The sequence below is a fragment of the Pseudomonas chaetocerotis genome, assembly GCF_015712105.2.
Taxonomy (GTDB): Bacteria; Pseudomonadota; Gammaproteobacteria; order Pseudomonadales; family Pseudomonadaceae; genus Aquipseudomonas; species Aquipseudomonas chaetocerotis.
The window spans coordinates 110,797-167,627 of record NZ_JACFYX020000006.1; the positions used below are offsets into that span (position 1 = coordinate 110,797).

Annotated in this window: 53 protein-coding genes (2 of these 53 only partly in view); 22 read left to right on the plus strand and 31 right to left on the minus strand. The window is 64.1% G+C overall.

The window, feature by feature from the left end; translation table 11 throughout:
* Window positions 1–5, minus strand: the 5' portion of a protein-coding gene (locus tag H3221_RS12290; protein ID WP_196474705.1) for a helix-turn-helix domain-containing protein. 268 nt of this gene lie to the left of the window's left edge; only the first 5 of its 273 coding nucleotides appear in the window; the start codon lies at window positions 3–5; its stop codon lies off the left edge, out of view.
* Between the two features lie 95 nt (window positions 6–100).
* On the opposite strand from H3221_RS12290, the gene H3221_RS12295 reads away from it, so the two are divergent.
* The 3 genes from H3221_RS12295 (at window position 101) to egtD (ending at window position 3,042) form a co-directional block, all read left to right on the plus strand.
* Entirely contained in the window at window positions 101–634 is a 534-nt protein-coding gene (locus H3221_RS12295) for a BRO-N domain-containing protein (RefSeq protein WP_196474706.1), read from the plus strand.
* A gap of 159 nt (window positions 635–793) precedes the next feature.
* Window positions 794–2,077, plus strand: a complete 1,284-nt coding sequence (gene egtB, locus H3221_RS12300; RefSeq protein ID WP_196474707.1) for an ergothioneine biosynthesis protein EgtB — start codon at window positions 794–796, stop codon at window positions 2,075–2,077.
* Between the two features lie 2 nt (window positions 2,078–2,079).
* On the plus strand, window positions 2,080–3,042 hold the full coding sequence (gene egtD, locus H3221_RS12305; RefSeq protein ID WP_196474708.1) for an L-histidine N(alpha)-methyltransferase: 963 nt from the start codon (window positions 2,080–2,082) through the stop codon (window positions 3,040–3,042).
* A 239-nt stretch (window positions 3,043–3,281) separates the two neighbouring features.
* Here egtD and H3221_RS12310 read toward each other — a convergent pair whose 3' ends face one another.
* Window positions 3,282–3,440 carry a YqaE/Pmp3 family membrane protein gene (locus H3221_RS12310; RefSeq protein ID WP_003084988.1) on the minus strand — a complete coding sequence of 53 codons (159 nt, stop codon included), beginning with the start codon at window positions 3,438–3,440 and terminating at the stop codon, window positions 3,282–3,284.
* Between the two features lie 159 nt (window positions 3,441–3,599).
* On the opposite strand from H3221_RS12310, the gene H3221_RS12315 reads away from it, so the two are divergent.
* A complete protein-coding gene (locus H3221_RS12315) occupies window positions 3,600–4,235 on the plus strand; it encodes a LuxR C-terminal-related transcriptional regulator (RefSeq protein WP_196474709.1) in 636 nt (211 codons plus the stop codon).
* A 3-nt stretch (window positions 4,236–4,238) separates the two neighbouring features.
* Here the strand turns inward: H3221_RS12315 and H3221_RS12320 are convergent, their stop codons facing one another.
* Window positions 4,239–5,870 (minus strand): hybrid sensor histidine kinase/response regulator, encoded by a 1,632-nt coding sequence (locus H3221_RS12320; protein WP_196474710.1) that lies wholly within the window; start codon window positions 5,868–5,870, stop codon window positions 4,239–4,241.
* Between the two features lie 196 nt (window positions 5,871–6,066).
* Here H3221_RS12320 and H3221_RS12325 point away from each other — a divergent pair, with 196 nt between their 5' ends.
* On the plus strand, window positions 6,067–6,435 hold the full coding sequence (locus H3221_RS12325; protein WP_196474711.1) for a hypothetical protein: 369 nt from the start codon (window positions 6,067–6,069) through the stop codon (window positions 6,433–6,435).
* 7 nt (window positions 6,436–6,442) lie between these two features.
* Here the strand turns inward: H3221_RS12325 and H3221_RS12330 are convergent, their stop codons facing one another.
* The 4 genes from H3221_RS12330 to H3221_RS12345 form a co-directional block, all read right to left on the minus strand.
* Entirely contained in the window at window positions 6,443–7,543 is a 1,101-nt protein-coding gene (locus H3221_RS12330; RefSeq protein WP_196474712.1) for a GGDEF domain-containing protein, read from the minus strand.
* Window positions 7,544–7,615: 72 nt separating this feature from the next.
* Window positions 7,616–8,911 carry a TRAP transporter large permease gene (locus H3221_RS12335; RefSeq protein ID WP_196474713.1) on the minus strand — a complete coding sequence of 432 codons (1,296 nt, stop codon included), beginning with the start codon at window positions 8,909–8,911 and terminating at the stop codon, window positions 7,616–7,618.
* Entirely contained in the window at window positions 8,901–9,377 is a 477-nt protein-coding gene (locus H3221_RS12340) for a TRAP transporter small permease (protein WP_196474714.1), read from the minus strand. The genes H3221_RS12335 and H3221_RS12340 overlap by 11 nt, the downstream gene beginning before the upstream one ends.
* 156 nt (window positions 9,378–9,533) lie before the next feature.
* Entirely contained in the window at window positions 9,534–10,535 is a 1,002-nt protein-coding gene (locus H3221_RS12345) for a DctP family TRAP transporter solute-binding subunit (RefSeq protein ID WP_196474715.1), read from the minus strand.
* Between the two features lie 300 nt (window positions 10,536–10,835).
* Between H3221_RS12345 and H3221_RS12350 the strand changes: the two genes are divergently transcribed.
* The 7 genes from H3221_RS12350 to H3221_RS12380 all read left to right on the plus strand — a co-directional run bounded on the left by H3221_RS12350 (window position 10,836) and on the right by H3221_RS12380 (window position 19,232).
* On the plus strand, window positions 10,836–12,296 hold the full coding sequence (locus H3221_RS12350; RefSeq protein ID WP_196474716.1) for a sigma-54 interaction domain-containing protein: 1,461 nt from the start codon (window positions 10,836–10,838) through the stop codon (window positions 12,294–12,296).
* A 491-nt stretch (window positions 12,297–12,787) separates the two neighbouring features.
* Window positions 12,788–14,173, plus strand: coding sequence for a GntP family permease (locus tag H3221_RS12355; protein WP_196474717.1), 1,386 nt, complete (start codon window positions 12,788–12,790; stop codon window positions 14,171–14,173).
* A gap of 69 nt (window positions 14,174–14,242) precedes the next feature.
* Complete coding sequence (locus H3221_RS12360) at window positions 14,243–15,796, plus strand: acyl CoA:acetate/3-ketoacid CoA transferase (protein ID WP_196474718.1); 1,554 nt, start codon at window positions 14,243–14,245, stop codon at window positions 15,794–15,796.
* 205 nt (window positions 15,797–16,001) lie between these two features.
* A complete protein-coding gene (locus tag H3221_RS12365) occupies window positions 16,002–16,556 on the plus strand; it encodes an NADPH-dependent FMN reductase (protein ID WP_196474719.1) in 555 nt (184 codons plus the stop codon).
* 105 nt (window positions 16,557–16,661) lie between these two features.
* Window positions 16,662–17,243, plus strand: a complete 582-nt coding sequence (locus tag H3221_RS12370; RefSeq protein ID WP_196474720.1) for a TetR/AcrR family transcriptional regulator — start codon at window positions 16,662–16,664, stop codon at window positions 17,241–17,243.
* Window positions 17,240–18,118, plus strand: coding sequence for an alpha/beta hydrolase family protein (locus H3221_RS12375; protein ID WP_196474721.1), 879 nt, complete (start codon window positions 17,240–17,242; stop codon window positions 18,116–18,118). Before H3221_RS12370 ends, H3221_RS12375 begins: the two co-directional genes overlap by 4 nt.
* A gap of 454 nt (window positions 18,119–18,572) precedes the next feature.
* Window positions 18,573–19,232: an endonuclease gene (locus H3221_RS12380; RefSeq protein WP_196474722.1), complete on the plus strand. Its 660-nt coding sequence runs from the start codon at window positions 18,573–18,575 to the stop codon at window positions 19,230–19,232.
* A 96-nt stretch (window positions 19,233–19,328) separates the two neighbouring features.
* Here H3221_RS12380 and hutC read toward each other — a convergent pair whose 3' ends face one another.
* From hutC to hutI, 5 genes are all read right to left on the minus strand, one after another.
* A complete protein-coding gene (gene hutC / locus H3221_RS12385; protein WP_196474723.1) occupies window positions 19,329–20,042 on the minus strand; it encodes a histidine utilization repressor in 714 nt (237 codons plus the stop codon).
* Between the two features lie 116 nt (window positions 20,043–20,158).
* On the minus strand, window positions 20,159–21,694 hold the full coding sequence (hutH, locus tag H3221_RS12390; RefSeq protein ID WP_397428034.1) for a histidine ammonia-lyase: 1,536 nt from the start codon (window positions 21,692–21,694) through the stop codon (window positions 20,159–20,161).
* Window positions 21,695–21,696: 2 nt separating this feature from the next.
* Complete coding sequence (hutU, locus tag H3221_RS12395) at window positions 21,697–23,370, minus strand: urocanate hydratase (RefSeq protein ID WP_196474725.1); 1,674 nt, start codon at window positions 23,368–23,370, stop codon at window positions 21,697–21,699.
* Window positions 23,371–23,396: 26 nt separating this feature from the next.
* The gene (gene hutG, locus H3221_RS12400) at window positions 23,397–24,332 is read right to left on the minus strand and encodes a formimidoylglutamase (RefSeq protein WP_196474726.1); all 936 of its coding nucleotides are present in this window, start codon (window positions 24,330–24,332) and stop codon (window positions 23,397–23,399) included.
* Window positions 24,322–25,539, minus strand: coding sequence for an imidazolonepropionase (gene hutI, locus H3221_RS12405; protein ID WP_196474727.1), 1,218 nt, complete (start codon window positions 25,537–25,539; stop codon window positions 24,322–24,324). The genes hutG and hutI overlap by 11 nt, the downstream gene beginning before the upstream one ends.
* Window positions 25,540–25,765: 226 nt before the next feature.
* Between hutI and H3221_RS12410 the strand changes: the two genes are divergently transcribed.
* Window positions 25,766–26,359 (plus strand): HutD/Ves family protein, encoded by a 594-nt coding sequence (locus tag H3221_RS12410; RefSeq protein WP_196474728.1) that lies wholly within the window; start codon window positions 25,766–25,768, stop codon window positions 26,357–26,359.
* 52 nt (window positions 26,360–26,411) lie between these two features.
* On the opposite strand, the gene H3221_RS12415 is transcribed toward H3221_RS12410, so the two are convergent.
* From H3221_RS12415 to bioB, 10 genes are all read right to left on the minus strand, one after another.
* Window positions 26,412–28,190: an acyl-CoA dehydrogenase C-terminal domain-containing protein gene (locus H3221_RS12415; protein ID WP_196474729.1), complete on the minus strand. Its 1,779-nt coding sequence runs from the start codon at window positions 28,188–28,190 to the stop codon at window positions 26,412–26,414.
* Window positions 28,191–28,354: 164 nt separating this feature from the next.
* Window positions 28,355–29,674: a GGDEF domain-containing protein gene (locus H3221_RS12420; RefSeq protein ID WP_263482764.1), complete on the minus strand. Its 1,320-nt coding sequence runs from the start codon at window positions 29,672–29,674 to the stop codon at window positions 28,355–28,357.
* A gap of 115 nt (window positions 29,675–29,789) precedes the next feature.
* A complete protein-coding gene (locus H3221_RS12425) occupies window positions 29,790–31,595 on the minus strand; it encodes a phenylacyl-CoA dehydrogenase (protein WP_196474730.1) in 1,806 nt (601 codons plus the stop codon).
* Window positions 31,596–31,764: 169 nt separating this feature from the next.
* Window positions 31,765–32,502, minus strand: a complete 738-nt coding sequence (locus H3221_RS12430) for a putative metalloprotease CJM1_0395 family protein (protein ID WP_196474731.1) — start codon at window positions 32,500–32,502, stop codon at window positions 31,765–31,767.
* Between the two features lie 54 nt (window positions 32,503–32,556).
* Complete coding sequence (locus H3221_RS12435) at window positions 32,557–32,856, minus strand: hypothetical protein (protein WP_196474732.1); 300 nt, start codon at window positions 32,854–32,856, stop codon at window positions 32,557–32,559.
* Window positions 32,857–32,955: 99 nt separating this feature from the next.
* Complete coding sequence (gene bioD / locus H3221_RS12440) at window positions 32,956–33,642, minus strand: dethiobiotin synthase (RefSeq protein WP_196474733.1); 687 nt, start codon at window positions 33,640–33,642, stop codon at window positions 32,956–32,958.
* A gap of 52 nt (window positions 33,643–33,694) precedes the next feature.
* Window positions 33,695–34,504, minus strand: a complete 810-nt coding sequence (gene bioC / locus H3221_RS12445) for a malonyl-ACP O-methyltransferase BioC (protein WP_196474734.1) — start codon at window positions 34,502–34,504, stop codon at window positions 33,695–33,697.
* Between the two features lie 171 nt (window positions 34,505–34,675).
* Window positions 34,676–35,401 carry an alpha/beta fold hydrolase gene (locus H3221_RS12450; RefSeq protein WP_196474735.1) on the minus strand — a complete coding sequence of 242 codons (726 nt, stop codon included), beginning with the start codon at window positions 35,399–35,401 and terminating at the stop codon, window positions 34,676–34,678.
* Window positions 35,394–36,563, minus strand: a complete 1,170-nt coding sequence (bioF, locus tag H3221_RS12455; protein ID WP_196474736.1) for an 8-amino-7-oxononanoate synthase — start codon at window positions 36,561–36,563, stop codon at window positions 35,394–35,396. The genes H3221_RS12450 and bioF overlap by 8 nt, the downstream gene beginning before the upstream one ends.
* A 92-nt stretch (window positions 36,564–36,655) precedes the next feature.
* Window positions 36,656–37,714 (minus strand): biotin synthase BioB, encoded by a 1,059-nt coding sequence (gene bioB, locus H3221_RS12460; protein ID WP_196474737.1) that lies wholly within the window; start codon window positions 37,712–37,714, stop codon window positions 36,656–36,658.
* A 196-nt stretch (window positions 37,715–37,910) separates the two neighbouring features.
* On the opposite strand from bioB, the gene H3221_RS12465 reads away from it, so the two are divergent.
* From H3221_RS12465 to rarD, 5 genes are all read left to right on the plus strand, one after another.
* On the plus strand, window positions 37,911–38,204 hold the full coding sequence (locus H3221_RS12465; protein WP_192982711.1) for a hypothetical protein: 294 nt from the start codon (window positions 37,911–37,913) through the stop codon (window positions 38,202–38,204).
* 43 nt (window positions 38,205–38,247) lie between these two features.
* Window positions 38,248–38,988 (plus strand): ComF family protein, encoded by a 741-nt coding sequence (locus H3221_RS12470; RefSeq protein ID WP_196474738.1) that lies wholly within the window; start codon window positions 38,248–38,250, stop codon window positions 38,986–38,988.
* Window positions 38,989–39,049: 61 nt separating this feature from the next.
* Entirely contained in the window at window positions 39,050–39,814 is a 765-nt protein-coding gene (locus H3221_RS12475) for a TOBE domain-containing protein (protein WP_196474739.1), read from the plus strand.
* Window positions 39,815–39,912: 98 nt separating this feature from the next.
* The gene (locus H3221_RS12480) at window positions 39,913–40,887 is read left to right on the plus strand and encodes a serine/threonine protein kinase (protein ID WP_196474740.1); all 975 of its coding nucleotides are present in this window, start codon (window positions 39,913–39,915) and stop codon (window positions 40,885–40,887) included.
* Between the two features lie 270 nt (window positions 40,888–41,157).
* The gene (gene rarD, locus H3221_RS12485) at window positions 41,158–42,051 is read left to right on the plus strand and encodes an EamA family transporter RarD (protein WP_196474741.1); all 894 of its coding nucleotides are present in this window, start codon (window positions 41,158–41,160) and stop codon (window positions 42,049–42,051) included.
* Between the two features lie 313 nt (window positions 42,052–42,364).
* Here rarD and H3221_RS12490 read toward each other — a convergent pair whose 3' ends face one another.
* Both H3221_RS12490 and H3221_RS12495 read right to left on the minus strand, forming a co-directional pair.
* Entirely contained in the window at window positions 42,365–42,883 is a 519-nt protein-coding gene (locus H3221_RS12490; protein WP_196474742.1) for a glycine cleavage system protein R, read from the minus strand.
* 33 nt (window positions 42,884–42,916) lie between these two features.
* Window positions 42,917–43,366: a GNAT family N-acetyltransferase gene (locus H3221_RS12495; protein WP_196474743.1), complete on the minus strand. Its 450-nt coding sequence runs from the start codon at window positions 43,364–43,366 to the stop codon at window positions 42,917–42,919.
* Window positions 43,367–43,670: 304 nt separating this feature from the next.
* On the opposite strand from H3221_RS12495, the gene H3221_RS12500 reads away from it, so the two are divergent.
* The 3 genes from H3221_RS12500 (at window position 43,671) to H3221_RS12510 (ending at window position 48,678) form a co-directional block, all read left to right on the plus strand.
* Complete coding sequence (locus H3221_RS12500; protein WP_196474744.1) at window positions 43,671–45,848, plus strand: malate synthase G; 2,178 nt, start codon at window positions 43,671–43,673, stop codon at window positions 45,846–45,848.
* A 200-nt stretch (window positions 45,849–46,048) separates the two neighbouring features.
* Window positions 46,049–47,980 (plus strand): putative nucleotidyltransferase substrate binding domain-containing protein, encoded by a 1,932-nt coding sequence (locus H3221_RS12505; protein WP_196474745.1) that lies wholly within the window; start codon window positions 46,049–46,051, stop codon window positions 47,978–47,980.
* Window positions 47,977–48,678, plus strand: a complete 702-nt coding sequence (locus tag H3221_RS12510) for a 3'-5' exonuclease (protein ID WP_196474746.1) — start codon at window positions 47,977–47,979, stop codon at window positions 48,676–48,678. The genes H3221_RS12505 and H3221_RS12510 overlap by 4 nt, the downstream gene beginning before the upstream one ends.
* Window positions 48,679–48,779: 101 nt before the next feature.
* On the opposite strand, the gene trhP is transcribed toward H3221_RS12510, so the two are convergent.
* The 4 genes from trhP to H3221_RS12530 form a co-directional block, all read right to left on the minus strand.
* Window positions 48,780–50,087: a prephenate-dependent tRNA uridine(34) hydroxylase TrhP gene (gene trhP / locus H3221_RS12515; protein ID WP_196474747.1), complete on the minus strand. Its 1,308-nt coding sequence runs from the start codon at window positions 50,085–50,087 to the stop codon at window positions 48,780–48,782.
* 250 nt (window positions 50,088–50,337) lie between these two features.
* Window positions 50,338–50,844 (minus strand): hypothetical protein, encoded by a 507-nt coding sequence (locus H3221_RS12520; RefSeq protein ID WP_196474748.1) that lies wholly within the window; start codon window positions 50,842–50,844, stop codon window positions 50,338–50,340.
* Between the two features lie 91 nt (window positions 50,845–50,935).
* The gene (locus H3221_RS12525) at window positions 50,936–52,705 is read right to left on the minus strand and encodes a sodium:solute symporter family protein (protein WP_196474749.1); all 1,770 of its coding nucleotides are present in this window, start codon (window positions 52,703–52,705) and stop codon (window positions 50,936–50,938) included.
* A gap of 6 nt (window positions 52,706–52,711) precedes the next feature.
* Window positions 52,712–52,972, minus strand: coding sequence for a DUF4212 domain-containing protein (locus H3221_RS12530; RefSeq protein WP_160020000.1), 261 nt, complete (start codon window positions 52,970–52,972; stop codon window positions 52,712–52,714).
* A gap of 246 nt (window positions 52,973–53,218) precedes the next feature.
* Between H3221_RS12530 and H3221_RS12535 the strand changes: the two genes are divergently transcribed.
* On the plus strand, window positions 53,219–55,351 hold the full coding sequence (locus tag H3221_RS12535; RefSeq protein WP_196474750.1) for a TonB-dependent siderophore receptor: 2,133 nt from the start codon (window positions 53,219–53,221) through the stop codon (window positions 55,349–55,351).
* Between the two features lie 86 nt (window positions 55,352–55,437).
* Here the strand turns inward: H3221_RS12535 and H3221_RS12540 are convergent, their stop codons facing one another.
* The 3 genes from H3221_RS12540 to creD form a co-directional block, all read right to left on the minus strand.
* Window positions 55,438–56,226, minus strand: a complete 789-nt coding sequence (locus H3221_RS12540) for a PA3715 family protein (protein ID WP_196474751.1) — start codon at window positions 56,224–56,226, stop codon at window positions 55,438–55,440.
* A 144-nt stretch (window positions 56,227–56,370) separates the two neighbouring features.
* Window positions 56,371–56,673 (minus strand): hypothetical protein, encoded by a 303-nt coding sequence (locus H3221_RS12545; protein WP_196474752.1) that lies wholly within the window; start codon window positions 56,671–56,673, stop codon window positions 56,371–56,373.
* 48 nt (window positions 56,674–56,721) lie between these two features.
* On the minus strand, window positions 56,722–56,831 hold the end of the coding sequence (creD, locus tag H3221_RS12550) for a cell envelope integrity protein CreD (RefSeq protein ID WP_196474753.1). The gene runs 1,234 nt beyond the window's last position; only the last 110 of its 1,344 coding nucleotides appear in the window; the start codon falls outside the window, past its right edge; its stop codon occupies window positions 56,722–56,724.

The window sequence follows — 56,831 nt, forward strand, 5'->3', positions numbered from 1 at the left end:
TCCACAGGAGGCATCCGTCCGTTGACAGGACTGTCACGGTATATCTAACCTCCAGATATCTGATTTTCAGATTAACACGACCAAGCAGCCGGGAGGCCTTATGGAAGATGCCTTGAGCCCCATCGTGCTGATGCGGCACAACCGCCCGCTGCGCGGTGTGCTGATCGACCGCCAGCCGTGGGTCTGTGCCCGTGACTTTGCGCGCTTGCTGGGCCATCGCCACCCGGAGCGCATCTGTCGGTTGATGGATGCCGACCAGGTGCAGACGGTGCACTTCCAGCTGGCCAGCGGGCAGTTGGAGACGGTAGAGGTGCTCAGTGAGTCGGGCCTTTACAGGGCGTTGTGGCGCTTCTCGCACCCGGAGAACCGTCATCTGCGTCGCTGGCTCAGCCATGTGGCCTTGCCGGCGCTGCGCGACAGTGCGGCGCGGGCCGATCATGAGCCATCGCGCTGTCTGATGGCCTGGGACAACCAGCAGGTCAATCTGCTGGAGTGGCAGGGCGAGCTGTGGATCGCCCTGGGCGAGTTGCCGCGCTTCCATCGGCAGGCGCGCCCAGCACCGCGCGAGCCTCAATCGTGGTTGGCGCGCTGGTGGCGTGGGCGTTTCCGAGCCGGAGCACCGGGCAAGTGGTGACAGCGCAGCGCCTGATCGCCGCCATCAGAATGGACGCATGGTGCGATGCCTTTCGGGCGCCTGCCATGTAAACGACACACTTTTCCTTGAACCTTTGCCCTTGTTGACCAGTCGCTTTAGAACCGTCGCGCTTCGCGGCGCCAGCAAAGGATGCGTGTTATGCGAGACCGCACCAGCAGGATCGCCGTTTCACCGCCGCACCTCGAACAGCTATGGCAGCGTTATCAGCGGGTGCGCGCTGCCAGCGAACGGCTTTGCGAGCCGCTGGAGGCCGAGGACTATGTGATCCAGAGCATGCCGGACGTCAGCCCGCCGAAGTGGCATCTGGCGCATGTCACCTGGTTCTTCGAGGCGTTCGTGCTGCAGCCCTTTCTGCCGGGCTATCGCCCGCTGGATGCGCGCTACGACCATCTCTTCAACTCCTACTACAAGACCCACGGCACGCCCTTCGAGCGGGCGCGGCGCGGGTTGTTGTCGCGGCCGACGGTGAGCGAGGTGTACGCCTATCGCAGCCATGTCGACCTGGCCATGGAGCGGTTGCTCAACCGGATGGGCAGCGACCTTGCCGATGAGGTGTTGCAGCGGGTCGAGCTGGGGCTGGAGCACGAGCAGCAGCATCAGGAGCTGCTGTTGATGGATATCAAGCACATCCTGGCGCAGAACCCGTTGCGCCCGGTCTATCGCCACGACCTCAAGCCGGGCGGCGCGGCGGCAAGCGAAATGCGATGGATCGAATTTCCCGCCGGGCTGCGGCATGTCGGCCATGCCGGCGATGGCTTTGCCTTCGACTGCGAGCGACCGCAACACCGGGTGTTCGTCGAGGCCTTTCAGCTGGCCAGTCGGCCCGTGAGTAACGGCGAGTATCTGCAGTTCATCCGCGATGGCGGTTATCGCAGCACGGCGCTGTGGCTGGCGGACGGTTGGGACCATATCCAGCGCGCCGGCTGGCAGGCGCCGCTGTACTGGCTGCGCGAGGGCGACGACTGGCTGGAGCTGACCCTGGGCGGCCCGCGTGAGCTGGATCTGGATGCGCCGGTCTGTCACCTGAGTTACTTCGAAGCCGAGGCTTTCGCCACCTGGGCACAGGCGCGTTTGCCACGCGAAGAGGAATGGGAAGTGGCCGCGCAGGACGAACCGCTGTGGGGCAATTTCGTCGAGAACGATCACCTGCAACCGGTGGCCGCGAGTGCCGGTGACGGCCTGCAGCAACTCTACGGCGATGTCTGGGAATGGACCGCCAGCGCCTACCGTCCCTATCCGGGCTTTCGTCCGCTGGGCGGCAGCCTGGGTGAGTACAACGGCAAGTTCATGTCCGGGCAGATGGTGCTGCGCGGCGGCAGTTGCGCCACGCCTGAAGACCACGTGCGCCCCACCTATCGCAATTTCTTCTACCCCACGATGCGCTGGCAGTTCTCCGGCCTGCGCCTGGCCAGGGAGCTCTGAGCATGGCATTGGCAATCCGTACCCACGAACGATCCATCAGCCCGGAACAGGAAGAATTGCGCGAGGAAGCACTGCGCGGCTTCGCGGCCAGCCCGAAGGCGATGTCGCCGAAGTTCTTCTACGATCATCGCGGCTCGCAGCTGTTCGAGCTGATCTGCCTGCAGCCGGAGTATTACCCGACGCGCACCGAAGAAACCATCCTGCGCCTGGCGGCGCACGATATCGCCGAGCTGGCCGGGCGTAACGCCAGCCTGGTCGAGCTGGGCAGCGGCGCCAGTCGCAAGATCCGCCTGCTGCTCGAAGCCCTGCGCCCGGCGCGTTACCTGGGCATCGATATCTCCCGCGAGTTTCTGCATAACAGCACCCGTCGCCTGGCCACCGACTATCGCTGGCTCGACGTGCATGCGCTGTGCGCCGACTTCAGCCAACCGCTGAAGCTGCCCGCCGAGGCGCTGGGGCAACGGCCACTGGCGTTCTTCCCCGGCTCCAGCATCGGCAATTTCGACCCGGATGCGGCCCGCGCCTTTCTGCGCAACCTGCATCAGGCACTGCCGGCAGGCAGTGGCTTGCTGATCGGCGTGGACCTGGTGAAAGACCGCGAGGTGCTGGAGCGCGCCTACAACGATGCGGCCGGGGTCACTGCGCTGTTCAACCTCAATCTGCTCGAGCGCATCCGCAATGAGCTGCACAGCGACATCGACCCGCGCCGCTTTCAGCACCGGGCCTTCTACAACGAAGCCGAGTCACGCATCGAGATGCATCTGGTCAGCCGGCAGGCGCAGCGGGTGCGCATCGAGGATCGCGTGTTCGACTTCGCCGCTGGCGAAACCCTGCACACGGAGAACTCCTACAAGTACACGCCGAGCGGCTTTCGTGATCTGGCGGGCGCGTGCGGCTTCGCCTCGGTCGCCATGTGGCGCGATCCGGCGCAGCTGTTCAGCGTGCATTTCTTGCGGCGGGAATGAAGGACGGCGAAAAACCCATCGTAGCGTAGGGTGGGTTAGCGGCGCCGAATGCCGAGTATTCCAGACGCTGATGAAGGTGGTGCGCCGCGTAACCCACCAGACGATGGACCGCATTGCGCCGATGGTGGGTTACGCCGCAGCCGACACTGCGAGTCGATCGGCAATGTCACAGGCAGCTAACCCACCCTACGAGAGCAACGCTCGGCGCCGCTTGCCCAAACACATCAGCCTATAGGGCCTCAGCGCTTGGCGATGATGTACACCGCGTGCACGATGCCGGGGATGTAGCCGAGCAGGGTGAGCAGGATGTTCAGCCAGAACGCGCCACCGAAACCGACCTGGAGAAACACGCCCAGCGGCGGCAGCAGGATGGCGATGAGGATACGGATAAGGTCCATGCGGTACTCCTTTACATTCCATAAGGGGTACCTGAACAGACTGCGGCTGGCGCCTTGCAGTTCACTCTGGGCGACCAAGCCAGCGGCAATACTGGGAACCAGGCGCTGGCGCCGCCAGGGATATGACCTTAGTCTGGCGCCAGGATGGAAGCGCCCAGCATGTCTGAACAGTCACCACACGAACGCATCATCGTCGCCGACGATCATCCGGTTTTCCGCGATGGCCTGTGTCGTATCGCCCAGCGCGTCTTCCCCCAGGCATGCATTCTCGAAGCCGGAGACATGGATGAAGTGCTGAGCCTGGGGCAAGCCGGCACGGCGCCGAGCCTGTTCATGCTCGACCTGCTGTTCCCCGGCCAGTCGCCGCAGGCCATCAGCGCGCTGCGCCAGACGTTTGCGCGCAGCTCGATCGTGATCGTGTCGATGGTCGACAACCGCGAGTTGATCGATGAAGTGATGGCGGCAGGTGCGGACGGTTTCATCGGCAAGGCGACGCCGCCGGATGAAATCGCCGATGCGTTGCTGGCCGTGCGCGCCGGGGAGTTCGTCCTGACCCTGGGCCCTGCCGGCGTGCCAGCCTTCGCCGAGGACCGCCATCTGCTGGAGCAACTGACGCCACGTCAGCAGGAGGTCTTGCGGCTGGTGGTGCGCGGCCTGTCGAACAAGGAAATCGCCCGCGAGCTGGCGATCTCGCCCTTTACCGTACGCATCCATGTTTCCTCGCTGCTGCGCACGCTGGACGTCAGCACCCGCGCCGCAGCCGCCGCCAAGGGAGCCAAGGCCGGGCTGGTGTGAGCATCACGCAGCCTTGAGCTGGAGTTTCAACGCCACCAACAGCGAGCGCAGCTCGGCGGGCTGCACCGGTTTCGACAGGATCGGGATATCGCTGTCGCCCACCTGCTCCTGCACACGACGCACGTCGTGCCCGGTCATGATGATCGCCGGCACCTTGCGCCCACTGCTGCGCCGCACGTGCTGGATGCAGTCGGCCCCCGACGCTTCGGTGCCGAGGTCGAAGTCCGTCACCACCAGATCGAAATGCGCAGAGGCATCGGGCAGCGTGCTGAAGGTGGCGACTTCGCAGCCCCACTTCTTCAGCAAGGTGGCGGTGGCCAGCAGTACGTTCTGGTCGTCCTCGATCAGGCACACGCGCAAGCCATCGAGCATGCGCGGCGCCTGCAGGCTGCTGCCGTTGGCTGCGGACATCGCGCGCGGCGCCTCGACGCGCTGCAGGCCGTCGATCACCGCCCGCGTGCCGCGTGCCTCCACGGAGTGAATGCTCACGCGCATGTCCATCAACGCTCCCAGACGCCTGACGATGGCCAGGCCGAGGCCCATTCCCTCGACATCGCTGTCTCGCTCCTGACGCACGCGGTAGAACTCCTCGAAGATGTTGTCGAGATGGCCGGCGGCGATGCCGCGCCCTTTGTCGTAGACCTCGATGGCAACGCCTGCCCCCCGGCGACGACAGGCGATCAGCACTGGTTTTCCTGGCGCATATTTCAGGGCATTGGACAGCAGGTTCTGCAGCATGGTGGTGAGCAACACCGGGTCGGCGCGCACATGCAGCGACGGGCAGCGCAGGCGCATCTCGACTCTGGCCCAGCGCGCCGCCTCGGCATTGTGCTGGATGAGTTGCTGCAGCAGGCCACGCAGCTCCAGCGACTCCAACTGCGGTACCACCTTGCCGCTGTCGAGCGAGTACATATCGAGAATCGTGCGAAACAGACGTGCAACGCTGTGCAGAGATTTGTCGATGTTCTCCACCAGGTGCCGCTGCTCGGTGCCCAGGCTGCTGTCGCGCAGGCAGGCGGTGAACAGGCTGATGGAATGAATGGGTTGTCTCAAGTCGTGGCTGGCCTGGGCGAGAAACTGCGACTTGGCCCGATTGGCAGCTTGCTCGGCCTCGGCCGCCTGGCGCGAGCGCCTGAGCAGCACGTGCATGTAGGCCGGCGCCATCACGGTGGTGAGCAGCAGCGTGACGATCAGGTAGGGCTGCGATTGCCAGTACGCCGACAGGCTGGCGGCCACACTCAGCGACAGCAGCGCCAGCAGGGTGGCCAGCAGCAGGTAGCCGGAACCGTAGCGCAAGCCATAACCGATGGTGACCCAGATCAGGATCGCGTAGACCGGCAGCATGGCCGCGCCACCACATGCCAGGACCACCGTGATGCCGGCATAGTCGGTGAGCATGGTGATCAGACGGCGCCCGCGATAGCTGCCCGGACGACGTCGGATATCGAACCAGATCAGTGTGGCAGCGACGCTGAAGACACCCTCCAGGAGAAAGACCTTCCATACCAGCGCCGGATCGATCAGCGCGAGATGGTAGAGGATCACGATGTAGCACGCCGCGACCGACATGAAGATCATCCGCACCCCGGCCTGGGCGCGTTCGGTGTCGTAAGCGGCGGAGACATTCCGGTACATGACATTTCCCTGCTGATGACAGCGCATGTGGTCGTATCGGCACCTTAGGCCGGAGCCTGCAGCCGGCGCAAGGAGCTGCTTGGCAGGCACAACGACACTAGTACACCCGTACTATTTCACGTGCTCCCACCCGTTCCTAGAATCCGGGCAACGCCTCGGCACAGGGTCGGGGCCCGGTCATGGAAGGGAATGTCTGATGAACACCAAAGGAACCCTGAGCGTCCTGATGAGCGCCGCCGTGCTGGCCTCGCTGAGCGGATGCCTGGCGCAGAACACGCAAACCCAGGGGCTGCAGAACACCCAGTTGGCCAACGATCCATGCGCGCCGAGCGCGACCAGCAACCTGATCGCCACCGGACGCAGCCTGCTGGAGATGGCCAATACCGTGCTGGAGACGCAGCAGAGCTTCAACGGCAACACCGCGACCTATGCCAAGCGTATGGAGGTTGCGGAGAACGCGCAGAAGCTCAACCAGGGCCACAACGTGCTGAATAACGTCGAGAACCTGGCGGGTGCCGGCCAGCAGCCCTGCGTGCCCGCCGCACCTGCCAGCGCAGCACGCTAGCCGGCCCTCAAAGGCGCACGTCGAATTTGTCCAGTAGCAGCTCGGTCGGCAGGTCGGCGCTGACCAGCTGGTTGCGTCCGCGCTGCTTGCCGCTGTACAGGCGACGATCAGCGGCGCGGTAGAGCTCGGCGGCGCTGCGACCGTCCATGGGCCAGGTGGCCAGGCCGAAGGTGGCGGACAGCGCGATCTGCTCACCGTCGTACTCAAGCGGCTGTTCGGCGATCTGTTTGCGCAGCTTTTCCACCAGCGGGTCGGCGCCAGTGCTGTCGGTATGACGTAGCAGCAGGCCGAACTCCTCCCCGCCCAGGCGACCGAGAAAGTCGGTCACGCGCAGGCGCTGCTGGAGGATCTGACAGATGTGCTGCAGCGCCATATCGCCCGCCTCGTGCCCCCACTGATCGTTGACCTGCTTGAAATGGTCGACGTCGAGCAGCACCAGTACCAGATGCCCGTTGCTGCGTTCGGCCTCCTGAATGCTGCGTTGCAGGGCGTGCTGAAAGCTGCCGCGGCTGGCCACGCCGGTCAGTGAATCGGTCTGCGCCAGGCGCTGCAACTCCTCGTAGGCCTGCATGCGCAAGCCATCGTAGATATGCACGAACACCAGAATCAGCACGCCGCACAAGGCGGCGTTGCCAAGATCGATCAGGCCGTGTGTGTCCAGGGTCAGGTGGTTGTCGGCGAAGTACAGCAAAAGCCCGGCGAACATGAAGGGGGCGGTGAGCAGGAAAGCGCGCTGCTTGCCCAGCAGCAGGTAAGCCAGCAGCGGGATCATGTACAGCCAGACGAACGCCGCCGCTGAGGCGTCCGGCATGACGATGATGTAGAGGATGAAGCAGAAGGTCGGGATCAGGTACAGGTAGATCCACAGGTACAGATGACGGGCACGCTCGATGCGCCAGGCGCCGAACAGCAACAGTGCAGTGCACAGCACTTCGAGGATGGCGAAGGGATAGTTGCCGGCCAGCGCCTGCAGCACGGCAAAGCCGCCCAGGGTCAGGCCGGTGGCGAGCAGGATGGTGCGCATCAGCTTGCGCTTGCCCGACTCGCGCAGCCCTTCGCAGTGCCCTGCGCCTACATCCTTGTGATCGTTATAGTTGCCGTCACTCATCTTGGTGCCCAGCGCTGCCGCCCTCAGCGGTGCGCAGCCCCCCGCTGCGCACCATCAGGCAACTATAGACGTTTACACCGCATAACCCAGCATGCGCGGCAGCCACAGGGCGATTTCCGGGAAGATAGCGACCAGCAGCAGGGCGCTGGACATCACCACGACGAACAGCGCGGCCCAACCGACGGTCTGTTCCAGGCGTATCTTGGCGACCTCCGCCGTGACCATCAGGTTGATCGCCACCGGCGGGGTGAACTGGCCGATGGCGATGTTCATCGCCAGCAGGATGCCGAACCACACCGGATTCCAGCCGAAGTGCTGCATCACCGGGATGAGGATCGGCATCAGGATCAGGTAGATGGAGATGGCATCGAGCAGCATGCCGGCCAGCAGCACAGCAAGCATCACCAGCGCCAGCAGCACCCAGCCGTTATCCGACAGCGAGATCAGCCATTCGGCCAGATGACGGAAGGTGCCGAGCAGGGTGCCGGCCCAGGCGAAGATGCCGGCCAGGGCGATGATCAGCATGACCACGCCGGAGATCACCCCTGCTTCGCCACACAGGCGCCAGAGGCTGCGCCAGTCCAGCTCACGAGTGACGAACAGGCCGATCAGCACGCCGTAGGTCACGCCGACCACGGCCGCCTCAGTGGGCGTGAACAGTCCGCTGCGCAGGCCGCCGAGGATCAGCACCGGGGCGAACAGCGCCGGCAGCGCCTGCTTGAAGCTCTCGCCCAGCGGCGGACGCTCGCCCTGCTCCGGGGACTCCCAGCCGTAACGGCGCGACAGCAGCCAGGCCGGCAGCAACAGCACCAGGCCGGCCAGTATGCCGGGGAACAGGCCGGCGGCGAACAGCGCGCGCAGGTCCACCCCCGGTACCACGATGGAGTAAAGGATCAGCGCAATCGACGGCGGAATCAGGATCGCCGTTGAGGCCGAAGCGGCGATCAGCGTGGCGGAGAAGGGTCTGGGATACCCCGCCTTGGTCATGCTCGGCAGCATCACCATGGCCACCGCGGCGGCATCGGCCGGACCGGAGCCGCTCATGCCGCCCATGATCAGGCACACCAGCACCGCGACCATGGCCAGGCCGCCGTGACGCGGGCCGATCAACGCCTGGGCGAAGCGCACCAACCTCAGGGCCACGCCGGCCTTCTCGAACACCAGGCCGGTGAGGATGAACAGCGGAATGGCGATCAGCGGGTACTTGGCCACGCCGTTGTAGGTGTTGGTGCCGAGGGTGGCGAGCATGTCCGGCGACAGGCCGGCGATGATGCCAATGGCCCCGGACAGGCCGAGGGCGAACGCCACCGGTACACCGAGTGCCAGCAGCACGGCGAAACTGAGGATCAGCCAGAGATCAGGGCTCATCGCTGATCCTCCCGCGCAGACGGTCGAGGGTCATCTGGGTCAGGCGTACCAACACCAGCAGTGCCAGGATCGGCAGCCAGATCACGTACCACCAGTTGGGCAGGCCGAGGCCGGGCGACTCGGAATCCCACTGGAATTCCTCCCAGGCGAACTGGCCACCGAACCAGCACACCAGCCCCAGCACCAACATGCCGGCCAGCCACTGCAACAGGATCAGCGGCGTGCGCAGGCGCGGGAACATGCGCTCGAGCAGGCCGATACGAATGTGCCGGTTGCTGCGCATGGCCACCGAGGCGCCGGCGAAAGTAAGGATGACCAACAGGAACACCGAGATTTCCTCGGTGAAGGCGAAGGATGCATCGGTGAAATAACGCACCACGACATTGGCCAGGCTGATCAGACTGATGATCACCAGGGCCAGGGTGGCGAGCACGCGCTCCAGCGGCGCGTCGACTTGCTTGCTCATAAAAACCTCGAATGACCGGAGCAATGCGCTCATGCGGTGGCGCCCCCTGCCCTCTCCCCCGGCCCCTCTCCCGCAAGCGGGAGAGGGGAGCAGAGCTGGCTGATGGGCAACCACCACTACGCCCCGTAGTGTGGGCTTCCGGTCAGATAAAACGAATCAGGGCTGGGCCACGGCCTTGCGCGCGGCGTCCATCAGCGCATCGCCGATACGCGGTGCCCATTTCTCATGCACGCTGGACGTGGCTTCGACGAAGGCCGCGCGCTCGGCGTCGCTCAGTTCGATCACTTCCACACCGCGCTCGCGCACGTCGACCAGGCGCTGCGCCTGGGCGCCGCGCGACAGCTCGATCTCCCACTTACCGGCGTCGATGGCGGCCTGGCTGAGCAGCTCGCGATCCTCCTCGGGCAGGGATTTCCATACGCGCTGGTTGACGGCGAACACCAGCGGGTCGGCCATGTAGTCCCACAGGGTCAGGTACTTCTGGCCCACCTGGTCGACACGCGCCACGTCGAATACCGACAGCGGGTTTTCCTGGCCATCCACCGCGCCGGTGGTCAGCGCCGGCTTGGCATCGGCCCAGCTCATCTGCGTCGGGTTGGCGCCGAGGGCGGTGAAGGTGTCCTGGAACAGCGGCGAGCCGACCACGCGAATCTTCAGGCCCGCCATGTCAGCCGGGCTGCGCACCGGCTTGGCCGAGTTGGACAGCTGGCGGAAGCCGTTCTCACCCCAGGCCAGCGGCACGATGCCGCGTTGCTCGATGGCGGCGAAAGCCAGCTTGCCGGCTTCACCCTGGGTGATGGCGTCGAGGTCGGCATCGTTCTTCATCAAAAACGGCAGTGAGAACAGGTTGAGTTCCGGCACCTGCGGCGACCAGTTGATGGTCGAGCCCACAGCCATGTCGATCAGGCCGGAGCGCATGGCGGAGAATTCCTTGGTCTGGTCGCCGGCCACCAGTTGCGCATTGGGGTACACGCGCAGGGTGATGCGCCCCTCGGAGCGCTCGTTGACCAGATCGGCCCACTTCTGCGCGGCCTGGCCCCAGGGGAAGGCGTCGGAAAGTACAGTGGAAACGGAGTATTCACGCGCCTGCGCGGTGGCGCACAGGGCGGTCAGCGCAGCGCCGGCGGCGAGCGCGCAGAAGAGTCGCTTGAGTTTCATCGGGGCGTCCTTGTATGGATCTTGGTCATTGTCGTTGTGGCACCGGCAAAGCGGTACGGATCCAGCGGCGGGCGGATGGCTCGCCTGGCGCACCTGGTCGGCACGCAAATAGGGACACGGCAGGTGTCACGGCTGCCGGGCAGGCCTTGTGGGCGATCGGCAGGTGCCGGCGGGTTACGCGCGGCCGCCCAACTATTCCAGAAGCGCGCGGCGAATGCCATTGTCCGATGACTGTTGACGTTGCCCGGCCTGATCGGCACTGCCCATAATCACCGGCATCTCACTTCCGGACACTCGCCCATGGCCATTTCCCGCGACGACCTCGACCAGCACGGCCTGATCATCGGCGTGTCGCCCGAGCGCTTTCGCGCGGTGGCCATGCCGCTGCTGTTCGATCACCTCGATGCGCAGTGCGAAGGCACCATCGCGGTCAATCGCCAGGCACGCATCGTCTGGATCAACGACAAGTACGCGCAGAAGGTCGGCATCGCCGATGCGCGCACGGCGCTGGGCAAGGAGATCGAGGAAGTACTGCCGGCCAGCCGCCTGCGCGAGGTGGTGGAAAGCGGTCAGCCGAGCATGCTCGACCTGATGGCCTTCGGCAGCGAGCACTTCGTGGTTACCCGTATTCCGCTGCGCGACGAGGACGGCACCCTGGTCGGCGCGCTCGGCTTCGTATTGTTCGACCGCGCCCGTCATCTCAAGCCGCTGATGGCCAAGTACGCCAACCTGCAAACGCAGTTGCTCGCCACCCAGCATGAGCTGGCCAAGGCGCGACGGGCACGCTACACCATCGCCGGTTTCATCGGCGCCAGCAGCGCGGCCAGCGAGGTAAAGCGCCAGGCCCGCCGCGCCGCGCAACTGGACGCGACGGTGCTGATCCGCGGCGAAACCGGTACCGGCAAGGAGCTCCTGGCGCAGGGCATCCATAACCTGTCGCCGCGCGCCAACGGCCCCTTCGTCGCCGTCAACGTCGCGGCGATTCCGGAAACCCTGGTCGAGGCCGAGCTGTTCGGCACGGCGCCCGGCGCCTTTACCGGCGCCGACCGCAAGGCGCGCATCGGCAAGTTCGAAGTGGCCAACGGCGGCACGCTGTTTCTCGACGAGATCGGCGATCTTCCGCTGCCCCTGCAGGCCAAGCTGTTGCGCGTGCTGCAGGAACAGGAGGTGGAGCCGCTCGGCTCCAATCAGGTCAAGCCGCTGAACGTGCGGGTAATCGCCGCCACCCATATCGACCTGGAAGCCAAGGTGACCGCCGGGCAGTTTCGCGACGACCTCTACTATCGCCTCAACGTGCTGGCACTGCGCATACCGCCTTTGCGCGAACGCGCGAGCGACATTCCCGCGCTGATCGAGCACCTGCTCGATGACCTGGCCAACCGTTCCGGCCTGGCGCCCATGGAGCTGACGAACGATGCCCTCGCCCTGCTCTGCGCGCAGCCCTGGAAGGGCAACGTGCGTGAGCTGCGCAACCTGCTGGAGCGGGCGCAGTTGGCGGTCGATGGACGATTGGATGGTGAAGCCTTGCGTGGTTTGCTGGTCGATCCGGTAACGCCGAGTGCACCGACGCCCGCCGCGCCAGTGATGATGAGCATGGCGCAGACGCTGGCCAAACAGCTGGCGCAAGCCGAGCGCCAGGCGCTATTGGCGGCCTTGGCAGCAACGGATGGCAATCGCCAATTGGCAGCCGAACGCCTGGGGATTTCCCGTGCCGGTTTCTACGCCAAGCTGGCACAGCACGGGCTGGGGCGGCGGAGCTGAGCGCCTCACCCTGTAGGAGTCGGCTTGCCGGCGATGCGCCACCCGCAACGCGTCCCCATAACAATCGCGGCTAAAGCCGCTCCTACAGACACCGTTGCCGGCCGCAGTTGAGTAGCCCGGACGTAGGGTGGATCACGCTTCACCGATCCACCACTGGCCACACCGCCGAGCGCAACGGTGGAAATGAACAGCGATTTCCACCCTACGAAACACCCTAAGAATCCAGAAACTTGGACAATCGCAACTCTGCAACTCCAGAAATATGGACTAAATCCAGAAATATGGACACCTACCCGCCTCTCTCCAGGCTTTCCGCGCAGGGCATGACAGCCTGAATCCCGCTGCACATAAGCCTTTCAGCGCCATCGACCAAAGTCTCACCCCACCCTGGCACGACTCTGGCTCTGTATCCGGCAAAGGCGCGCTGCCGCATCCGCGCCTTCCGATAAAACGGCCTCGAGCCGCTAGAACAACAACAAAAGGAACCACCCATGGGTACCCTCGGTATTCTGATTTCCCTCGCATTGTTGATGTACCTCGCCTATCGCGGCATCAACGTCCTGATCCTCGCCCCGCTGCTGGCCCTGCTGGCGTTGCTGTTCGCCGGCGACATCGCCCTGCTGCTGCCCACCTACACCCAGGTGTTCATGAAGGCCATGGGCGGCTATGTGATCCAATTCTTCCCGCTGTTCCTGCTCGGTGCCTTGTTCGGCAAGTTGATGGACGACTCGGGATCAGCGCGCGCCATCGCCCACGGCATCGTCGCCAAGGTCGGCAGCGAGCGCGCCATCCTGGCCATCGTGCTGGCGTGCGGGATTCTCACCTACGGCGGCGTTTCGCTGTTCGTGGTGGCTTTCGCCGTGTACCCGATCGGCGCCGCCCTGTTCCGCGAGGCGGGCATTCCCAAGCGCCTGATCCCCGGCGCCATAGCCCTCGGCTCGTTCACCTTCACCATGACCGCGCTGCCCGGCACCCCGGCGATCCAGAACGCCATTCCCAACCCCTTCTTCGGCACCGACGCCTTCGCCGCACCGGGCCTGGGGGTGATCGCCGGCCTGATCATGTTCGGCCTCGGCACCTGGTGGCTCACCGCGCAGTCGCGCAAGCTGATGGCCGCCGGCGAAGGCTACGGCGACCACCGCGACGATCCGGTCGTCGAAGAACGTCGCGACATTCCCGGTTTCTGGCTGGCGCTGCTGCCGATCTTCGTGGTCATCGGCCTCAACTTCCTGATGGCCAAGCAGATTCTGCCGAGCATCGATACCAGCTACCTGGCCAAGCCGGAATTCGGCGGCCTGCAGGATGCCAAGTCGCTGATCGGCATCTGGTCGATCATCGTCGCCCTCAGCGCCGCCATCGTGTTGCTGATCGCCATGCACTGGAAGCGCTGGATGGACCTGAAGAAGAGCGTCAACGACGGCGCCTTCGGCTCCATGCTGCCGATCCTCAACACCGCCGCCGAGGTGGGCTACGGTACGGTGATCGCCTCGCTGGCCGGCTTCGTGATCATCCGTGATCTGGTCCTGGGTGTCTCCAGCAACCCGCTGATCTCCGAAGCCGTGGCGGTGAACATCCTCGCCGGCATCACCGGTTCGGCCTCCGGCGGTATGTCCATCGCGCTGAAGACCCTCGGCGCGCAGTACCTGGAACTGGCCAACGCCGCCGGCATCAGCCCCGAGCTGCTGCACCGCGTCGCCGCGATGGCCTCGGGCTGCATGGACACCCTGCCGCACAACGGCGCGGTGATCTCGCTGCTGGCGATCTGCAAGCTCACCCACCGCGAGTCGTACAAGTTCATCTTCATCAACACCGTGGCCTTCCCGATGGTGGCACTGGCGGTGGTCATCACCCTGGGCACCCTGTTTGGAAGCTTCTGACGAGCATGGCGCCCCCGGGCGCCACGCTTTCTGTATGCCGTGCTGTTCAATCGCTTTCGAGTACCCGCAATGAGCAAGATCATGACCGCCGCCGAAGCCGTGGCGCGCATCCCGGACAACGCCAACCTGGCCACCGGCGGCTTCGTCGGCATCGGTTTCGCCGAGCAGATCGCCATCGCCCTGGAGCAGCGCTTCGTGACTGAGCAGGCGCCGCAGGGCCTGACTCTGGTGTATGCCGCCGGCCAGGGCGACGGCAAGGGCCGTGGCCTCAACCACCTGGCCCATGAAGGCCTGGTGCGCCGGGTGATCGGTGGGCACTGGGGCCTGGTGCCAGGGCTGCAGAAGCTGGCGGTGGACAACCGCATCGAGGCCTACAACCTGCCGCAGGGGGTGATCTCCCAGCTGTTTCGCGACATCGCCGCTGGCAAGCCGGGCCAACTGTCACGCGTTGGCCTGGGCACCTACGTCGATCCGCGCCATGGCGGCGGCAAACTCAATGCGCGCACCACTGCCGATCTTGTGCGGCTGATGCCCATCGACGGCGAGGATTATCTGTTTTACCCAACCTTCCCGATCAACGTGGGCATCGTCCGCGCCACCAGCAGTGATACCGACGGCAACCTCAGTTTCGAGCGCGAGGCGCTGACCATCGAGAGCCTGGCCATCGCCATGGCTGCGCGCAACAGCGGCGGCCTGGTCATCGCCCAGGTCGAGCGGGTGGTCGAGCGCGGCTCGCTCAACCCGCGCCAGGTGAAGATTCCCGGCATCCTGGTGGATTGCGTGGTGCTGGCCGAGCCGGCCAATCACCAGCAGACCTTCGCTACCGCCTACAACCCCGCCTTCGCCGCCGAGACCCGCGTACCGGTGGACAGCCTGACCCCGATGCCGCTGGACGTGCGCAAGCTGATCGCCCGCCGCGCCGCACTGGAGCTGAAAAGCGGTGCGGTGGTCAACCTCGGCATCGGCATGCCCGAGGGTGTCGCTGCAGTGGCTGCCGAAGAAGGTGTGATCGAGCACCTGACCCTGACCGCCGAGCCCGGCGTGATCGGCGGCGTGCCGGCCTCCGGCCTGGACTTCGGCGCGGCGAGCAACCACAGCGCCTTGCTCGATCAGCCTTATCAGTTCGACTTCTATGATGGCGGCGGCCTGGATATCGCCTTTCTCGGCCTGGCCCAGGCCGATGCGGCGGGCAACCTCAACGTGTCCAGGTTCGGCTCACGCCTGGCCGGTGCAGGCGGGTTCATCAACATCAGCCAGAACGCCAAGCAGGTCGTGTTCGTCGGTACGTTCAGTGCTGGCAAACAGGACATCCGCATCGAAAATGGCCAGTTGCGTATCGTCCAGGACGGCGAGCTGCGCAAGTTCGTCACCGAGGTTGAACACCGTACCTTCGCCGGCCGCCTGGCCGCCGAACGCGGCCAACCGGTGCTCTACGTCACCGAACGTTGTGTGCTGCGCCTGAGCCTCGAAGGGCTGGAACTGATCGAAGTGGCGCCGGGTGTGGATATCCAACGCGACATCCTCGCTCGCATGGATTTCGCCCCCATCGTGCGTGAACCGAAGCTGATGGATACACGGCTGTTCCGGCCCGAGCCCATCGGTCTTGCGCAATGCCTGGACTAGCGCCAGAGCACTCTTTGAGCGTGAACTCACGGGCCTGAACAGGCCCGTTTTTTGGCGTCCTGGCGCCCGGCTCAAGTCCGTTATCCCGGCCCTGGATAGGCCATGGCGGCCGGCGAGGCGCAGAATACCTTTGCGCTCTGCACCTGCTGAAACATCCGGGGTCTATAGTGGTTGTTCCTTCCTCACCACACCCTCTGGAGTACACATGAGCAAGACCTACAACGTCGCCGTGCTGGTCGGTAGCCTGCGCAAAGCCTCCATCAACCGCAAACTGGCCCTGGCGCTGGCCGACCTGGCGCCCGCCTCGCTGAACCTGGAAATCCTCGAGATCGGCGACTTGCCGCTGTACAACGAAGACGCCGACGGCGATACCGCGCCGGCCTCCTACGCGCCGTTTCGCAGCAAGCTCAAGGCGGCCGATGCGGTGCTGTTCATCACGCCCGAGTACAACCGCTCGATCCCGGCGCCGATGAAGAACGCCATCGATGTCGGCTCGCGCCCGTATGGTCAGAGCGGCTTCAGCGGCAAACCGGGTGCCGTGCTCAGTGCCTCGCCGGGCGCCGTTGGTGGCTTTGGTGCCAACCATCACCTGCGCCAGTGCCTGGTGTTCCTCGACGTGCATGTGCTGCAGCAGCCGGAAGCCTACCTCGGTGGCGCCGGCAACTTCTTCGACGAGAACGGCGTACTCAGCGACGGCATCAAGCCATTCCTGCAGAAGTTCATAGACGCCTATGCCGCCTGGGTGACCAAGCAGGCCTGATGCCTAGCGCCGCCCACTGGGCGGCGCTCCACTGTGCCGATATGCCCTCATCTACGACCTGAATGACACTGGCAACTAGACCGACCGGTCTACATAATCCAGGCCATGACCAAGACCACTCGCGACAAACTGATCGACGCCATGATCGATGCCCTGCAGCGCAAGGGCCTGCACGGCGTCGGACTGAGCGAACTGCTGGCCGCCGCCGATGCGCCCAAGGGCAGCCTCTATCACCACTTCCCGAACGGCAAGACCGAACTGGCGGTAGCCGCCATCGAACGCGTCGGCCGGCGCGCCGAGCAGGCGTTCGCCACGCTCTTCGAGCGTCAGTCCGATCCGCTCGATGCGTTGACTATCTGGCTGCAGAGCGCGCTTGGCCAGTTGCAGGACAGCGCCTTCGAACGCGGCTGTCCGTTGGCCACCGTCGCCCTGGAAAGTGGTCCGCAAGATCATGAAATTCGTGCAGCCCTGGCCAATGCCTTCGTCGCCATTCGCCAGGCACTGCAGCAGCAGTTGCAGCGCCATGGTTACCCACAGCCAGAGGGGCTCGCTGCCCTGTTCGTCGCGCTCTACGAAGGCGGTCTGCTGCAAGCACGTGTCGCCGGCAGCAGCGAGCCGCTGAAACAGGCCGTTGCCACCCTGCTCCACCTGACCCGCCAGCACCGCACGGAGTCCCCGCCAGCATGAACACAGCCATTCGCAGCGAAACCCTGCCACTGCTCGCCCTCGACGACTACCAGTTGGCCGCCACGCGCTATCACGCCGAGCGACCGCAGGCGCAGTTGCTGATCGCCGGCGCAACCGGGGTGCCGCAGGGTTTCTATCGCCGTTTTGCCGAACACGCCGCCAGCCGTGGCTTCAACACCATGACCCTGGACTACCGTGGCATCGGCCAATCCAGGCCAGATAGCCTGCGCGGATTCGAGATGGAGTATCTCGACTGGGCCCATCTCGACCTGGCCGCGGCGGTGGATCAGCACCGGCACGCCGAGCGCCCGCTGTTCATGATCGGCCATTCGTTCGGCGGTCACGCCTTTGGCCTGCTGCCCAATCATGATCAGGTCGCCGGCTTCTACACTTTCGGCACCGGCGCCGGCTGGCACGGCTGGATGCCCAAGGCAGAGCAGGTGCGCGTACTGGCCATGTGGCGGGTGATCGGCCCGCTGATGACGCGCTACAAGGGCTATCTGGCCTGGAGCAAACTGGGCATGGGCGAGGACCTTCCGCTGGGCGTGTACCGTCAGTGGAAGCGCTGGTGCCGCTTCCCGCGCTACTTCTTCGACGACCCGCAGATGCCGGGGCTGGCCGAGCGCTTCGCCCAGGTGAACACACCGATGGTGGCGCTCAATACTCTGGACGACCTGTGGGCCCCTCCCGTCTCGCGCGACGCCTTCATGGCCGCCTATGTGAATGCGCCCTACCAGGCGCGCACGCTCGACTCGCAAGCCGAGGGCCTGGGCACTATCGGTCATATGGGTTATTTCCGCCCTGCGGCACAGCGTCTGTGGGACGAGACGCTGGACTGGTTCGAGCAAATCAACGCCGGGCGGCAGGCAGCCTGATCGCGCAGGGTGTACTGTGCGCACCGGCATGGCTGGGGGGCATCGGTGCGCGCGGCGCACCCGACGGGGGAACTTGGTGGGAATGGGCGAACGCCCAAAAAAAGAAAACCCCGCGTTCGCGGGGCCTTGCAGACTGTAGTCCTGACGTCCTTGATCTGCTCACCATCCTGGCGGCTGTCCAGCGTGTCCTTGTTCGTCTAGGCGCTTCCTGCGCTGAATCCATAAGCGGCATAGTACGCTCGTACCTGATCGATCGACAGTGGCAAAAATCGTGACATCGTGTAAGCAATGGCTTACACGAGCTCTCCCTCTTTCAGCCGCTCGACTTTGCTGTGGCGGTCCTGGGTTGGGAGAAAGCATTTAGTCATGTTTTTTGCGACGTGCGTCTTGCTAGACTCCATCTTGTCCTACAAAAACAACAGACTCCGACAACGGTGGTCACTGGGGCTAGAGTATGCGCGCAGTCACCTTGCTTCTAGGTTGCCTGGCAACCTGCATCAGCACGTTCTCCCTGGCCAATGGCCAGAGCCAACTGGGCGATGTCAAACAGGCCATCGATCAGGCGTTCTGGCAGGATCTCTACGGTAATGGCGGCACCACGCTCTATTGCGGCCAGACCTTCGCCCGCGAAAGCGGCACCCTGACAGCCAGCCCGATCTACAGCAGCAAGCAGCTCAAGAGTGCGATGCGCTGCGTCACCGACCGCCAATGCACCATCATGAACCCGCGCTATCCGTACATTTCCTCCGACCTGCATAACTACTACCCGGCGCTCAGCCGCGTGGAGCTGGCACGACGCAACGCCCAGTTCGCCGAACTGGCCGACGATGTACCGAGCAAGTTCGCCAACATCGGCTGCGACATGAAAACCAGCTTCCAACTGGTGGAGCCGCGTGACGAAGCCAAGGGCAACATCGCCAGAGCGATCTTCTACATGCATGTCGAGTACGACCTGCCCATAGTCGGCCTGGTGCCGATGTACAAGACCTGGAACCGCATGGACCCGCCGGATGCCGAGGAAAAGGCCCGCAACGACAAGATCGAGGTGCTGCAGGGCACACGCAATCGCTTTATCGACGAGCCATCATTGGTCGATCAACTAATCGCCGAGTGAGGTCTCGCTGCTTTCGATATCGCCGCTCCGTAGGGTGCGCTGTGCGCACCGACTCTGTCTGCTGAACTACAGCGCACCCTGCAAATCGCGCGCAGCCTACCCCCCGCGTTTATGAAGCGAACGCAGCTTATAGCGGTCACCGGGATGGATCAGCCGTGCATAGCTGATCAGGTGATCGTCCGACCAGGTGCGGCGAATCACACTCAGGCAAGGCATGGCCGGGTCGATCTGCAGCAGGTCGGCCGTGCGTGCATCCACCAGCACCGCTTCGACCACATGCTCGACATCCGAGATCGGGCAGCTGGCAACCAGCACTTCGTTGGGCGTGACCTGGCTGAAGTCGCTCTGCAGGTAGTGCGGCACCCAGCGCGGGTTGACGAAGCGATCCTCGAGCTGGATCGGCAGATCGTCCTGCAGGTGCACGAGGATGCTGTGAAACACCTCCCCGCCCAGGCGCAGCCCCAGACGCAGGGCCACCTCATCATCGGCGGCGATAGCTTCGCAACGCACCACCGTATTGCTGTAGGCATGGCCGCGACCACGCACTTCGCTGGCGATGTTCATCACCTCGTGCAGCGGCGACTCGGCCTTGCGGTCGGTAACGAAGGTGCCAAGCCCAGCCTGACGCACCAGGTAGCCTTTCTGCACCAGATTCTGGATCGCCTTGTTGGCAGTCATGCGGCTGACGGCGAAGTCGCGCGCCAGCTGTTCCTCGGGCGGAATCTGATGATTGACCGGATAGGCACCGCCGTGAATGCGCTCGAGGAGAAAATCCTCGATTGCCTTGTAGCGCGGGGTGGGACTGGTCACGACTGCTCCTTGGAAATGCCAGGTGCGCGGATGATAGCGGAGCGAACCACTCCGCTCCCAGCGCCGTTGCCCGGATGAAATCCAGGAGCCCCGAAACCAGGCTCCCGGATTGCGGCTCAGCCTACCGAAGGCAACATGCCGGCCGGCAGCAGCGGCGTCAGCACGCGCTCGGCGAGCAGTGCATCGGCGGCGGCGATGTCGGGGGCAAAGAAGCGGTCTTCGACGTAATACGGCACCTTGGCGCGCAGCGCCTGACGCGCCTGCTCCAGCGCCGGCGTGCTCTTTAGCCCTTCACGGAAATCCAGGCCCTGGCAGGCGCCGAGCCATTCCACGGCAAGCACGCCACGGGTGTTGGCGGCCATGTCCCACAGGCGCTTGCCGGCAGCCGGAGCCATGGAAACGTGGTCTTCCTGGTTGGCCGAAGTCGGCAGACTGTCGACGCTGTGCGGGTGAGACAGTGCCTTGTTCTCGCTGGCCAGGGCCGCAGCGGTGACTTGGGCGATCATGAAGCCGGAATTCACGCCGCCATTGGCCACCAGGAACGGCGGCAGTTGCGACATGTGCTTGTCCATCATCAGCGATACACGGCGCTCGGACAGCGAGCCGATCTCGGCGATGGCCAGGGCGATATTGTCGGCGGCCATGGCCACCGGCTCGGCGTGGAAGTTGCCACCGGAAATCACCTCGCCTTCGGCGGCGAACACCAGCGGGTTGTCCGACACGGCGTTGGCCTCGACACCGAGCACTTCTGCTGCCTGACGCAGCTGGGTCAGGCAAGCGCCCATGACCTGCGGCTGGCAGCGCAGCGAATACGGGTCCTGTACCTTGTCGCAGTCGGCGTGGGAGCGGCCGATCTCACTGCTGTCGCCGAGCAGTTGACGGAACGCCGCCGCCGCGTCGATCTGCCCGCGCTGACCACGGGCAGCATGAATGCGTGCATCGAAAGGCGAGCGCGAGCCTAGCAGCGCCTCGACGCTCAGCGCGCCGCAGACGCTGGCGGCGGCGTACAGGTCTTCGGCCTCGAACAGCCCGCGCAGGGCATACGCCGTGGAAACCTGGGTGCCGTTGAGCAGGGCCAGGCCCTCCTTGGCGGCGAGGGTCATCGGCTCCAGGCCGGCGATGGCCAGCGCCTCGGTGGCCGGCAGCCACTGGCCGTTATGGCGCGCCTGGCTTTCGCCAAGCAGCACCAGCGACATGTGTGCCAGAGGCGCCAGGTCGCCGGATGCCCCCACTGAGCCTTTTAACGGAATGTGCGGGTAGACCTCGGCGTTGACCAGGGCGATCAGCGCGTCGATCACCTTGCGGCGGATGCCGGAGAAACCGCGCGCCAGGCTGTTGATCTTCAGCAGCATGATCAGGCGCACCATGGCATCGTCGAGCGGCTGGCCGATGCCGGCGGCATGCGATAGCACGAGCGAACGCTGCAGCTTTTCCAGGTCGTCGTTGGCGATGCGGGTCGAGGCCAGCAGGCCGAAACCGGTGTTGATGCCGTAGGCGGTGCGGCCCTCGGCGATGATCTGGTTGACGCAGGCAACGCTGGCCTCGATAGCCTCATGGGCGGCGGGGTCCAGGGTCAGGTGCACGGGTGCCTGGTAGGCGGCGCGCAGGTCGGCCAAGGTCAGGTGACCAGGACGCAGATTCAGGGCTGTCACGTTCATTCTCCTTTGCCAATCATCGGCAGGTTCAAGCCCTGCTCGCGGGCACAATCAATGGCGATCTGGTAACCGGCGTCAGCGTGACGCATCACGCCGGTGCCCGGGTCGTTGGTCAGCACGCGGGCGATACGCGCGGCAGCTTCGTCGGTGCCATCGCAGACGATGACCATACCCGAATGCTGGGAGAAGCTCATGCCCACGCCACCGCCATGGTGCAAGGACACCCAGGTGGCGCCGCTGGCGGTGTTGAGCAGGGCGTTGAGCAGCGGCCAGTCGGACACGGCATCGGAGCCGTCCTGCATGGCCTCGGTCTCGCGGTTGGGGCTGGCTACCGAGCCGCTGTCGAGGTGGTCGCGGCCGATGACGATGGGCGCACTCAGCTCACCCGAGCGCACCATCTCATTGAACGCCAGGCCGAGCTTGGCGCGCTGGCCCAGGCCGACCCAGCAGATACGCGCCGGCAGACCTTGGAAGGAAATGCGCTCGCGGGCCATGTCCAGCCAGCGGTGCAGGTGGGCGTCGTCCGGGATCAGTTCCTTGACCTTGGCGTCGGTCTTGTAGATGTCCTCGGGGTTGCCGGACAGCGCCGCCCAGCGGAACGGGCCGATGCCGCGGCAGAACAGCGGGCGGATGTAGGCCGGGACGAAGCCGGGGAAATCGAAGGCATTGCTCACGCCCTCTTCCTTGGCCATCTGGCGGATGTTGTTGCCGTAGTCGAAGGTCGGCACGCCCATCTTCTGGAAGTCGAGCATGGCCTGCACATGCACGGCCATGGACTGCTTGGCGGCCTTGACCACGCCAGCCGGATCGGTGGCTGCACGATCCTTGTATTCGGCCCAGGTCCAGCCGATCGGCAGGTAGCCATTGAGCGGGTCGTGGGCACTGGTCTGGTCGGTGACCATGTCCGGGCGCACGCCACGGCGTACCAGCTCCGGCAGGATCTCGGCGGCGTTGCCCAGCAGAGCGATGGAGATGGCCTTGCCTTCGCCGGTGTACTGGGCGATACGCGCCAGGGCGTCGTCCAGATCAGTGGCCTGTTCGTCGACGTAACGGCTGCGCAGGCGGAAGTCGATGCTGGTCTGCTGGCACTCGATGTTCAGCGAGCAGGCACCAGCCAGGGTCGCGGCCAGCGGCTGGGCGCCACCCATGCCACCGAGGCCGGCGGTGAGCACCCAGCGGCCCTTGAGGTTGCCGGCGTAGTGCTGGCGACCGGCTTCGACGAAGGTTTCGTAGGTGCCCTGGACGATGCCCTGGCTGCCGATGTAGATCCAGCTGCCGGCGGTCATCTGGCCGTACATGGCCAGGCCCTTGGCATCCAGCTCGTTGAAGTGCTCCCAGCTCGCCCAGTGTGGCACCAGGTTGGAGTTGGCGATCAGCACGCGCGGGGCGTTGCTATGGGTCTTGAACACGCCGACCGGCTTGCCGGATTGCACCAGCAGGGTCTCGTCGTCATTCAGGTTGGTCAGGCTCTCGACGATCTTGTCATAGCACTCCCAGTTGCGCGCGGCGCGGCCGATACCGCCATACACCACCAGCTCCTTGGGGTTCTCGGCCACGTCCGGGTCGAGGTTGTTCATCAGCATGCGCAGCGGCGCTTCGGTCAGCCAGCTTTTGGCGGTGAGCGTATTGCCGCGCGGGGCGCGGATTTCGATATCGCGGTACTTGGTGGTCACAGCGTTTTCCTCTTGTTGTTCGGTGCTCAGAGGCTGAGCAGATGAATCAGCCGCGCCGCCACCTTGGCGGTGCGGTTGTCGATGTCGTATTCGGGATTGATCTCGGCCAGGTCGGCCAGGCGCAGCTTGCCGCTGGCCTTGAGCCGTTCGAGCAGGGGTTCGAGCAGTTCCAGACGCACCCCGCGCGCCGCCGGGGCACTGACGCCGGGCGCCTCGCAGGCCGGCAACACGTCGATGTCGAGGGTCAGGTAGAGCGCGTCGCAATTGGCAGCGAAAGCGTCCAGATCGGCGCCGATGCTCTCCAGGGTCGATTCACGAATCTCATGATCCTCACGCACCAGCACGTCCAGTTCGGCGGCGCGAGCGAACAGCGCGCGGGTGTTGCTGGCGCGGCTGACGCCCAGACAGGCATAGCGGAACGGCCAGCCGCGCGCCGCGCACTGTTCGGCGATCTGTGCGAAAGGGGTACCGGAGGAATGCACATGGGCCGGGTCGCGCAGGTCGAAATGGGCGTCGAAGTTGACAATACCGATACGCGGGGCGGCCTGCCCGCTCAGGTGTTCGGCCAGTCCCGACCAGCTACCGAAGGCCACCTCATGACCGCCTCCGATCACCACGGGCAGGTGGCCGGCATCCAGAAGCGCGCAGACATTGCGACCGAGGCGTGCCTGTGCTGCTTCCATATCGCCGTCCTCGCAGGTCACGTCACCGGCGTCATAGGCCGGCGCCTGACGGTGCCAGGCCAGGTTGGCCAGCGCCTTGCGTACGCTTTGCGGCGCAGCGGCAGCACCGACGCGGCCATGGTTGCGGCGCACACCCTCGTCGCAGGCGAAGCCGAGCAGAGCCAGGCCCGGCTGACTGTCTTCAGTGAGTGCGCGGATGCGCTGGTGCCAGCGCGCGCTGTCGCTTTCCGGGTCGGTACGACCGCTCCAGGCGGCCATGCTGTGACGATCAGCGAGCATGAGTAGTGGCTCCGTTGAACACGCGCTGACGCAGGCGCCCGGCCTGCACCGCGTAGGCCAGTTCGGCCGGTTGCTGGATATCCCACAGGCACAGATCCGCCGGAGCGCCGACGACGATGCGGCCCAACTCGGGCAGGCCGAGGGCGCGAGCGCCATGGGCGGTCATACCGGCCAGGGCCTCGCGCGGGGTCAGACGGAACAGCGTGCAGGCCAGGTTGGCCATCAGCGTGGGCATGCAGATCGGCGAGGTGCCGGGGTTGGCGTCGCTGGCCACGGCCATCGGCACGCCGTACTGACGCAGCAGCTCGATGGGCGGCAGTTGGGTTTCACGCAGCACGTGGAAGGCGCCGGGCAGCAGCACGGCAACGGTGCCGGCCGCGGCCATGGCGCGCACGCCGGCCTCGTCCAGGTATTCGATATGGTCGGCCGACAGCGCACCGTAACGTGCGGCCAGGGCGCTGCCACCCAAATTGGACAGCTGCTCGACATGCGCTTTGATCGCCAGGCCATGGGCCTTGGCCGCCTGATAGATGCGCTCGCACTGCGCCGGGGAAAAGCCGATGCCTTCGCAGAACACATCCACGGCATCGGCGAGCCGTTCACGGGCAGCAGCCGGAATCATCTCGTCACAGACCAGACTTACGTAATCGTCGGCACGGCCGGCATATTCCGGCGGCAGGGCATGGGCACCGAGCAGCGTGGTGAGCACCCGCACCGGGCGCAGCTCACCGAGGCGGCGGGCCACGCGCAGCATCTTCAGTTCATCGGCAACGGTCAGGCCGTAGCCGGACTTGATCTCCAGCGTGGTCACACCATCGGCCAGCAGCGTATCGAGACGCGTCAGGCTGGCGGCGATCAGTTCGTCCTCGCTCGCTGCACGAGTGGCGCGCACGCTGCTGAGAATGCCGCCGCCATTGCGGGCGATGGTTTCGTAGCTGACGCCTTCCAGGCGCTGCTCGAACTCACCGGCACGGTTGCCGGCGTACACCAAATGGGTGTGGCAGTCGACCAGGCCGGGGGTCATGACGCCGCCGCGCCCGGCGCAGGCCGCGCCTTGAGCTAGCGCCTCGTCGAAGGTGCGCGACGGCCACAGGCCGGCAATGCGACCGTCCTCGACCAACACGTTCATTGCCTCGTCAAGTTGCGCCAGGCCATCGAAGACCTGCACATCGCGCCAGAGCTGTTTCGAGGTGGAATGCATCGGCATGGGGTTCTCCCGGCTTTATTTGTATATACAATATGAGTGGATCGAATCGGCGTCAAGCCGAGAGCAGCAACCTGACCTTGTGATCACAAGACCAGACAAGGCATGTGCAGTAAGGTTTGATACCCTGAACAGAGTGCTGCCGGCCTCTGTCTGGAGACACCTTCGCCGACCTTGTGATCGGAACCGTTTGTCGCCTCGCCACCATGTATATACATTTGGAGTGATCATGCCCTGCATCCTGCTCGACCCCGCAACCGCCCGCGCGATGCCCTGGAAGAACGGTGGCGGTTCCACCGTGGAATTGGCCATTTCGCCAGCGGATGCAGGCCTGGAGGATTTCGCCTGGCGAATCAGCACGGCTCAGGTTGAGGTGGATGGTGCCTTTTCCAGCTTCCCGAGCATCGACCGCAGCCTGGCCGTGCTCGCCGGTAACGGCGTATGCCTGCAACGCGCCGACGGGCAGCGCGAAATACTGCTCAGCGGTGGCGCCACAGCGGTGTTCGACGGCGAAGAGGCGATCAGCGCCCAGTTGCTGGACGGCCCGATCACCGATCTCAACCTGATGACTCGACGCGATGTTTGGAAGCATGAGTTGCAGGTGATGAAATGGCAGGGAACGCAGGGGCTGGAGAACGATGCAGCGGTACTGCTGCTGTGGAATGCTGCCCTGAGCGCAGTCGAAGTGAATGCAGGCGGCGCGATGCACCACCTCGCAGCGGGCAATGGCCTGCTGATCGAGAACGAGCCCGGCCAGTTGCACCTGCATGCGCAGCGCCCCGCACTGCTCTACGTGGCCAGGCTGAATCGGTGCACTTCCTGAAATGAAAAACCCCGGCACGCTGGCCGGGGCTTTCATTGAACGCGACTGAATGTCAGAACTGCGCGGCGTCCAGCAGATACAGCGACTCGCTACCGGCCTTGACCGACGCACTCAGCGAATGAATGCGCGGCAGTAGGCGAGCGAAGTAGAAGCGCGCGGTACCCAGCTTGCTGGCGTAGAACTCGTCCTGCCCTTCCTTGCCCAGCGCAGCACGTGCCATCAAGGCCCACATGTAGGCATAGGCGGTGTAGCCGAATACCTGCAGGTACTCCACCGAGGCCGCTCCGATCTCGTTGGGGTTGTTCTTCGCACGATCCAGTACCCAGGCAGTCAACTCATCAAGGTTCTGCACGGCGGCTGCCAGTGGCTTGGTGAACTCGTCGAGATTGGCATCGGCCGCAGCGATGAAGCCTTTGATCTCGTCAGCCAGATGCCTGTAGAAGCTGCCACCGCTGCCAACGATCTTGCGCCCCATCAGGTCCAGCGACTGAATGCCGTTGGTGCCTTCGTAGATCTGGGTGATGCGGCAGTCGCGAACCAGCTGCTCCTGACCCCACTCGCGGATGAAGCCGTGGCCACCGAAGATCTGCTGGCCATGCACGGTGGTTTCCAGCGCCATGTCGGTGAGGAAGGCCTTGGCCACCGGGGTCAGAAGCGCCACCAGCTCATCGGCGCGCTTGGCGGTCTCCTTGTCCTCGCTGTACTTGGCGGTGTCCAGTTGCATGGCGACATAGCTGGAGAAGGCACGGCCACCCTCGTTCAGCGCCTTCATGGTCAGCAGCATGCGGCGCACGTCTGGGTGCACGATGATCGGGTCGGCCGCTTTGTCCTTGGCCACCGGGCCGGTCGGCGCGCGGCTCTGGAGCCGCTCGCGGGCGTATTCGATGGCGCTCTGGTAACTGCGCTCGCCCAGGGCAAGGCCCTGGATGCCGACGCCCAGGCGCTCGTAGTTCATCATGGTGAACATGGCGTTGAGGCCCTTGTTCACTTCGCCGACCAGGTAACCGGTGGCGCCGTCGAAGTTCATCACGCAGGTGGCCGAGGCCTTGATGCCCATCTTGTGCTCGATGGAGCCGCAGCCCAGCGCATTTTTCTCACCGAGGGAGCCGTCAGCATTGACCATGACCTTGGGCACGATGAACAGCGAAATGCCTTTCGGGCCCGCCGGCGCGTCCGGCAGCTTGGCCAGCACCAGGTGGATGATGTTTTCGGTCAGGTCGTGCTCGCCACCAGTGATGAAGATCTTGGTGCCGCTGATCTTGTAGCTGCCATCTGCCTGAGGTTCGGCCTTGGTACGGATGATGCCGAGGTCGGTGCCGGCGTGCGGCTCGGTCAGGCACATCGAGCCAGCCCAGACACCGGCGTACATGTTCGGCAGGTACTGCTGCTTCAGCTCTTCGCTGGCGTGGTTGAGGATCGACAGGCAGGCGCCGGCGGTCAGCATCGGGTACAGGCCGAAGGACAGGTTGGCCGAATTGACCATTTCCTCGACCTGGGCGCCGATCACCTTGGGCATGCCCATACCGCCGAACTCCGGCGAACCGCCAACACCGACCCAGCCACCCTCGGCGTAGGTCTGGTAGGCCTCGGGGAAACCGGTCGGGGTTTTCACCGCGCCGTTGTCCCAGGAGCAGCCTTCTTCGTCACCGCTGCGGTTCAGCGGGGCGATGCTGCCGGCGGTGACCTTGCCAGCTTCTTCCAGGATGGCGCTGGCGGTATCGGCATCGACCACCTCGGCCAGGGCCGGTAGCTCGGCCCAGAGCTTGGAGACTTCGAATACTTCATTGAGCACGAAGCGCATGTCGCGCAAGGGGGCTTTGTAATCGGCCATGACACATCCTCAAAAACGGACTTACGTGAGAGGAGCGAGTTTACTTGAACAACTTTATAGACACATAGGGTCTTGTTGTGACCAATAGTTCACGCCAGGTCACCAACTATCTGATTGACCGAGAACAGGGAAAGCCCCTGCCGACCGCTCGTCTGCCAGCGCCGTTATTCACTCCCGGAGGCCAGCTTAACGGCCCCGCGACGCAGTCCGGCGCTACGGATGCAATTGCGTCCTGCGGCCTTGGCGCTGTAAAGCGCCTTGTCCGCCTCCTTGATCACTTCCTGCGGCGTGCGCTGCTCGGCCTGACGCTCGGCGACGCCCATGCTCACGGTGACCGACACCTCACTGGCAGCCTTGCCGGCCCGGCGCTGCTTGCCCTGCCGATCATCGCGCGGGCGACTTTGCGAGTCGCGCAGTAGCATGCGGTACTGCTCGATGGCCAAACGCACTGCCTCGATGTGCGGTATGGATTGCTCCACGCTCTTGCCGGGAAACAGCAAAGTGAACTCCTCACCGCCATAGCGATAGGCCTTGCCGCCACCGCCAACCTTACGCAGCTGACCGGCGACCAGACGCAGCACCTGATCCCCTACATCATGGCCGTGGGTATCGTTGAATTTCTTGAAATGGTCGACATCGACCATGGCGATCACATAATCACGCCCCAGGCGCTGCAGGCGCTCGTTGAGCGCACGCCGACCAGGCAGCCCGGTGAGCTCGTCACGGAAGGCCATCTGGTAGGCCTCATGCGCCACGGCAGCCACCAGCATGAGCATCACCATGCTGATCATCACCTGCAACGCGTTGGCCAGGATGAACACCTGCGGCAACATCCACAGCAGACCGCACAACCCCACCCATTGCGCCGCATGCAGCGGCCTGGGCTTGCGCAGGTACTGCACTGACAGAGCGATGAAAGCGAGCAGGAACGCCAGATAGACCAGTTGCGCCAGATTCATCCAGGCGCCATGCAGCGACGGCCAGTGAATCTGTGCCAGCCAGTCGGCAATACCCTGTGGATAACGGCGCGCCAGGCCGAAGGCCACCGCGCTGACCGCCAGCAGCACCAAGGCGCGGGCGAACATGTCCTGCGCCAGGTGCGAGCGTTCCTCCCAGCAGCCGTAGAGGGCATAGAGCAGCGGTAGCAACAGGCAGATCAGGTGGAAGACCAGAGCCGCGTCGCCCCGTACCTGACCGTTGTCACGGAAGTGATCGACCTGGATATCCAGCAGGAAGTAGCCGACATACAGCGCCAGCAGTAGGAAAACTTCCCGCTGACGTCCATAGACCAGGCAGAACGCACCACCGAGCAGTAAAAGCAGTGTCGGCAATACATTGAACAGGGAAATGAAGAACTCGCTCAGCGCCGGCAGCAGAGCAGCCACCATCCCGCCGACCAGCAAGGGCAGTGATGAGAAGAAATGGCTGAGGCGCAAATTGGCCGTGTGGATCACGCTGGCATCCTGAGCGGAGAATGAAGGCATTCTGCCTGCTTCGACTGCTTAACACAGCGACAGGATGCGACATTCCCTTCAGTGTCCGGCACAGAAACGACAACGCCGCCCCGAGGGACGGCGTTGCTCTTCACCCGAATCGGACTCAGAAGCCGAGCGCGAAGTGCTCTTCTTCCATGTCCATCAGGTTGCTGGCGCCAGACAGCATGGCTTCGACATGCGTACGGGTGCGCGGCAGGATGCGCGCGAAGTAGAAGCGAGCGGTCTGCAGCTTGGCCTTGTAGAAGGCCTCGTCGTCAGTACCGGCAGCCAGCTTCTCGGCAGCCAGACGCGCCATGTCGGCCCAGAAGTAGGCCAGGCAGGCGTAGCCGGAGTACATCAGGTAGTCCACGGAGGCGGCGCCGACTTCTTCGCGATCTTTCATCGCGGCCATGCCGATCTTCATGGTGATGTCGCCCCACTCCTTGTTCAGCTTGGCCAGCGGCTCGACGAATTCCTTGACGGAATCGTTGCCTTCGTTGGCCTGGCAGAACTTGTGCACGATCTTGGTGAAGTTCTTCAGAGCGCCGCCCTGAGTCATCAGCACCTTGCGGCCCAGCAGGTCAAGCGCCTGAACGCCAGTGGTGCCTTCGTACATCATCGAGATGCGGCAGTCGCGCAGGTTCTGCTCCATGCCCCACTCGCTGATGAAACCGTGGCCACCGTAGATCTGCATGCCGTGGGAAGCGGCTTCGAAGCCCACTTCGGTCATGAAAGCCTTGGCGATCGGCGTCAGGAAAGCCAGCAGTTCGTCAGCGGCTTTCTTCTCTTCTTCGTCCTGGCTGTGCTGGACGATGTCCACCTGCTTGGCGGTGAAGTAGACCATGGCGCGGTTGCCTTCGGCGAACGCCTTCATGGTCAGCAGCATGCGACGCACGTCTGGATGCACGATGATCGGGTCAGCAGCTTTTTCCGGCGCTTTCGGGCCAGTCAGCGAACGCATCTGCAGACGCTCGCGAGCGTACTTGATGCCACCCTGGAAGCCGACTTCGGCATGGGCCAGGCCTTGCAGCGCGGTACCCAGACGAGCGGTGTTCATGAAGGTGAACATGCAGTTCAGGCCCTTGTTGGCCGGGCCAATCAGGTAGCCGGTGGCGCCATCGAAGTTCATCACGCAGGTAGCGTTGCCATGGATACCCATCTTGTGCTCGATGGAGCCACAGGAAACGGCGTTGCGCTCGCCTACGCCGCCCTCTGCGTTGGGCAGGAACTTCGGCACGATGAACAGTGAGATACCTTTGGTACCGGCCGGTGCATCGGGCAGGCGGGCCAGAACGATATGGACGATGTTGTCGGCCATGTCGTGCTCACCAGCGGAAATGAAGATCTTGGTACCGGAGACCTTGTAGCTGCCGTCGGCCTGCGGTTCGGCCTTGGTACGCAGCATGCCCAGATCGGTGCCGCAATGCGGCTCGGTCAGGCACATGGTGCCGGTCCACTCGCCGGAAACCAGTTTGGTCAGGTAGGTGTGCTTCTGCTCGTCGGTGCCGTGAGCGCCGATGGTGTTCATCGCGCCATGGCTCAGGCCCGGGTACATGCCCCAAGACCAGTTGGCCGAACCGACCATTTCGCTGATGGCCAGGCCAAGCGACTCAGGCAGACCCTGGCCGCCGTGCTCGACGTCATGCGCCAGGCTCGGCCAGCCGCCTTCGACGAACTGCTGATAGGCCTCTTTGAAGCCGGTCGGGGTTTTCACGCCGGATTCGCTCCAGGTGCAACCCTCGGTGTCACCCACACGGTTCAGCGGCGACAGCACCTGCTCGCAGAACTTGGCGCCTTCTTCGAGGATGGCATCGACCATGTCCGGAGTGGCGTCCTGGCAGCCAGGCAGGCTCTGGTAGTGCGCTTCATAACCCAGCAGCTCGTCACGAACGAAACGAATGTCACGCAAGGGGGCCTTGTAGTCAGGCATAACGGTAAACCTCTGCGGTGGATTCCTAGTAGTTGGGGTGACCGTCTTGGCGGTCGCTCTCGGGATCACTCCCGGCTGCCTGGCCGCGAGGCTGCGGCCGAAGCAATCAAACAGGCGTTTGAAACATACGTTTACGCCAACCCCTTGTCAAGCGCTGCCAATCGGCCGACTACGCGACCAGATCGATGCGAGGCTCCGGCGCCGGCAACTCGCCCAGACGCCGATACAGATCAAGATTAGGCGCTGGTGGCAGAGCCTGCTGCGACTGCTCGGTGGGCTGCTCATCCACTTGCCTGGCTTGGTCACGCGCCTTGCGCTGTTCGACGGCGCTGATGGCTTCTTCGCGCCGCTGCTCGGCCAGTTCGACGCGCGCCTGCGCCGCCTGCGCCTGAGCCAGAGCAGCTACACGCAGGTCCTGCGGGGAAGGTTCGATGGGCGCGAGTGCTGCGCGCAGGACGATTTCCATCTTGCGCAACGTCGCTTCGGGATCATTGGGAACGGGAGCGGTGTCGATGCTGACTTCGCCCGAGACGGCGTAACGCTGCCCATCGGGGCCGCGCTTGAAGCTATAGGTGGGCGCACCGGCGTATTGCCCGCCCACGGCAGCGTGCGCCTGCTCGTGGGTGCGCACCTCGCGGTCACGTTGCACAAGCTCGGCGATTTCCAGCTGCTGCTGGCGCTGCTCCTGAGGGCTTGGCTCGGGCTCGCCTGCGCGCGTCGATGAGTTGGTATCGCGATCCGCCTCTTCTCGGCCGGAGGCAGCGGAGTCGGCCTGCTGCTCCTGTGGCGCGGCGACAGGCGCCTGGTCGGCACGGGCAATATCAGGGGAAACATCGGACGACAACGGTCTCGCCGAACTGGCGGACGGCGCGGGAGTGAAAGGTGGCAGGCTACTGCCGATCTGCATGAGCGCCCTCCTGCCCCGCTGCTGGCCGCATCCGCGCGGCCGCGGTGAGACGACTTAAGCGCGGGTATCGATCAAGGTGCCCAGGACCTCGTCAGCCGTGTCGACGACACGCGCATTGGCGCGCACTTCGTTTTCACCGACACGCAGTGCGACGAGGCTTTCAGTCAGATCGGGACGGCTGCGCTCGGAAATCTCTGAGCTCGGGTTGACCTGATTCTGCGGCGCGGTCTGGGTGGCCTGCTGAGAAGGGTTGATGGTGTTGCTGGCGATACCAGCGGCTGCCTGTTCGACACGGCGTTGCCCGGCCTGAATACCGTTCAAACCCGAATTGAATGCGTTGGCGGAGATTTCCATCGGCAGCCCCCTGAGGGATGTAGAACCTAATGACGAGTATTGAAGCAGAAAACGGCTAAAAAACGTACAGGCAAAAGGCTATGGTCACTTTACTGTTTATTACCAGTCTGCCAACAACTCGAGATTGAGGTGTTCCGCTACTGCTGCGGCCGTCGCTTTGCCCAGGTGCGGCACCCGCCCCAGGCACGGCGCTGGTAGCCGCTCGCTGAGGGTGGCGAGATTCTCCTCCAGGCGTGAGGTCTTCGGCTCGACGATATTGGCCACCCAGCCGGCCAGCCTGAGCCCGTCCCGCTCGATGGCTTCGGCACTGAGCAGTGCATGGTTGATGCAACCCAGGCGCACACCCACCACCAGAATCACCGGGATACCCAGCGCCACGGCCAGGTCCGACAGGCTTTCCTCGCCGGCCAGCGGCACACGCCAACCACCCGCGCCCTCCACCAGCGAGAAGTCCGCGCCCTTGGCCAGAATCGCCCGTACCGGCGGCAGCAGGCTGGCAACATCCAGTTTGACGCCTACCTCACGGGCTGCCAGATGCGGGGCAATGGCCGGTTCGAAGGCCAGCGGGTTGACCTCCTCATAGCGCAGCGGCAACGAGCACTGGGCGAGCAAGGCCAGCGCATCTTCGTTGCGCAAGCCGTCGGCAGTTCGCATGCAACCGGAAGCGACCGGCTTGGCCGCTGCGGTGCTCAGCCCCTGCAGACGCGCCGCATGGAGCAGGCCAGCGGCGATGGTGGTCTTGCCGATTTCGGTGTCCGTTCCAGTGACGAAGTAGGCTTGAGTCATCTGATCCCCGTTGGAGCGAGCGCTGCTCGCGAAGCGTGTTGGCGAGCGAAGCTCATGTCTTTGAAGGTTTCTGCAGCACGCCGTACACCACCTGATAGGTCGCCGGCAGCCCTTGCGGCTGACGAAAACGCTCGTAGGCCTCGATCAGCGCGCGAATGCGTGAGCGCCCGGTCAACCCGCCTGGACGCCCTGGATTGAGGTTGTGCGCGCCGATATCCTTGAGCGAGGTGGTCAAGCTGCGCAGATCCGCGAAGTGCAGCACCTCGGCCTGACGCTGCAGTGTCAGCGGATGCAGGTTGCTGGCCGCACATATCTGCTGGTAATCCTCGAAGCGGCGAAAACGATTGACGTGGACCAGGCCGTCGACCGCCAGCCAGCTGTCACGCAGCTCCTGCAGGGTGCCGACGCACAGGCTGGAAAACGCCAGCACACCACCGGGACGCAACACCCGCTGCGCTTCGCTCAGCACGCACGGGAAATCGGCACACCATTGCAGCGCCAGGCTGGAGAACAGCAGGTCGACGCTGTCGCTTTGCAGCGGCAGAGCCTCGGCATCGCCAGCGATGAAATGTGCCGCACCGCCCTGCGGGCGAGCATGGCGCAGCATGCCTTCGGCGATATCCATAGCCAGCCCTTCGCCTTGTGCATGACGCTCGCCCAGGACGCGGGTGAAATAGCCCGTGCCGCAACCCAGGTCCAGCCAACGACGCGGCTGCAGCGAGGCCGGCAAACGCGCCAGCAGTTGCGTGCCGACGCTGCGCTGCAGTTCGGCCACTGCATCGTAGCTTTCTGCCGCGCGGGAAAAGGACGCGGCGACCTGGCGCTTGTCCGGCAGGCCGCCGGGCTGGGCGTACTCGCTCACAAGCCGCCCCCGCAGGATATGCCCTGCGCACCATAGGATGTCTGCAGCGGGTGCGCACCGCGCACCCTACGAGCGCTCGGCATCCCAGGGAAGCGAGTGTGCGGCGCCTCGACGTAGGGTGCGCCATGTGCACCAGAGGATTGCGGCAGTTCGCGGCAGCAAGCCAGCCTCCTACGAGTCGCCATCGTTGGCCTCGCGGATAAACTCGAGCAGCAGCGCCGCCAAGGCCTGCGGCTGTTCCAGCACGAAGGCGTGGCCGCAGCCCTCCAGCACGTCCACCTCACCGGCTGGTAGCAGCGCCAGCAGGTCATCGGCGGCGGCGGCCGGCACCAGGGCGTCCTGCTCAGCCAGCAGGTGCAGCTGCGGCCCGGTGAGGGCGGCGAGCGCGGCACGGTTATCCAGCGTCGCCAGCACCTGCAGTCCGGCCAGTAGCGAGGGCTCATTGGCCAACAGATTGGTCTGCAACAGTCGCGCCAGACCGCGTGTGTCGGCGCAGCCCTGGGCACAGAGCATGGCGAAGCGCTTGAGGGTCGCGTCGGCGTTCTCCTGGCAACCCTCATAGAAGGCTGCGTAAGTCTGCGCCGACATTGCCGTCGGCCAGGCATCGCTGGCGACGAAACAGGCGTTGCTGGCCAGGGTGATCAGGCCACGGCAGCGCTTGCCACGACGTGCAGCCAGGGCAGTCGCCAACATGCCGCCAAGCGACCAGCCGGCCAGCCAGCAGTCATGTGGCAAGCGCGTATCCAGCTCGTCGAGCCAATCGGCCGCCGCCGCACTGCCCAGTCGCGGCAGGGCCGGCACCTGCACCTGCATATTGCTACCCAGCGCCTCGGCCAGCGGTTGCAGTACAGCGCCGTTCAGGCCCCAGCCCGGCAACAGAATCAGCGTCTCACGCATCGGTCTGCACCTGCGGCCAGCACTCGGCCAGCGCCTCGAGTAGCAGCTCGAGCTGCGCATCGCTGTGCGCAGCGGACAGCGTCACGCGCAAGCGGGCACTACCGGCAGGCACGGTCGGAGGGCGAATGGCGCCGACCAGCAGGCCGCGATCCTTGAGCAGGGCAGAGAGTTTCAGCGCACGCGCGCTGTCACCCACCAGGATGGGTTGAATCGGCGTAGGGCTGTCCATCAGGCTCAGGCCGATTTCGGCGGCGCCCTGACGGAAGCGTGCGATCAGTCGATTCAGATGCTCCCGACGCCAGTGTTCGCTGCGCAGCAGTTCCAGGCTCTGCAGCGTGGCGCAGGCCACCGCTGGCGGCTGACTGGTGGTGTAGATGTAGGGGCGGGCGAACTGGATCAGGGTCTCGATCAGTTCCTCGCTGCCGGCGACGAAGGCTCCGGCGGTGCCAAAGGCCTTGCCCAGCGTGCCGACCAGTACCTGCACATCATCCTGGCCCAGACCGAAGTGCTCGACAATACCGCCACCGGTGGCGCCCAGCGGGCCGAAGCCGTGAGCATCATCGACCATCACCCAGGCCTGCGTGGCGCGCGCCTCGGCACACAATGCCGGTAGATCGGCCAGATCGCCGTCCATGCTGAACACACCATCGGTGACCACCAGACAGTTGCCCGTCGCCTTGCGCAGGCGGTTGGCCAGGCTGACCGCATCGTTGTGCAGGTAGCGCGAGAACCGCGCGCCACAAAGCAGGCCAGCATCGAGCAGCGAAGCGTGATTGAGACGATCCTGAATTACGCTGTCGCCCTGGCCAAGCAGCGCAGTGACGACCGCCAGGTTGGCCATGTAACCGGTAGAGAACAGCAACGCACGCGGCCTGCCGGTGAACTCGGCCAGTGCCTCTTCAAGTTCATGGTGCGGCGTGCTGTGGCCAATAACCAGATGCGAAGCGCCGCCACCGACGCCCCATTTTTCCGCGCCGTGCTGCATGGCGCGAATCACCTCGGGGTGGTTGGCCAGGCCGAGATAGTCGTTGGAACAGAAGGCCAGCAACTCCTGATCGTCCGCGCGCACTTGCGGCCCCTGCGGGGTCTGCAACAGAGGGCGCTGACGGAACAGATCGGCAGCCTGACGCTCGGCCAGGCGGGCGGATAAATCGAAAGGCATATGCATACCCTGTAGGAGCCGACTTGCCGCTGTCCGACGTCTCGGCGATCAACGGCAATCGCCAGCAAGCTGGCGCCTACATAAACAGCGGTTTAGGCCGAAGCGGCGTTGTAGAACAGCTTGGAATCGCGCTGCTCGACCAGCGCCTGCTCGATGGCCGCCTGGTGCACCTCATCGGCATGCTCTTCGCGCTCTTCGGGTTTGATGCCGAGGCGCTTGAACAGGGCCATGTCCTTGTCCGCCTGCGGGTTGGCGGTGGTCAGCAGCTTCTCGCCGTAGAAGATCGAATTGGCGCCAGCCATGAAGGCCAGGGCCTGCATCTGCTCATTCATCGCTTCGCGGCCCGCGGACAGGCGCACGTGGGACCTGGGCATCATGATCCGCGCCACGGCCAGGGTGCGGATGAAGTCGAACGGATCGACGTCCTTCTCCTCGGCCAGCGGCGTGCCCTTGACCTTGACCAGCATGTTGATCGGCACGCTTTCCGGATGCTCCGGCAGATTCGCCAGCTGGATCAGCAGCCCAGCACGGTCGTCAACCGACTCGCCCATGCCGAGGATGCCGCCGGAACAGATCTTCATCCCTGCTTCGCGCACGTAGGCCAGGGTCTGCAGGCGCTCGCCGTAGGTGCGGGTGGTGATGATGTTGCCGTAGAACTCCGGCGAGGTATCGAGGTTGTGGTTGTAGTAGTCCAGCCCCGCTTCGGCCAGCGCCTGGGTCTGCTCCTGATCGAGACGACCGAGGGTCATGCAGGTTTCCAGGCCGAGCTTCTTCACGCCTTTGACCATTTCCAGCACGTAGGGCATGTCCTTGGCGGATGGATGTTTCCACGCCGCGCCCATGCAGAAGCGCGTGGAGCCGATGGCCTTGGCCTCGGCGGCCGCCTCCAGCACCTTCTGCACTTCCATCAGTTTTTCCTTGTCCAGGCCGGTGTTGTAGTGGCCGGACTGCGGGCAGTACTTGCAGTCTTCCGGGCAGGCGCCGGTCTTGATCGACAGCAGGGTCGAGACCTGTACGCGGTTGGGGTCGAAGTGCTGGCGATGGACGCTTTGCGCCTGGAACAGCAGGTCGTTGAAAGGCTGCTCGAACAGCGCGCGAACCTCGGCGAGGCTCCAGTCGTGGCGGGTGGTGATTGCAGCGGTTGCGCTCATCTGAGAAGTCCTTCGACGCTTGGTGGCATCTGTTGTCAGGCCCACACGGGGCATTCAGGCTTTGGCCATCATAAGTGGCGATTGGATGCTGTCAACCACAACAAAGGCACAGGTTTACATATGATCAATTATCAACCAACAGAACTTATGTCATGGCACAAGGCCAAATGCTTACCCCTCCCACAGGATGTTCTGCATGCAGGTTGAAGGTTTTTTCGAAGGGCTCGGCGAAGCACTGGGTCGCGCCATCCGTTTCATCGTCGACATGCTTTCAGGCGTGTTGGGTGCCATGGCCGATGCCATCGACGACTTTCTCCATGGCCTGGCCAGGGCCATTGGCATGGACGTGTCGATCTTCAGCATCATCCTGCTGATCATCGGCCTGCTGCTTTTGTTCAGCGGCGCTCGTTCGCTATTACGTGGCTCGATCATCGGCGGTGTGATCTGGCTATTTCTCGGTCTGGTCGTGATGGGCTGGCTCATCCGCTGACGCTGACTAAACTCCAGGCACCACTGCTCAAGGACGAGCTGCCATGCCTCCACTCGATCTTTCATCCCTGCAACGCCTTGCCTGGCTACGCCAACGGCGCCACTGCCAGCTCTGCGACGAAGCCACCGATCACCCCACGCACGACATCTGCACGGCCTGCGAATCCGAACTGCCCTGGCTCGGGGCTCATTGCCAGATTTGTGCGGTTCCGTTATCGGCTCATGACCTGATCTGCGGCGCCTGCCAATCGAAACCGCCGAGTTTCACCCGCGTGGAAGCGCCCTGGCGTTATGCCTTTCCCGTCGACAACCTGATCACCCGCTTCAAGCACCAGGCTCAATGGCCATACGGCCGTCTGCTCGCCGAACTACTGGCCGAACACCTGCGCCATGCCTTCGATGAAGGGCTGCCCCGCCCTCAGGCGCTGCTGCCGGTGCCGCTGGCCCGCAAGCGCCAGCGACGACGCGGCTTCAATCAGGCACAGATGCTCGCCGACTGGCTGAGTGCCAGCCTAAAGCTGCCGGTGCAAAATGACTGGCTGCAGCGCCGCGTCGATACACCCGCACAGCAAGGGTTGGATGCCGCAACGCGCAAGCGCAATCTGCGTCAGGCCTTCAGCCTGGAACTGCAAGCCAAGGTCGCCGGCGCTCATCTGGCACTGGTCGACGACGTCCTCACCACAGGCGCCACGGCGGGCGTGCTAGCCCACCTGCTGCGTCGCGCCGGCGCCCTGCGCGTCGATGTGTATTGCCTGGCACGCACGCCACGGCCGGGCGATGGCTGACTTGACGCGCCTGGCGCAGTCACGCACCGTGCCCGACATCCTCCCTGGCAACGCCTGAACCATGTCGCAGCTCGATTCCATCGCCCAATTGCTCAGCCGCCGCCCGAAACGCCTGGCCCTGCTCGAGCAGATCGCCGAACAAGGCTCCATCACCCGCGCCGCCAAAGCCGTCGGGCTGAGCTACAAGGCGGCCTGGGATGCCATCGACGAGCTGAACAACCTGTCCGAGCAGCCCCTGGTCAGCCGCAGCGTCGGAGGCAAGGGTGGCGGTGGTGCGCGCCTGACACCCGCTGGCGAACGCCTGCTGGCGCTGCAGCAACGCCTGCAGGTATTGCAGACGCAACTGTTGCAGGCCGCCGGTGACGATGCCGACCTGGAGCTGCTCGGCCGCCTGATGCTGCGCACCAGTGCGCGCAACCAGCTGACCGGTCGTGTAAGCGCGATCCACGCCCACGGGCACAACGACCTGATCGATATCGAACTGCCAGGCGGCGGCCACCTGCAGGCGCAGATCACCCATGACAGCACGGAAAACCTGCAACTGAGCGAAGGCAGTAACGTGGTAGCCCTGATCAAGGCTGGATGGCTGGAATTGCAGCCACTACAGGCTCCTCGTGCCGAACAGCACAACGCACTCGAAGGCCGCATCGAAAAGATTCTGCCGGCCAACGACGGCCCCAGCGACGTGCGCATCAGTCTGCCTGGCGGCCAGACCCTGTGCGCCCTGATCGAATCCGCTCGGCTGGCCGAGCTGGGCCTGCGCGCCGGCGATCCGGTGCGCGCGCAGTTCGCCGCCAGCCAGGTGCTGCTGGGTACGCAACTGTAGGCCGGCTGCAACTCGCTAATAACGCCAACGGCGGGTTACACCCGCCCTACGTTTAGCGCAAGCCGGTAGACTGGGCGCCCACTCACGCGGAGCCGCTCATGAGCCATCCTTTTTCCACCCTCACCCCGGATCTGGTACTCGATGCCGTGGAGAGCATCGGCTACCTCAGCGACGCCCGCGTATTGGCACTCAACAGTTACGAGAACCGCGTCTATCAGGTAGGCATCGAGGGCGAAACCCCGCTGATCGCCAAGTTCTATCGCCCGGATCGCTGGAGCGATGCGGCGATCCGCGAGGAGCACAGTTTCAGTGCCGAGCTGGCCGAGCATGAGGTCCCGGTGGTGGCGCCACTCACGCGCAACGGCGAGACGCTGTTCGAACACGGCGGCTTCCGCTTCGCCCTGTTTCCCCGCCGTGGTGGCCGCGCACCGGAGCCGGGCAATCTCGAGCAGCTGTATCGCCTCGGCCAGTTGCTCGGACGCATGCACGCCATCGGCGCCAGCCGTCCTTTCGCTCATCGTGAAACCCTGGCGGTGGACAACTTCGGCCATGCAGCCCTGGCCTCCCTGCTCGACGGCGGGTTCGTGCCGCGCAGCCTGCTGCCCGCGTACGAGTCGGTAGCGCGCGACCTGCTCGCCCGCCTCGATGAACTGTTCTCCCGCGTGCGTTACACGCCGATTCGCCTGCATGGCGACTGCCACCCCGGCAACCTGCTACACCGCGATGACGCCTTCCATGTCGTCGACCTCGATGACTGCCGCATGGGCCCGGCTGTGCAGGACCTGTGGATGATGCTGGCCGGCGAGCGTCATGAGCGCCTCGGCCAGTTGGCCGAACTGGTCGACGGCTACCAGGAATTCCACGACTTTGCCGCCCGCGAGCTGCCGTTGATCGAAGGCCTGCGCGCCCTGCGCCTGATGCATCACAGCGCCTGGATCGCCCGACGCTGGGACGACCCGGCGTTCCCTCTGGCCTTCCCCTGGTTTGCCGGCGAGCGCTACTGGGGCAACCAGATTCTCTCTTTGCGCGAACAGATGGCCGCACTGGATGAAGAGCCGCTGAGACTGTTCTGAGGCGCTATCTCGATGCCGTCAGGTAGGGTGCGCCGCGCGCACCGCGGACTACCCGAGCGGCTGCAAGGGTCCGCCATCTCCCAGATCATCGCGAGACTGATCACCAGGCAGCGCAGCGCGCCGACCGATACAGTTGCGCACGCCGCGTAAAGTTTGCCTTACGACTTTGCCGACGCGGCGGTGTACGGAAAAACTGAACGAACAGACAAGGCAGTGGACAGAGCGCTAGAATTTCGCGGCAACCGTTAGCTGCCTAACCAAGGATTCTCGATGGCTACCGCCAACCCGCAACGCGGGTACGTTCTGGGCCTTACCGCCTACATCATCTGGGGCCTGTTCCCGCTCTACTTCAAAGCCCTGCAAAGCGTGCCGGCGATGGAGATCATCGTGCACCGCGTGCTCTGGTCCGCGCTGTTCGGCGGCCTGCTGCTGCTCGTCTGGAAGCACCCTGGCTGGTGGCGCGAGCTGCGCGACAATCCCAAACGCCTGGCAGTGCTGGCCGGCTGCGGCCTGCTGATCGCCACCAACTGGCTGGTGTACGTGTGGGCGGTGAACAACGATCGCATGATCGAAGCCAGCCTGGGCTACTACATCAACCCGTTGATCAACGTGTTGCTCGGTCTGGTGATTCTCGGCGAGCGCCTGCGTCGCCTGCAGTGGCTGGCCGTCGCACTGGCCGCACTGGGCGTGCTGCAGCAGCTATGGCAGGTCGGCAGCCTGCCTTGGGTGTCGCTGGTGCTGGCGCTGACCTTCGGTTTCTACGGCCTGATTCGCAAGCAGGCACCCGTGGCGGCACTGCCCGGGCTGGTGGTGGAAACCTGGCTACTGGTGCCGGTGGCGCTGGCCTGGCTGGCTCTGCACCCCGCCGCGATGAGCAGCCAGGCGAGCTTCTGGACCAGCAGCGAGGCGCTCTGGTTGGCGGCGGCCGGCCCCATCACCCTGGTGCCGCTGGTATGCTTCAATGCCGCGGCGCGGCATCTGCCGTACACCACGCTAGGCTTTCTGCAATATCTGGCTCCGACCCTGGTGCTGCTGCAGGCCATCCTGCTGTTCGATGAGCACTTCTCGCCGAGCACCCTGCTGGCATTCGCCTGCATCTGGGCCGGACTTTTTGTATACAGCCTGGATATCTGGCTGAACCTGCGCAAGCGCTCGAACGCTTAACCCTGCGGTGCGCACGGCGCACCCTACGGGGGTTCGCGAACACCGGAGGGTGTCGCGGGCCCACCTAGGCCGTGTGCACCGGTTTTCCTGCCAGCGCTCGCTGAACAGAAAACATCCACCCAGCGCCAAGCCTCGCCAGCCCTGGCGCGGCGCCTGTCATCCGCGGCTTATCCACAGATCCATCCCCGATATTTGTGCACAAGCCATTGATCCTGCTGAATTTTTAGCCAGCCAATGAAAAGCCCCGGGGCACTAGGTAGTGCGCCGGGGCTCCCCAGTTTATCCACAGGCTGATCCACCTATGCCGTGGATATCAATCCTCGGCGCGCAGATTCAGCTCCACCATCAGGTCATCGGCCAGGGTTTCCAGGCGTGCCTGCAATTGCTCCAGCGCCAGCGTCTCCGGCACGGCCAGCAGCGCTTCGGCGGTGAACAGCAACTCGCCGCTCATTGGCGCTGGCGCCACCTCGGTCAGCAGGCTCTCCAGGTTGACGCCCTGCTCGGCCAACACACGGGTGATATCGCGGACGATACCGGGCCGGTCGTTACCCACCAACTCCAGACGAATCGCGGTGAAGCGCCCGCCCGGTTCGCTGCCGCTCGCTGCCAGCTGCACACGAATGCCCTGTGCACTGAGGGCTTCGAGCTCCTTGATCAGGCCACCATGGGCCTCGGCCGGCACATCCACCCGCACGATTCCGGCGAACTGCCCGGCCATGCGCGCCATGCGGCTCTCCAGCCAGTTGCCGCCATGGCTGGCCACGCAGCCAGCCAGACGCTCGACCAGACCCGGTTGGTCCTCGGCAATCACCGTCAGTACCAGATGGTCCATGTACTACCTCACTCGTTCACAGGATTAGGAAGGTCAGCCGCGTAGCGACAACCAATAGGTGAAGAACTGCTCGTCACGCTCGTAGCCAAGCCGCTGGTAAAGGCGCTGACCGGCCAGATTGGTCTTCGCCGTCTCCAGTTGCAGACCGCAGGCGCCGGCCGCCTCGGCATGCGCGCGAGCGGCGTTCATCAGCGCCTCGCCAACACCCGAACGGCGCGCGCTTTCCTCGACATACAGATCGCTCAGCAACCAGGCCGGTTCCAGCGCCAACGAAGAATGAAAGGGATAAAGCTGCACGAAGCCCTGCGCGGCGCCCTGCTCGTCGCGGGCGATGAACAACTGTGAATCCCCACGCTGCAGGCGCAGACCAATGAAGGCGGCAATTTCCGCCTCGTCCCGCGGCACTTGATAGAAGCGCAGGTAGCCAGCAAACAGACGGGTGAGATCGGCAAGGTCGGCAGCAACAGCAGCAGATACCGTCATGGCGGGCTCCAGGATGCTCGAAAAAACAGTATAGGCGAGGAGGCGTAGGCCATATTGGCGCGCTTGTCAGTAGCCCACTCAATTAATCGTGTACGTTTTTGCGTATTTTATGGAACAATAGCGCACTTTTTTGCACACATAGCGTATTGTTCGTGACCGCAATAAGCCTTTTGGTCGCAGACTGACGCCACCCCGCTGCATTTCCCCAGGATCTTGATGTAGTATGCCGCGCTTTGGACTACAAGACGGAAAACCCGTCGCCAAAGCGGCTATTGAGTAGAGCTCAGAGAGAGTGAGGCAAGTGATGACTGAACGCGTTCAAGTCGGCGGCCTGCAGGTCGCCAAAGCCCTGTACGACTTCGTGAACAACGAAGCCATTCCCGGTACCGGCATCGCTGCCGACACGTTCTGGGCCGGTGCCGCTGCGGTCATCAAGGACCTGGCGCCGAAGAACCGTACCCTGCTGGCCAAGCGCGACGAACTGCAGGCGCAGATCGATGCCTGGCACCAGGCGCGCAAGGGTCAGGCCCATGACGCGGCCGCCTACAAGGCCTTCCTCCAGGAAATCGGCTATCTGCTGCCGGAGCCGGAAGACTTCCACGCCACCACCACCAACGTCGACGAAGAAATCGCCCGCCTGGCCGGCCCACAGCTGGTGGTACCGGTGATGAACGCGCGCTTCGCCCTGAACGCCTCCAACGCCCGCTGGGGCTCGCTGTACGACGCGCTGTACGGCACCGACGTGATCAGCGAAGAAGGTGGCGCCGAGAAAGGCAAGGGCTACAACAAGGTCCGCGGCGACAAGGTCATCGCCTTCGCCCGCGCCTTCCTCGACGAGGCCGCACCGCTGGCTGCCGGCTCGCATGTCGACTCCACCGGCTACGCCATCGTCGACGGCAAGCTGGTCGTCGCCCTCAAGGGTGGTAGCAACAGCGGCCTGCGTGACGACGCGCAACTGGTCGGTTTCCAGGGCGAGGCCAGCGCGCCGATCGCCGTGCTGCTCAAGCACAACGGCCTGCACTTCGAGATCCAGATCGACGCCTCCAGCCCCATCGGCAGCACCGACGCCGCTGGTGTGAAAGACGTGCTGATGGAAGCCGCGCTGACCACCATCATGGACTGCGAGGACTCCGTCGCGGCCGTCGATGCCGATGACAAGGTGGTGGTCTACAAGAACTGGCTGGGCCTGATGAAAGGCGACCTGGCCGAGGAAGTGTCCAAAGGCGGCAAGACCTTCACCCGCACCATGAACCCGGACCGCGTCTACACCAAGCCGGACGGCTCCGAGCTGACCCTGCATGGCCGCTCGCTGCTGTTCGTGCGTAACGTCGGCCACCTGATGACCAACCCGGCCATCCTCGACGCCGAGGGCAACGAGATTCCCGAGGGAATCCAGGACGCGCTGTTCACCAGCCTGATTGCGGTGCACAACCTGAACGGCAACACCAGCCGCAAGAACACCCGCACCGGCAGCGTGTACATCGTCAAACCGAAGATGCACGGCCCGATCGAGGTCGCCTTCACCAGCGAGATCTTCGCCCGCGTCGAAGATGTGCTGGGCCTGGCCCGCAACACCCTGAAAGTTGGCATCATGGACGAAGAGCGCCGCACCACCGTCAACCTCAAGGCGTGCATCAAGGCTGCCAGCGAGCGCGTGGTGTTCATCAACACCGGCTTCCTCGACCGTACCGGTGACGAGATCCACACCTCCATGGAAGCCGGCGCCGTGGTGCGCAAGGCCGCCATGAAGAGCGAAGCCTGGATCGGTGCCTACGAGAACAACAACGTCGACGTCGGTCTGGCCACCGGCCTGCAGGGTCGTGCACAGATCGGCAAAGGCATGTGGGCCATGCCGGACCTGATGGCCGCCATGCTCGAGCAGAAAGTCGCGCACCCGCTGTCCGGCGCCAATACCGCCTGGGTCCCCTCGCCGACCGCCGCCACCCTGCACGCCCTGCATTACCACAAGGTCGACGTGTTTGCCCGTCAGGCTGAACTGGCCAAGCGCGCCCCGGCGTCGGTTGACGACATCCTGACCATTCCGCTGGCCAAGGACACCAACTGGTCAGAAGAAGAGATCCGCAACGAGCTGGACAACAACGCGCAAGGCATCCTCGGCTACGTGGTGCGCTGGATCGATCAGGGCGTCGGCTGCTCCAAGGTGCCGGACATCAACGACGTTGGCCTGATGGAAGACCGCGCCACCCTGCGCATCTCCAGCCAGTTGCTGGCCAACTGGCTGCGTCACGGCATCGTCACCGAGGCTCAGGTGGTGGAAAGCCTCAAACGCATGGCGCCGGTGGTCGACCGCCAGAATGCCAATGACCCGCTGTACCGCCCGATGGCCCCGGACTTCGACAACAACGTCGCCTTCCAGGCCGCGCTGGAGCTGGTCATCGAAGGCAGCAAGCAGCCCAATGGTTATACCGAGCCGGTGCTGCACCGCCGTCGTCGCGAGTTCAAGGCCAAGAACGGTCTCTGATTCACCGCAGCAGAACGAGCCGCCTTCGGGCGGCTTTTTCGTGGGTTATAGTTTTCAGCCCTGTAGCCCGGATGCAATCCGGGGAAGGCGCCCCGGATTGCATCCGGGCTCCGCGCCATCTCCCCCTACTTAGGTGCAATGGGCAATCCGGCCGGCAAGGGCCACACTGACAGCATCCCGAAACTGCGAGGCGCACGCGCATGAGCAAGGCCGACGCGATGGCCGATGCGGGCAAGACTGCGGTGCTGCAGAACATTCACGGCACCATGGAGTTCCTGCAGAAGTTTCCGCCCTTCAACCAGATGGATACCGCTCACCTGGCTTTTCTGGTCGAGCACTGCCAGCTGCGCTTCTATGCCGAGGGCGATTCGATCATCAAACCGAGCGATGGCCCGGTCGAGCACTTCTACATCGTCAAGCAGGGGCGTGTGCATGGCGAGCGCCCGCACAGCGCCAGGCGTGGCACGGAAACCACCTTCGAGATCACCGCCGGCGAGTGCTTCCCCCTGGCGGCGCTGATCGGCGAGCGCGCCACGCGCACAGAGCACCTGGCCGCCGAAGATACCTTCTGCCTGCTGCTGTCCAAGCTTGCCTTCGTCAAACTCTTCGCCGTTTCCAACCCGCTGCGCGACTTCGCCCTGCGCGGAGTCAGCAGTCTGCTCGATCAGGTCAACCAGCAGGTGCAGTTGCGCGCGGTGGAAACCCTCGGCGCACAATATTCGCTGGATACCCGCCTGGGCGAACTGGCCATGCGCCAACCCATCGGCTGCGCCCCTGACACGCCGCTGCGTGATGCCGTGCGAATGATGCACGAGCAACATGTGGGCAGCATCGTGGTGCTCGACCCGGCCGACAAACCGCTGGGTATCTTCACCCTGCGTGACCTGCGCCGGGTGGTGGCCGATGGTGTCGACCTGGCCCAGCCCATCGACAACCTGATGACGCCCAACCCTTTTCACCTGGCGCCTGATGCCAGCGCCTTCGACGCCGCTATCGCCATGACCGAGCGGCATATTGCCCATGTCTGCCTGGTGGAGCACGAAAAGCTGTGCGGGGTGATTTCCGAGCGCGATCTGTTCAGCCTGCAGCGTGTCGACCTGGTGCACCTGGCACGCACCATCCGCCATGCCGGCAAGGTCGAGACCCTGGCCGGACTGCGCAGCGACATCCGCCTGCTGGTCGACCGCATGCTCGCCCACGGCGCCAGCTCGACGCAGATCACCCATATCGTCACGCTGCTCAACGACCACACCGTATGCCGGGTGATCGAGCTGACCCTCGAGGACATGGGCGATCCGGGCATACCCTTCACCTGGCTATGTTTCGGCAGCGAAGGCCGCCGCGAGCAGACCCTGCACACAGACCAGGACAACGGCATTCTCTTCGAGGCCGAAAGTGCCAGCGAAGCCACTGCCATCCGTGAGCGCCTGCTGCCGATCGCGCGCGAGATCAATCAGCGCCTGGCGCAATGCGGCTTTACCCTGTGCAAGGGCAACATCATGGCCGGCAACCCGGAGCTGTGCCTGTCGCGTCAGGAATGGTCGCGGCGTTTCGCCAGCTTCGTCCTCGAAGCCACGCCGGAGAATCTGCTGGGCTCGTCGATCTACTTCGACCTGCGCACCATCTGGGGCCCGGACGAAGGCTGCGAGCAACTGCGTGAAGCATTACTCAGCCGCGTCGCCGGCAACAGCCTGTTTCAGAAGATGCTGGCCGAGAATGCCCTGCGTCAGCGCCCGCCGGTCGGGCGCTTCCGTGATTTCGTGGTGGCACGCTCCGGCGCCGACAAGGACACCCTCGACCTCAAGGTGCAGGGCCTGACGCCCTTCGTCGACGGTGCCCGTTTGCTCGCACTGGCCAACGGCATCAGCGCGGTCGGTACCCTGGAGCGCCTGCGCGCGCTGGTCGCCAAGGGTGTGATCGACGCCCTGGACGGCGCCGCCTATGAGGAGGCCTACCACTTCATTCAGCAAACGCGCATGCAGCAGCATCAGTTGCAGGCGCGCGACGAGCTGCCCTACTCCAATCGGGTCGACCCCGACCACCTCAACCACCTGGACCGGCGTATCCTGCGCGAGTCGTTCCGCCAGGCGCAGCGCCTGCAGGGCAGCCTGGCCATGAGGTATCAGCTATGAGCAAGTTCACCTGGTTCACCGGCCGTGGTCCGGCCCTGACCCAGCAGCAGCTTCGACGCCGCGATGCGCTGAGTGCGCCGGCGCCGCTCGACGAACGCCCGCTGCACCAGCAGCGCTTCGTCGTGCTCGATCTGGAAACCACCGGCCTGAACATGCGCCGCGATCAGGTGCTGGCCATCGGCGCGGTGGTGATCGATAACGGCGCCATCGACTTCGCCGAGCAGTTCGAATGCACGCTGCACCGCGCCGATCACCAGGCCAGCGCCAGCACCCTGATCCACGGCATCGCCCCCAGCGAAGTGGCCCGTGGCGTGGAACCGGCCGAGGCGCTGCTGGATTTCATGGAGTTCGTCGGCAGCAGTCCGCTGCTGGCGTTTCATGCCGAGTTCGACCAACGCATGCTGGCCCGCGCACTGCGACAGAGCCTGGGCTATCGCCTGCAGCACAGCTTCTTCGATGTCGCCGAAATCGCTCCGCTGCTGTGCCCACAATCCCGTATTCGCCAGGGCGGGCTCGATGAATGGGTCGCCGAATTCGGCCTGCAGGTGCACCAACGTCACAACGCCAGCGCCGATGCCCTGGTCACCGCCGAGCTAGCCCTGATGCTGTTCAGCAAGGCGCGCCGTCAGGGTATCGACAGCCTCTGCGAACTGGAGCGCCAACTGGCCAGCCAGCGTCGGCGCCAGCACGCCATGTAATAGGTGCTATGTAGGGTCGTAGGGTGGATGACGCTCTTTTCATCCACCATCAGGTCAACAACCCCGGTGGATGGGTGAAGCGTCATCCACCCTACGGCAACCTAGAGATCGCGCATCAGCAGCCCGTACTCCAATTGCACATCTGCCGGCAGCGGCAAATAAAGCACGTGACCGTCCCCCGGCGCCACCTGCTGCGCCTGGCCCTGCGTGTTCTGCAGGTGTTCCAACGTGAAACGCAGATTGCCCTGCGGCGTCATCAGCTCCAGCCCGTCACCCACTGCGAAACGATTCTTCACCCGCACCTCGGCCAGTTCGCCACGACGCTCACCTGTCAGCTCACCGACGAACTGCTGACGCTCCGCAAGCGAGCTGCCGCGCTCGTAGTTCTGGTATTCGTCATGCACATGGCGACGCAGGAAGCCCTCGGTGTATCCACGATGCGCCAATGACTCCAGGCTCCCAAGCAGGCTCGGATCGAAAGGTTTGCCAGCCAGTGCATCGTCGATGGCGCGGCGATAGACCTGCGCGGTGCGTGCCACGTAGAAGTGGCTCTTGGTGCGCCCTTCGATCTTCAGTGAATGCACGCCCATGCGTACCAGCCGCTCGACGTGCTGCACCGCGCGCAGGTCCTTGGAGTTCATGATGTAGGTGCCGTGCTCGTCCTCGAAGGCGGCCATTTCCTCGCCCGGACGACCGGCCTCTTCCAGCACGAAAGCCCGGGTCGTCGGTGCGCCCTGACCGAGGGTTGGGTCGACCACACGGACGATCTCGCCCAACTCGTTCTCGGCCGCAGGCGTGGCCTGGTACTGCCAGCGACATGCGTTGGTGCAGGTGCCCTGGTTGGGATCGCGGCGATTGATGTAGCCCGACAGCAGGCAACGCCCGGAATAGGCCATGCACAGCGCGCCGTGGACGAAGACCTCCAGTTCCATGCCTGGCACCTGGCTACGGATCTCCTCGATCTCTTCCAACGACAGCTCACGCGACAGGATCACCCGCGTCAGCCCCTGCTGGCGCCAGAACTCGACACTGGCCCAGTTCACCGCATTGGCCTGCACCGAGAGGTGAATCGGTATCTGCGGGAAGTGCTGGCGTACCAGCATGATCAGGCCCGGATCGGACATGATCAGCGCATCAGGCGCCATCTCGATCACCGGCGCCAGGTCCTTGAGGAAGGTCTTCAGCTTGGCGTTGTGCGGGGCGATGTTGACCACCACGTAGAACTGCTTGCCCTGGGCGTGCGCCTCATCGATGCCGAGCGCCAGATTGGCGTGGTCGAACTCGTTGTTGCGTACCCGCAGGCTGTAACGCGGCTGTCCGGCGTAAACCGCATCGGCGCCGTAGGCGAAGGCGTAGCGCATGTTCTTCAGGGTGCCGGCTGGCGACAACAGTTCGGGGAAACGGGGCATGACCGCAAGCTCGAAAAATCAGGGGCTGGCGATTCTATGCAGGTGGCAGGCGTGAATATTGATCTGGGTCTATCGGGCACGGAAAAGCGCCCGAGTCCGGCACCATCGGTGAAGGATCGGTGCGCACGGCGCACCCTACAGTGCGAGGAATCCGCAAATAGGGGGTGGTCACCCAGGTCGCGTGCACCGATGCTGCGCTTTCGGGTAGCGTGCGCCGCGCGCACCACCACCGCAATGCATGGATAGCGCGCTAGCGACACACCTGACGATACAACGCATCGTCCTTGTCGATACGCTTGAGCTGAGCGACCTGAGGCTGTTTCTTCTCGTCCAGCGGCAACAACTCGCCGGTTGAGCAATTGAGCAGGTGGGCGCGGTGCGAAACGTGATCGATGTGCTGCTTCTCGAAGCGATAGAGCATGAACTCGGCCACTTGCGCGTCCGCCACCTGCTCGCGCACGACGCTCTTGCTGTCGAGTACGGTGAAGGCGGTGACCATCGGTACGAAGTAGCTCCACGGGCGCCAGAACACGTGGCCCGCTTCGGTCGCGACCACAACTGACTCCTTGGGCTGGCGCGCCTGCTGATGCTCGAACCAGGAATACTCGTAGAACACCTGATAACCCAGCATCCCCAGACCACCGAACAGCGGCACGATCCACTTCGGCAATTTGTTACGCGTCAGTTTGCGCAGCAGCAGAGCGATACCGGCAGCGCCGAGCCCCGCCACCACGATGGCAAGCAAAGTCCACAACATATGGTTGTTCCCGAAAAAAGACGGGCCTCCAGTGGAGGCCCGTCTGTCAGACCCTGGACCATCGACAGATGGCTTCAGGCCAGGATTATGCTTAGTGGCTCAGCGCGGCACCAGCACCTTTGGGGGTACGTACGCTTTCCACCAGATCCTGGATTTCCTGCGGCGGCGCGGTGGTGACCATCGATACACCGTAGGCCACGGCGAAGTTGATCAGCGCGCCGACGGTACCGAAGGAAGCCGGGGAGATACCCATGAACCACTGGTCCGGGGTGTTCGGCAGCATGTTGGTCTCCGGAATGAAGAACCAGCCCAGGTAGGTGAAGATGTACAGCAGGGTGATCACCAGGCCGGCGACCATACCGCAGATCGCACCCTTGTCGTTCATGCGCTTGGAGAAGATCCCCATCATCAGCACCGGGAACAGGGTCGCCGCGGCGATACCGAAGGCCAACGCCACCACCTGCGCGGCGAACCCTGGTGGATTCAAGCCCAGATAGGTCGCCAGCAGAATCGCGCAGGCCATCGATAGCCGCGCCGCCATCATCTCGTTCTTCTCGCTGATCTTCGGGTTGATCAGGGTCTTGATCAGGTCATGACTGATCGCCGAAGAAATCGCCAGCAACAATCCCGCCGCCGTCGACAGTGCCGCCGCAATGGCGCCCGCCGCGATCAGACCGACCACCCATGCAGGCAGGTTGGCGATCTCCGGGTTGGCCAGAACCAGGATGTCGTTGTTCACGGTCAGCTCGTTACCGTTCCAGCCACGCTCTTGAGCAGTTGCGGTAAAGGCCGGTGCGGCATCGTTGTACATCTGGATGCGGCCGTCGCCGTTCTTGTCTTCCCACTTGATCAGGCCGGTCTGTTCCCAGTTCTTGACCCACTCAGGACGCTCTTCGTAGGACAGGGCCGGGGCCGAAGCACCTTCCGGATAGATGGTGGTCATCAGGTTCAGACGTGCCATGGAGGCCACGGCCGGAGCAGTCAGGTAGAGCATGGCGATGAAGATCAGAGTCCAGCCAGCCGACCAGCGTGCATCGGAAACCTTCGGTACAGTGAAGAAACGGATGATCACGTGCGGCAGACCGGCCGTACCAATCATCAGCGACATGGTGAACAGCACCATGTTCAGCTTGTTGTCGACATCGGCGGTATAAGCAGCGAAGCCCAGGTCACGCACCACTTCATCAAGCTTCTGCAGCAGTGGCAAGCCGGACTCGACATGGTCACCGAACAGGCCCAGCGGCGGGATCGGGTTACCGGTCAGCTGCAGGGAGATGAAGATCGCCGGGATGGTGTAGGCCACGATCAGTACCACGTACTGCGCGACCTGGGTGTAGGTGATGCCCTTCATGCCGCCGAATACGGCGTAGGCGAACACCACGGCCGCAGCGATCCAGATACCGGTGGAGTTGCTCACTTCGAGGAAGCGCGAGAAGGCAACGCCGGCACCGGCCATCTGACCGATTACGTAGGTTACGGAGATGATCACCAGGCAGATCACTGCAGTCAGGCGCGCGCCACGACTGTAGAAGCGGTCACCGATGAAGTCCGGTACGGTGAACTTGCCGAACTTGCGCAGGTAGGGCGCCAGCAGCATCGCCAGCAGCACGTAGCCACCGGTCCAGCCCATGAGGAAGGTGGAGTTGGCATAACCGCCGGCGGCAATCAGGCCCGCCATGGAAATGAAGGATGCAGCGGACATCCAGTCAGCGGCTGTCGCCATGCCGTTGGTGACCGGATGCACACCACCGCCAGCGACGTAGAACTCTTTGGTGGAGCCGGCACGCGCCCAGATGGCGATGCCGATGTAGAGCGCGAAGGACGCGCCTACGAACAACATGTTGATGACGAATTGGCTCATGACCACTTACTCCTCGACGCCATATTCTTTATCGAGTTTGTTCAGTCTCCACGCGTAGTGAAAAATGAGCCCGATGAAGAAGAGGATGGAGCCTTGCTGTGCAAACCAGAATCCGAGGTCGGAACCGCCAACGGAGATCCCAGCGACCATCGGACGCAGAATCATGGCGAATCCGTAGGAAACCAGCGCCCAGATAACCAGGCTCCAGGTGATGAGCCGCACATTGGCCTTCCAATAGGCCGCAGCATTTGTTTGTTCAGAAGTCATAGACGCCTCCGGTTATTGTTATTCTGATGCAGCTTCAAGCTAGCAGCAGGCCAGTACCGGCCGACAGATAGACATTGGTATTAGCCGCATCGCGACGTTTCGTGGAATCATTGCAAACGCTAAAAACGCTAGTAGAGAAGCGGCATCTTTCAAGTGATTCACTGCGACAAAACCGCATTTGATAATGATTCTCTAAAACAATAGAATCCCGGGCCCTCACCCTCCCCCGCCCCAAGGATTCACACCATGCGACGCCTGGTCGTACCGCTGCTCGCCCTTTCCGTCCTCGCCTGTCACAACGCCTTCGCCAGCTCGGACAACGACACGCCACTGGCGCTTGAAGAAATGCAGATCACCGCACCAAGCGAACGGGCCGACGGCCCGGTAGCGGGTTACCGTGCGAGTCGCTCGGCCAGTGCAACCCGCACCGATACGCCGATTCACGAGATCCCGCAGTCGATCAGCGTCGTCCCCGCGCAGGTGGTGCAGGACATCGGCGCGGTGCGCCTGGAAGATGCGCTGGACTACGCTGGCGGCGTGGAGCGCGGCAACAACTTCGGCGGCCAGGGTCTGACCGAATTTCTGATTCGTGGCTTCACCAGCCAGGAGTTCTATCGCAACGGTTTCGCAATCAATCGTGGCTACCCGAACATGCCCGACGCCAGCACCATCGAGCGCGTCGAAGTGCTACGCGGTCCGGCCGCCATGCTCTATGGCCGCAGCGACCCCGGCGGCACCTTCAACATCGTCAGCAAGCAGCCGCAGGCCGAACGCCGCACCGTACTCGGTAGCCAGGTCAACAGCGAGGGCCTGCGCCGTGGCACCCTCGACACCACCGGTGCGCTGGATGAGCAAGCCGCCTTCACCTACCGCCTGAACCTGGTGGCCGAGGGTGGCGACAGCTTCCGCGATGATGTCGAGAGCGAGCGCTACAACGTCGCCCCGGTACTGCGCTGGCAGCTCAACGAAGACACCGCCGTCACCCTCGAGGGTGACTACCTGCACAACCGTCACCCGCTCGACCGTGGCGTTACCCGCTATTCCAACCAGAACGGCAAGTTGCCGCGTGACCGCTTCCTCGGCGAGGAATCTGCCGGCAAGCTGACCAACGAGAACGCCAGCACGCAACTGCGCATCGAGCATCTGCTCAATGACAGCTGGACCCTGCGCGGCGGTGTGCAGTACCTCGATGGCAAGATCTACGGCGGCGCCGTGGAGAACAACAGCAACGCCTACACCGGCTTGGCAGCAGGCGCCAGCACCATCGGGCGCAACTACAACGAGCGCTGGCTGAACTGGAACGACGTCAACGCCCAGGCCAACGCCGAAGGCAACTTCGACCTCGCTGGTTTCGCCCACACCCTGCTGGTGGGCGTGGAGTACGACAAGTTCAACTACAACTCGCTGATCATCCGTTCGGCGGGCGGTAACGCCTTCCCCATCGACCTGTACAACCCGGTGCATGGCCAGCCGCTGCCGGTGCTGACCCGCACCACCACCCACGACGCCGAAACGCTGGAGTCCTACGCCTTCTACCTGCAGGACCAGGTCGCCCTGAGCGAACGCCTCAAGGCCCAGGTGGGTGCGCGCATCGAGCGCTTCGAGCAGAGTTATGCGGACAAGCTCAACGCTGGCGGCAACTGGGATCAGGCGCACAACGCCGTCACCCCGCGTTTCGGCCTGATCTACGACCTCACCGCCGAGCTGGCGGTATTCGCCAACACCTCGCGCTCGTTCAAGCCCAACCGTGGCGCCGACCGATTCGGCAGCGCCTTCGCCCCGGAAAAAGGCATCGCCCATGAAGTCGGCATCAAGTACGACATGGCCGAGCGCGACCTCAGCCTGACCGCCGCACTGTTCCATATCGTCAAGGAAAACGTGCTGACCAGCGATCCGCTCGACAGCACCCGCAGCATCGCCGCCGGCGAAGTACGCAGCCGTGGTTTCGACATCAACCTGGTGGGCAACATCACCCCACAATGGCGGGTGATTGGCGGCTATGCCTATGTCGATGCCGAAGTCAGCGAAAGCACCAGCGCCACCATGCCGGTGGGTACGCGCCTGGCCAACGTGCCACGGCACAGCTTCAACCTGCTCGACACCTACGAGTTCGACAGCGGAGCCCTGGCCGGCCTGGGCCTGGGCGTTGGCCTGAAATACGTCAGCGAGCGTCAGGGGCAAACCAGCAACAACACCTTCGACATGGACGGCTATGGCCTGGTCGACCTGCTGGCCTACTACCCGTTGACCGAGAACGTGCGCCTGAACCTCAACCTGAACAATGTCTTCGACAAGCACTACGAAGAGCGCGCCTGGAACGTCTGGAGTTATCCGGGTGAGCCGCGCACGCTGCAGGCGGGGATTTCGGTCAGCCTGTAACCATGAGCGCCAGGTGGGCGGCGCTCACCTGGCGTTCAGCGTTGTAGCCCGGATGCAATCCGGGGATGGTCTGTTGCTGCGTGCCTTCAGAGCGGGTCGGAAGCCAGCTCGATCGGCAGCAGATAGCGCTCCTCGTCGAACTCGATGGGCAACTGGTAGCGGTGCGTGCTCTCCTCGACGGTCTGGCATTGGCCATCGACCAGGGCAATGCGTCGTTCGACGCGGGTGTCCTTGAGCCGCAGGTCGCGATAGCCATGGTTACCGATACGTTCGCTAATGATGACCACCCCCTTGGTTTCGCTGAATTCTCCCGTGCAGTTGGTATCCCACTCGCCCCAGGACAGCGCGACCGGCAACTCACCCAGCAGTAGTCGAAGGCGGCGTGCCTCAAACTCATACAGGTGCAACTGCGTTTCACTGAAGGGATTCACCCGCGAACCGTTCTCGCGCGAGATTCGCAGACCAAAAGCCAGATCATCCCCGCGCAGACGATAAGGCGCGGTATCGAAGGCCAACCTGGTCACGTAGATCGCATCCCAGTCCAGCCGATTGGGCTCCACGAGGCGGGCCACGAAATCTTGCCTGGCGCTATCGAGCAGCAGCACTTCAAGATCCGTCTCGCCATGACTGTCGTGCTCTGTACGCACCAGTGGCACTGCAATCAGGGTCAGCTCGGGCCGCGCCGGCCAGACCTTGCAAATGCTCTGTTCGGCATCCACCCGATAGCGTCCGCGCTCATCCTCGAGCACCTGACTGGCTGTATGGCCTGGGTGGGCGATCTCGATCCAGGTGGGCAACTGCTGCCGACAATCATCGGCCTGTGCCAGGCTCGCCAGCAGCAGACAGCCAAGCGCGGTGGTCAGTGTCTTTTTCATCCTTGAAGCACTCCCGTTCAACGAACCGCGAGTCTACGCGGCTGCCTGCCCACTGCCCATGACGCGCATCGCGAAACAACCAGGTGATGCGCAGCGCCAACAGGTGTCCGGCGCGCGCCTCCTCGCGCAAACCGACATGCCCACTCATGCCCGATACCACAGGCGCATGAAGCCCAGCGCGAGCAGCAGGCCGACCTGACCCAGCGCTGCACACAGCGACAGGAAAGAGCGCAGCGTGCTGTTTTGCGCCGCGTCCTGTATGCCGGTCAGAGCACTCCAGAAGCTCTCTGGTAGCACCATCAGACTCAGACTTGCCAGCGGTTTGCCAGTCAGCAGCAGGCCGTCGATCAGGTTGAACCAGCCGCAGAACATCAGGCCGATGAGGATCATCACCGCCACCACCAGGCCGAGGCCCAGGCAGGCGGAAAACTGCATGAGAAGACGCATGAGATTCCCTCCAGAGACAGGGCGCGGCCTGCGCCGCGCCGATCAGGTTCAGGCTTGCGCAGCGCTGCGGCCGACGCCGTACCAGTCCAGCTTGCGGGTCAGTACCATCACACTGCCGAGTACGCCGAACACCAGCAGCGAGCCCATCAGCAGGGCGT

Excerpts from the sequence above, each read along its gene's own strand:
- H3221_RS12295 (WP_196474706.1), top strand. The coding sequence starts at position 101 with ATGGAAGATGCCTTGAGCCCCATCGTGCTGATGCGGCACAACCGCCCG.
- egtB (WP_196474707.1), top strand. The coding sequence starts at position 794 with ATGCGAGACCGCACCAGCAGGATCGCCGTTTCACCGCCGCACCTCGAA.
- egtD (WP_196474708.1), top strand. The coding sequence starts at position 2,080 with ATGGCATTGGCAATCCGTACCCACGAACGATCCATCAGCCCGGAACAG.
- H3221_RS12310 (WP_003084988.1), bottom strand. The coding sequence starts at position 3,440 with ATGGACCTTATCCGTATCCTCATCGCCATCCTGCTGCCGCCGCTGGGC.
- H3221_RS12315 (WP_196474709.1), top strand. The coding sequence starts at position 3,600 with ATGTCTGAACAGTCACCACACGAACGCATCATCGTCGCCGACGATCAT.
- H3221_RS12320 (WP_196474710.1), bottom strand. The coding sequence starts at position 5,870 with ATGTACCGGAATGTCTCCGCCGCTTACGACACCGAACGCGCCCAGGCC.
- H3221_RS12325 (WP_196474711.1), top strand. The coding sequence starts at position 6,067 with ATGAACACCAAAGGAACCCTGAGCGTCCTGATGAGCGCCGCCGTGCTG.
- H3221_RS12330 (WP_196474712.1), bottom strand. The coding sequence starts at position 7,543 with ATGAGTGACGGCAACTATAACGATCACAAGGATGTAGGCGCAGGGCAC.
- H3221_RS12335 (WP_196474713.1), bottom strand. The coding sequence starts at position 8,911 with ATGAGCCCTGATCTCTGGCTGATCCTCAGTTTCGCCGTGCTGCTGGCA.
- H3221_RS12340 (WP_196474714.1), bottom strand. The coding sequence starts at position 9,377 with ATGAGCAAGCAAGTCGACGCGCCGCTGGAGCGCGTGCTCGCCACCCTG.
- H3221_RS12345 (WP_196474715.1), bottom strand. The coding sequence starts at position 10,535 with ATGAAACTCAAGCGACTCTTCTGCGCGCTCGCCGCCGGCGCTGCGCTG.
- H3221_RS12350 (WP_196474716.1), top strand. The coding sequence starts at position 10,836 with ATGGCCATTTCCCGCGACGACCTCGACCAGCACGGCCTGATCATCGGC.
- H3221_RS12355 (WP_196474717.1), top strand. The coding sequence starts at position 12,788 with ATGGGTACCCTCGGTATTCTGATTTCCCTCGCATTGTTGATGTACCTC.
- H3221_RS12360 (WP_196474718.1), top strand. The coding sequence starts at position 14,243 with ATGAGCAAGATCATGACCGCCGCCGAAGCCGTGGCGCGCATCCCGGAC.
- H3221_RS12365 (WP_196474719.1), top strand. The coding sequence starts at position 16,002 with ATGAGCAAGACCTACAACGTCGCCGTGCTGGTCGGTAGCCTGCGCAAA.
- H3221_RS12370 (WP_196474720.1), top strand. The coding sequence starts at position 16,662 with ATGACCAAGACCACTCGCGACAAACTGATCGACGCCATGATCGATGCC.
- H3221_RS12375 (WP_196474721.1), top strand. The coding sequence starts at position 17,240 with ATGAACACAGCCATTCGCAGCGAAACCCTGCCACTGCTCGCCCTCGAC.
- H3221_RS12380 (WP_196474722.1), top strand. The coding sequence starts at position 18,573 with ATGCGCGCAGTCACCTTGCTTCTAGGTTGCCTGGCAACCTGCATCAGC.
- hutG (WP_196474726.1), bottom strand. The coding sequence starts at position 24,332 with ATGCTCGCTGATCGTCACAGCATGGCCGCCTGGAGCGGTCGTACCGAC.
- hutI (WP_196474727.1), bottom strand. The coding sequence starts at position 25,539 with ATGCCGATGCATTCCACCTCGAAACAGCTCTGGCGCGATGTGCAGGTC.
- H3221_RS12410 (WP_196474728.1), top strand. The coding sequence starts at position 25,766 with ATGCCCTGCATCCTGCTCGACCCCGCAACCGCCCGCGCGATGCCCTGG.
- H3221_RS12415 (WP_196474729.1), bottom strand. The coding sequence starts at position 28,190 with ATGGCCGATTACAAAGCCCCCTTGCGCGACATGCGCTTCGTGCTCAAT.
- H3221_RS12420 (WP_263482764.1), bottom strand. The coding sequence starts at position 29,674 with ATGCCTTCATTCTCCGCTCAGGATGCCAGCGTGATCCACACGGCCAAT.
- H3221_RS12425 (WP_196474730.1), bottom strand. The coding sequence starts at position 31,595 with ATGCCTGACTACAAGGCCCCCTTGCGTGACATTCGTTTCGTTCGTGAC.
- H3221_RS12430 (WP_196474731.1), bottom strand. The coding sequence starts at position 32,502 with ATGCAGATCGGCAGTAGCCTGCCACCTTTCACTCCCGCGCCGTCCGCC.
- H3221_RS12435 (WP_196474732.1), bottom strand. The coding sequence starts at position 32,856 with ATGGAAATCTCCGCCAACGCATTCAATTCGGGTTTGAACGGTATTCAG.
- bioD (WP_196474733.1), bottom strand. The coding sequence starts at position 33,642 with ATGACTCAAGCCTACTTCGTCACTGGAACGGACACCGAAATCGGCAAG.
- H3221_RS12450 (WP_196474735.1), bottom strand. The coding sequence starts at position 35,401 with ATGCGTGAGACGCTGATTCTGTTGCCGGGCTGGGGCCTGAACGGCGCT.
- bioF (WP_196474736.1), bottom strand. The coding sequence starts at position 36,563 with ATGCCTTTCGATTTATCCGCCCGCCTGGCCGAGCGTCAGGCTGCCGAT.
- bioB (WP_196474737.1), bottom strand. The coding sequence starts at position 37,714 with ATGAGCGCAACCGCTGCAATCACCACCCGCCACGACTGGAGCCTCGCC.
- H3221_RS12465 (WP_192982711.1), top strand. The coding sequence starts at position 37,911 with ATGCAGGTTGAAGGTTTTTTCGAAGGGCTCGGCGAAGCACTGGGTCGC.
- H3221_RS12470 (WP_196474738.1), top strand. The coding sequence starts at position 38,248 with ATGCCTCCACTCGATCTTTCATCCCTGCAACGCCTTGCCTGGCTACGC.
- H3221_RS12475 (WP_196474739.1), top strand. The coding sequence starts at position 39,050 with ATGTCGCAGCTCGATTCCATCGCCCAATTGCTCAGCCGCCGCCCGAAA.
- H3221_RS12480 (WP_196474740.1), top strand. The coding sequence starts at position 39,913 with ATGAGCCATCCTTTTTCCACCCTCACCCCGGATCTGGTACTCGATGCC.
- rarD (WP_196474741.1), top strand. The coding sequence starts at position 41,158 with ATGGCTACCGCCAACCCGCAACGCGGGTACGTTCTGGGCCTTACCGCC.
- H3221_RS12490 (WP_196474742.1), bottom strand. The coding sequence starts at position 42,883 with ATGGACCATCTGGTACTGACGGTGATTGCCGAGGACCAACCGGGTCTG.
- H3221_RS12495 (WP_196474743.1), bottom strand. The coding sequence starts at position 43,366 with ATGACGGTATCTGCTGCTGTTGCTGCCGACCTTGCCGATCTCACCCGT.
- H3221_RS12500 (WP_196474744.1), top strand. The coding sequence starts at position 43,671 with ATGACTGAACGCGTTCAAGTCGGCGGCCTGCAGGTCGCCAAAGCCCTG.
- H3221_RS12505 (WP_196474745.1), top strand. The coding sequence starts at position 46,049 with ATGAGCAAGGCCGACGCGATGGCCGATGCGGGCAAGACTGCGGTGCTG.
- H3221_RS12510 (WP_196474746.1), top strand. The coding sequence starts at position 47,977 with ATGAGCAAGTTCACCTGGTTCACCGGCCGTGGTCCGGCCCTGACCCAG.
- trhP (WP_196474747.1), bottom strand. The coding sequence starts at position 50,087 with ATGCCCCGTTTCCCCGAACTGTTGTCGCCAGCCGGCACCCTGAAGAAC.
- H3221_RS12520 (WP_196474748.1), bottom strand. The coding sequence starts at position 50,844 with ATGTTGTGGACTTTGCTTGCCATCGTGGTGGCGGGGCTCGGCGCTGCC.
- H3221_RS12525 (WP_196474749.1), bottom strand. The coding sequence starts at position 52,705 with ATGAGCCAATTCGTCATCAACATGTTGTTCGTAGGCGCGTCCTTCGCG.
- H3221_RS12530 (WP_160020000.1), bottom strand. The coding sequence starts at position 52,972 with ATGACTTCTGAACAAACAAATGCTGCGGCCTATTGGAAGGCCAATGTG.
- H3221_RS12535 (WP_196474750.1), top strand. The coding sequence starts at position 53,219 with ATGCGACGCCTGGTCGTACCGCTGCTCGCCCTTTCCGTCCTCGCCTGT.
- H3221_RS12540 (WP_196474751.1), bottom strand. The coding sequence starts at position 56,226 with ATGAAAAAGACACTGACCACCGCGCTTGGCTGTCTGCTGCTGGCGAGC.
- H3221_RS12545 (WP_196474752.1), bottom strand. The coding sequence starts at position 56,673 with ATGCGTCTTCTCATGCAGTTTTCCGCCTGCCTGGGCCTCGGCCTGGTG.